We start from the raw sequence: 52,162 nt of genomic DNA, 5'->3' as shown, positions 1-52,162 counted from the left end.
ATCCGGGTGAAGCAGGTAAGCTTGTACCAGGTATTTCACACCACGAAAGAGGTTGTCACGTTTTAAATCGGCATCCAGCAGCTCCTGTGTTTGCTGCTGTGCCATTTGTTTCGAAATAGACTCGGAAGCCGTTTGTTCGCAAATCGTTAAGGCTTGCTTAAACGGGGCATAAATCAGGACGATGCTTTCTTTTGCGGATGACAGCAGCACATCCAGGCTTTGCCCAAACGACAGCAGCTCCGCATTGCTTAGCCCCGAAAGGTTCATGGTTAAAATCATATTTATCAGTTTTTATGGTTTGTGTATTATTGAGCGGGTGACTCGAAGTCACCCGCTCAATATTAAATTGCTTTCATTTAGTTTAAATGGTATTATTTCACCACCAGTTTCTCAGTCAGCACTTCGCCTTTGTATTTGGCACGAACCACATAAACACCTTCTTTCCAATTCGAAGTATTTAGATCAGTTTCCTTGCCTTTAAGCTTGGTTTTCTTTGCTTTTAGAGTCTGCGACTGGTCGTAGACTTCCAAATCCCACTCTTCAGTGGCAGCATCCAGACTTGCTGTTTCCACGGAAGTAGATTCGATAGAGATGGTGGTTTCGAAAGTGGAGGGGTTGGGAGAGATGCTCATATAGTACCCTCCTCCGGAAACAACAAAATAGTATTGCTTGCTTACCGTATTACCACAAGCGTTAGTTGTAGATACCGAAAATGATGCCTGATTGCCTGAGATAATATCGAACCCAATCACTGAATTGTCAGGATAATAACTTCCCCAGTTGACAACTGAACTTTCGGGAAGCAGTTGCCAGTTAAAAGGAGCTGATGAGCCTTCACTGTCCACACTAACAACCGTTGTTGTTCCACTAGTTATAAAATTCACAGTGTACAAATCTTTCCAGGTCGTTCCCTGTGCATATCGGCCAATAATATCAGGATTTACTGTTATTTCTTTTCGCGGAAGTATGATATCGCCACAACCAGTTGAAATAGTAGCTTCAATCCACCCCGTGCCAGAACCGGAAGAGACAAAAGTACAAGGATTAGAACCTTGAGATGAACTCCGGGAAATATTACTACTCTGATCCCAGCTAATTGTTGCCCCGGGTGGTAAATTATCGACTGAAAAGGAAGCTCCGGAAGAGCAGACTAGAGAGGGGCCGGAAATAGAAAAATTTAATTTGAAGTATTTTAGACTACTTGAGGTATAAGGACAATCATTCCATCTATGCCGGGCAAGAACTTTGTTTCCCCATTTAGAAATGAACCATCCTGTCTCACTTGTTGTAATGGCAGAATGATCATCAGAAGCATAGGAAACTTTCCCGGGATACGGAACGGAACCTGTAACTTCTACATAACTACCATCCTGCCAATAGATATACTCATCTGTATTACCGGGATAATATCCAATCCACCTATTTGCTCCCGCCATCAGAAACATGCCAAGCATAGCCGTGACAATTGAACTTTTGAGTTGTACTATATGTCCCATTAGTTGTTAAAATTTCGGCATTTGGATAAGCGCTGGCATAATAGCTGTCATAATAAGTTTTCCAATAGTCTGAATATTCAGAAGTAATGGTATATGCGACAACATTACTACCTTTAGGCGTGCATACGTCATTTCTATAGTCTTGTCCGCTAATACTTCCAAGAAAAAATATTTGGAAAGCAATTAATAAATTTATCGTGCATTTCATGATTCTATTACGTATTTATAAATTAACTCATCTTCATTTAGTGAATCAAAGAAATCTTGATTGTCAATATTTATACTATTTCCAGAACAATCAAAGGTTGAGTACATGGAAGATGTTAGCCCAAAATCTATAATAATAACATCTTCACCCTCATATTCTTTAATCCAAATATTCTCAATAAAGTTCGTATTTGACGGATCTTTTCCATTATGAATTTTCAAGTTCAGCCAATCCAGTTGGTTTAACGGGTCGTCATATCCACAGGCGCTAATTTCTTTAAGTGGTTTAATGTAGGTGTGGTCCTCCTTTTCACACGAGAAGGCAAAAAAGATGACTACCATCATTAATAATATTTTGGTTTTCATGATCAATTATTTTTTAAATACTTATCTGTTACTTGGTCGATTTGATTTGGTATATCTGGATTGGTCAAAACACCGTAATAGATATAGGGAGATACCTTAGTCATATCAAGTTCGGATTTGAACTTGTCCGAATCGCTCAGAACTATACTGGTAATGGCCAAATAATTCGTTTGAATTCCAGTTGTCTGATACCAATCTGGGTGATTTTTCTTTTTTTCTTTCTTCAGCAAGAGCTCTTTAATGATTTCCTTTTTACCATTCGTATCATTTTTTCTCACCATTAAAGGATGCGAAACAAAAAGTTCAATAAAGGACATGCTCAATACATAGTTTCCTTTTTCCAGTATGGTTCCGTTAGTAGGAATAGCTTCCGGTTCTATTGATTTATATTTCTTCAATAATTCGCTAGGTGCATCATCACGCTCTAAAAGTTCCCTGAAGCCGTTAAAATCGCTTTCAAATTTGCCAAAGCCATCTTTGACGCTGTTAAAAGCAAAAATATCAGGTAGCAAAGGGTAGTTCAAGCATATATCTAACAGTTCCTGAGTATTCAAGGCAGATAACACTTCATCGGGAACTTGACATACCTCAACTTTTTCAGCATTATTTTTTAATGACCTCCATTTCTCACTTCCTGGCTTTACTGGAAAATCCCATTGAGAAGCACCAGTTTGAGGGAAAGCGAGCAGAGGAATAAACAAAATAAAAAATAGAAATGATTTCATGTTTTTTTTGTTTTAAAGTTTTACAATTGAGATTTTGCCGGGCAACCCAGCCTGTCCCGGTAAAGCCGGGAGCTTTTGCGGAAAGAATCTAAGGCGGATGTGGTCTCATGACTTTGGCTTTAATGTTCAATATTTGTTTTTGTTGACCCCTTTATCAATCGCAATTAGCTAACAGATGCTATTCGGTTCCAAACGGTTGCGCCGGGATTTCATGTTAGCCACAACTAATTATAGATCTGTTTCAGTGTGGAAAGGAAACCTCATAATTCAATGTTCAATAACACATTGAAATCTTCGTGCTAATACTTGACATTGGTTCGTCAATCACAGGGGTGAGTTCGTGCGTAAAAACGGGTAGTTTATGAGTTGGAGGATAATATTATGGTCACTAACGACCATAATCTGTTTTGTAATTTAGAATAAATCCGGATAAGTTTCGATGTGGGAGATTACTTGTTTTTGAAGAGATGGGTTCTTATCAGTCATCATCTTTTGTCGTTAAAAACGACAAACAGCAGACCCCTCGTTAACGCTTCGCTCAAAGGGTAAGTTGGAAACTTGAATACGAATCAAATCACTTCCAGCTCTTTCCCTACTTTTATAAAAGCTTTAACAGCCCGATCAATTTGCTCCGGCATGTGAGCTGCCGACAACTGAACCCGGATACGGGCTTTCCCTTTAGGAACTACCGGGTAAACAAATCCAATCACGTAAATGCCTTCTTCCAGCAATCGGTCAGCAAATTTTACAGCCAGTGGTGCATCGTAAAGCATAACCGGAACAATAGCCGTTTCACCCTTCACCAAATCAAACCCGGCAGTTTCCATTTTAGTGCGGAAGTTATCAGCATTCGCCATGGTTTGGTTTTGCAATACGGAAGACGTTGAAAGCATTTCCAACACTTCCAAGGTAGCTCCAACTGTTGCCGGAGCTAATGTGTTGGAAAACAAATAGGGTCGGGATCGTTGACGAAGCATCTCAATAATTTCCTTTCGGCCAGAAGTACAGCCTCCATTTCCGCCACCCAATGCTTTACCAAAAGTGGTCGTAATAATATCAATTTTACCCAGTAAACCGAAGTGTTCAGCAGTTCCTCGCCCGGTTGTTCCAATGTAACCTGTTGCATGCGAATCGTCGACCATCACCAGGGCATCGTATTGATCACACAGCTCAACAATCTCAGGCAGTTTTGCTAAATCGCCATCCATGGAGAATACGCCATCAGTCACCACCACGCGGTATTTTTCCGACTGACTTTCAACCAGGCAACGTTCCAGTTCTGCCATATCCGAATGCTTGTACCGGTAGCGCTGCGCTTTGCACAAGCGAACTCCGTCAATAATCGACGCGTGGTTTAACTCATCCGAAATAATGGCTGAATCAGTTCCCAGCAAAGGCTCGAACACCCCTCCATTGGCATCGAAAGCGGCACAATACAAAATGGTATCTTCTGTGCCCAGAAACTCCGATGTTTTTTGCTCCAGCTCTTTATGAATGGCTTGCGTTCCGCAAATAAAACGAACCGACGAAAGTCCAAAACCCCAATCATTCATCACATCCTGAGCAGCCTTAACAACATCAGGATGGCTGGCCAATCCCAGGTAATTGTTGGCGCAAAAATTCAATACTTCGTTTTCGTTACCAACCTTAATCGCTGCACCTTGAGCCGAAGTAATAATTCGTTCGGTTTTATAAAGTCCCTGTGATTTTAATTCTTCGAGGGTTTGTTGTAAGTCCTGTTTTATCTTGCCGTACATTCTTGTAGATTTTAATAGTTAAGATATTGAAATCCGGGTGTTGACCCTTCATCAAAATAACTGAAAACAAATGAAATAAACAGTGATAAATAACAGGCAGGAATTCGAAGTTCCAAATTCCAAAAAACTAATTTTCGGAACAAGCTGATCTAAATGGCACCTCCTGATCCCCTGAAACTGCTTGTGACAACGATAATCAACTATTTCATTACCCTTTCAATCGGGGGTTGACCACATTATTATACAACGAACCAAATGTGAAAGACAATCCAACTCGAAGCCGATAATTATAGGCTGTAGCCTGTTGCACCTGTTTTGTTAAGATTTCTTCAACGGTAGCTTCGCTTTTCAAGATGGATAAACGGTCGTTAATGATAGAGTATTCGCCAGAGACGTTCAACGAAAGTCCTTTCCAAACCCTGAGATAAAGTCCTGAGTATATCGCAAAACTGTTTTTGTCGAAATCGTGGAAATAGTTTTTTGTCGAAATCGACGTGTATGCAGAGCCCCATTTCTCCTGTACTTTGTAGGCTATGGATAGAATTTGCCGAAAAAGGTCTTCATTAATTTTGTTGTAAATCGTTGTATCCAGATACTCACGTCCGTTATAACCGAGACGATATGAAAATCGAAGCTGTTTTCGACTGGAAAGTTCGTAAGGAAAAAGATTGTATTCAACGGCAGGCAATGCCCAAAAGTCCAACTTAATGTTACTGTAGGTGCTTGATGATATGCCTGAATTCACTCCAACAGCCATGTGGTTTCCAATGCTTTTCACAATCAGGCTTTCAAATGCACGGCTGGTTCTGGTCGCTGTAATTTCCTCTCCATCTGTTTTGTACCAGTCCTCATCGTATCTGCTATCCACATCAAACTCAACTCTCCACTCAGGGGTTATTCTTTCAGCATCAATGGCAAAATCCAGATCAAACTCTCGTTCGGTTTCTTCTCCATGAATATTGGTGTTGCCACGAATGGCGAAAACCCAACTGTCCCACTTGTCTTCATTTTCGATTTCCCCGACGGTATGTTCTCCATTAAACTTAACATCTACTTTCTGCGAACCATGAGCCAGGTAGCGTGCCAACCCAAGTCTTATCACATTGGTATAGTTGTCCCTGATTTCAGAATTGGTTTTGTCTGGCGAAGAAAAATAATAGAGCGTATCGTTCAGTCCTTCAAACTCGCCGGCACCAATAAAATAGAAAAGATATTGGCGTCCGCTTCCCCCTGTCCGTTGCAAAGTACTCAATAAATGGACATTGGCCGCGTCGCTTGTGCGAGAATAATTAACATGTTTTATCTCCTGCCGGATATGGGTCAAATCAATCCCCTCTGTGTCAAAAAAAACGTTGACCTCAATCGGACCTCCATCAGGAATTGAAGACGCAATCATGACTGTTGGGTGGAAAAATATTAAAAACAGAAGAAACAAGGTTGTGAAACTAATTTTCATTCGAATAAGGGTTAGTTGGTTTTTTTTCAAATAGTTAACCATTTGAACTACAAATTTGCAAATACCATTTCAGGAATAAAAGTACCATTAACAAATATTTTGAAATTTGTAAAACCAACCACTTGTCCTGAGAAGCAAAAGTAGCTTTACAGCTCCAATCGGAGTTGCTCGTTCAGCAACCGAAAGGTCATTCGGTGGTGCGAACTTGGCCCGTGTTCTCTAATTGCTTCACGATGTACTTTTGTTGGATAACCTTTGTTTTTTGCCCACTGATAGTGGGGAAAGTCCTGATGAATTTGGTTCATATAATCGTCACGATAAGTTTTTGCCAAGATCGAAGCGGCAGCAATCGGTAAAAACTTACCATCGCCTTTAATGATGCAGTCGTGTGTTATTTCCGGATAAACTGTAAACCGGTTACCATCAATAAGCAGATGTTCCGGCTTTATCCTCAGGTTGGCAACTGCCCGGTGCATGGCCAAAAATGACGCGTTCAAAACATTGATTTCATCAACTTCCTGATTGGTTACCACTCCTACTCCAAAGGCTACGGCCTGCTCCTCAATAATTGGTCGCAACAGGTAACGCTGTTTTTCACTTAATTTTTTAGAATCGTTAAGCAATTCGCTCTCGAAAGTAGCTGGTAAAATTACTGCCGCCGCATAAACAGGCCCCGCCAAACAACCTCTTCCGGCTTCATCGCATCCGGCTTCAATCCGTCCCTCTTTTAAAAATAATTGTAGTGCTTTTGTCTCCTCGATCATCATTTGCTACATTCAACTCATTACAAAATCAGGTGTTCAAACAAATTTGAATGCTTCCCCACAGTTGGTCTGCTGTTTTGTCCCAAGTAAATTTCGTCTGTTGTTTCCGACCTTTTTCAATCAGGTCTGCCCGAAGGTCGGCATCGTTGGCCACCCGGATCATGGCATCTTTAATTTGGCTCACCTCAAACGGATCAGCATAATAAACCGCATTGCCACCAACCTCAGGCAATGAGGTGGTGTTGGAGCAAATAACCGGAATTCCGGCACTCATTCCTTCAATAATCGGGATTCCGAACCCCTCAAAATACGGGACAAAAGTCATGGCCAAAGCAGCGCCCAGCACCTGATGCAATTCTTCAATTGGCAAGCGCCCGGTAAAAACCACATCATCTTTAAAACGCATCCCTTCGTAAGTTCTGGTAATATCACCGGTTTTAAACATTTCACCTCCGGTAATCATTAGTTTAATATCCGAATCTACAGAGGTTCGAAAAGCATCGAAAGCACGCAGCAATCCACAAATATTCTTTCGAGGGTGTAATGACCCGATGTATAAAAAATATGCTTTCCCATTGGTATATTTTTCACGGGCAGTTGCTTTCTCTTCGTCTGAAGTAGCGGTGTATAGCTTGTTTACTCCATTGTAAACCACGTCAACATCATCAGCAGGCACACGGTAGGTTCGGCAAATATCTTCCTTTGAATAATAGGAAACCGTGGCAATACGTTTGGCACGTTTGGCAAACCGGGGGAAAAAATAATTGTAATACTTCGCCGTCAGCCAGGGTAAATCCTTTGGGCGGTGTGCAAAGTTAATATCATGAATAACAGCCAGCTGTTTCACTCGGGTATTTAGCGACAAATAACCATCGGGAGATAAAAACAAGTCCGCTTTGTATTTCCGAAGCACCAATGGGATACGAATCTCAAACCACAAAAGCCACAATAATGGATGTCGGGTTGGTGGTGAAATCACAATTGGCTTCACATTATCCGAAAAAATAAAATCCTCATCATACTTCCGGTCAAAAATAAAAAGAAACTGGTGCTCAGGATGATTCTGAGTGATTCGGGAAAGTGTTTCCTTGGTAAACCAACCAATCCCTTCCAGTTTTCCTTTTTGCAATAGTCGGGTATTTACAGCGATGATCATTCGATTTTCGGATTATTTAGGTTCAATGTGAGAATTATTCTGCCATCATTAAAAAAATAGCCACAATTAAAGTTAAACCGTTTAATAAAAAGCAACTCATAAAATCGGGGGCATTTCAAGTCAAATTTACAAAGTCTGCCTAAAAAATGCTTATTTTTAACCAAATTAATCAGAAAAAGAATACGCCTGTTGAAACGCAAGTTTGTCACAAACCTTTTACTACTCCTTTTCCTGAACCTGCTGATCAAACCTTTTTGGATTTTTGGTATAGACCGAACGGTTCAAAATGTGGTTGGAGCAGAAAGCTATGGGTTGTATTTTTCGTTGCTGAACTTTTCAATAGTCCTCAATATCTTACTTGATCTGGGAATCACCAATTTCAACAACAGAAACATAGCGCAACACAGTCATCTGCTTCAAAAATACCTCAACAATATTGTTGGGCTTAAATTTTTGCTGGCTGTTGGCTACGCAATAGTTTGTCTGATCGTTGCCATGGTCATTGGCTACAACGAAGTTCAACTGCATTTGCTACTCTTTCTGATTTTTAACCAATTTCTGATTTCCTTTACCTTTTACCTACGGTCGAATATTAGCGGACTACACCTGTTCCGAACCGACAGTTTGCTTTCGGTGCTCGACCGAAGTCTTATGATCCTGTTTTGCAGTGTATTGCTTTTTACCGATTGCTTTGGCGGCTTCTTCTCCATCACCTGGTTTGTTTATGCTCAAACGCTGGGCTACCTGTTCGCCGCTCTAATCACCTTTTTTACTGTTTTACACTACACCCGGGGAATCCGCATCAAAGTCGATTTAAAATATATTCTACTCATTCTAAGACAAAGTTATCCGTTCGCCTTGCTGATTTTATTGATGTCTTTTTATAACCGGATTGATTCGGTGATGCTGGAACGCATGCTGCCTGATCCTCTCGGAAAACAACAGGCCGGTATTTACGCGCAAGCTTTTCGCTTATTGGACGCTTTTGCCATGTTTGGGGCATTGTTTGCCGGATTATTGCTCCCCATTTTTGCCCGCATGATTAAACAGCGTGATGATTTGGGGCAGCTCATTCAGATTGCGTTTTTACTGATTATTGTACCTGCAATTCTGGTTGGAGTCGCGGCCAATTTCTATGGCTTCGAAATTATGAATCTGCTGTATCACGAGCATGTTCAGGAGTCAGCACCAATCTTTGGAATTCTCATGATTGGTTTCATCTGCATTGCCACTACTTACATTTTTGGTACCCTTTTAACGGCCAACGGAAGTTTAAAACAGCTCAACTGGATGGCTTTCTCGGGTATGATCATTAATGTAGTACTCAACCTGATTTTGATTCCACAAATACAGGCAACCGGATCAGCTTATGCCAGCTTGGTAACCCAACTGCTAACCGCTGTTGCACAGGTTGCTATTGCTGTTTCTATTTTTAAAATGAAAGTCAACTACGTACTAATCCTGAAGATCACTGGATTTACCTTATTTGCAATTTTAGCGGCAAAACTCAGCTTGTTGATTGATAACTGGGCCATTGGTTTTGCCTCCATGATAATTGCCGGAATCAGTTATGCATTTGTCAGCCGATTAATTTCGCTAAAAGCCCTTTTCCAAATTTTAACCGAAAAGCAAGCATGAAACCAGCATGGAAAAGCTCATTACCAGACAGGAGATTGAATATATGCGAGTTTCAGATGACATCTATAAAAAGTAACCAATTATAGTCAGATGAAACACCGTCTAACACCAAAAGATTTAATTGAAGGCGAAGATTTTGAGTTGCTGGCCGAAGTCGATCACTTACATATCAAGCAATTTATTACCGAGCAAATTGTAAACGAGAAAAAGTTGATCCATCAATATTCGGTTTACCAAATAGCGATGATTGCCCTGTTTGTTTTTCTTCTGGTAAAAGCTATTCTTTCGTATACGAGTGGTATTAGTCAGCCACTTTGGGCAATTGGAGCCTCCCTGGTGTTTTCATTCTCATTGCTCATTATTCTTCACGAATTGATTCATGCAGCCGCTTACCGGTTGGTTGGCACGGGCCAGGTTCAATTCGGAGCTATTTGGCGGAAGTTTATTTTTTATGCAGCCGTTGATCAGGAAGTAGTTGATTATCCTTCATTTCGAATAGTTGCTTTGGCTCCTTTCTTCGTTGTAAAGGTAATCAGTATCGTGCTCGCCCTTATTTTTTGGAGCTCTTCATGGGCATACTTCTTTGTCAGCCTGATGTGCATTCACTCCTTGTTTTGCGCGGGCGACATCGCAATGTTGGCTTTTTACAAACTACACCCCGATAAAGAAATTTACAATTTTGACGACCTCGGCCAAAAGAAAACATTCTTCTATTTCAAAAAAAAGAATTTGCCCAAGTAGATGAGTGTAACCATACAAATAATACTGAGCTAAAAGAGGAAGAAGACGATTTGTGTGAGATTAGATCTACGGAACATGAAGTAACAAAGCATAATAACTCCGAATATTTATTTCACATGAACGATATCAATAATCATAAAATAAGCTTTAATCCGAGAAGGAATGAAGCTAAAGTTCATATGAAAACCAAAGGGAGGGAAAAAAAATCGAAATGGTTGAACAAAGAAGCTCCAAACTCTATTATTATAAAGAGTTGGTTTGAAAGACTACAATTGATTAGTGAGGCATTAAAAAAATTCAACATACCTTACAACTAATCATGACACCGACATTCAACATATAATTAAAAACGCCACTATGAAAAACAAGATTTCTATTTTTGCTTTTGTTCTTTTTGTCATGTTCTCTGCGAACAGTTACGCTCAGTACAACCCATATTCCGATGGTTCGTCATTGTTCACGGTTGGAGTAGGAGCTTCAAGCTGGGGAATTCCACTTTTTGTCAGGTACGAGAAAGCTGTTGCCGATAATATTACCGCAGGCGGCTCTTTATCTTTTCAGTCAAAAGGGGAAACCTATGGAAATAACAAATGGAAACACACCATTGTTGGGCTGAATGCCCGGGGGAGCTATCATTTTAACGAACTCTTAGAAGCACCAGACGAATGGGACTTTTATGGAGGAATGTCGTTAGGCTATTATTTCTGGGATACAAAATATGACGGTGCAGGAGGTTCATATACCTACTCTGGCTCTGGAAGCGGAGGACTAGGCATTGGACTTCATCTGGGAGCACGTTATTTTATTAAGGACAATATGGGCATTAACCTTGAGTTAGGCGGCGGTTCGGTACTCGCCGGTGGTACAGTTGGTGTAACATTTCTACTCTAATTGAACTCAAATTGACCTTAATTGGTGTTAACAATAATCTTTAAAAAAGATTACAACAACTGACACATACTGAATAACCTGGGTTTGATATTCATATCGAACTAAGGTTATTCTGTTTATACCGTAAAATCCTTCTTTTTTTTGATTTCTGATAGAAGGAAACGGCGGCAACATCAATTATTTCGTTACTATTTGCTCTACTTCTCCGGGATAAACAGAACAAGAATCTATTCCAATCATTAAGATTTCAAACCATATTGTAATGGTATTTATAAAGTGATTGTCTCCGCTATTAGCGCCGGCTATTTTATTCCGAAAGCTACAACTCAGTCAACAAGGACTATCGCTGCTATAACACCCCGTTTTTTCATCGTTTCTTTTTAATCGACGTATAAGCAAGCCGAAAGTTGTGTCATCAAAATATAAAATTTTAATCTATCCCAAAGTTTTATGCACAAACTATCTATACTCCCCTTAAATTCTATTTGATATCTTGTATCACTATTCAGAGTAAGAAAATAGATTGGAATAGTCATGACGAAAAAGTGATTGAGTAGAAGAAGTCAATCTTCCTTCCTGCCAAACAATTTGCGGCGAATATATGTGGCGAATAACCCGGCAATAAAGGCCAGTAGCGGAAGCATAACTTTATCAAGCACCCAGGAAGGATCATTTTGGATGGTATCCCACAAACGGGTCCACAGGGTATTTTGATTCACCTTGACCTGTATTGTAATAGTTTGTGGCGAAACAAAGTTGCTCCACGAGCTATTGACGTAGTTTTCAATTTTGATGGTTAATTGCTTTTCTCCAGGCGTTTGAGGTTCCACTTCCCAATCGAAATATTGAGTCTGTCTCTTTTCAAAATGGCAGTAGTACACAGCATTCTGGCTAATAAGCTTAAAGTCTTCGGGATTAAACACCAGAGTTACCCGCAATGAATCGCTGAGCTGAATATCGTGTATTTTAGAATCATTCGCGGCTTGGCTTTCACTAATTCCCATGCTCTTCCCAAATTCCTGAATGGCCTTACTTTCATCGATCTGTTGTTTCACCAACGCCATAACCCGTTCGCCCCGATGTTCCATCATTGAATCGGACGCATAAACCATCATTTGACCATCATACACCTGACTCCGTGGTATCGGGTTCTTTGCCGGTATACTTGTACTCCCTGTTGGATTCCCCACATTCGGCTTCCAAATCCCAACAGTTGAGGGGCTCTGCGATAAAACTTTATCGTTTACCGATTTTGACATCGGCTTTTGCGCTTTCGCAGGCGGAGGCGGAGGTGGTGGTGAAGCTGGCGCCATGACATTCTCTTCCTCCATAATTGGTTCCGGGATCTGCTCGGAGTCTGGAGAATCAGCAACAGCATCAGTCGCTTCAACAGGAGCAGTTGCCTGCTTTTCCGAGCTTGGAGAACAACATTCAAACAAAATGAACACAAACAAAATCAGCACATACACCCTGCTGCCGGGTTGATTGATATATTTCATAGTCAGAAGCTAAAAGATAACTAAAATGCAATTGTTTCTTACTACAAGTTACAAAATAGCTAACTGGAAGTCAATTCCATATCAGCAACATACAAAAACGAGTTGATCGAACATTGAATTTAAGATCTTTTTTTCGTAAATTGAATAATCTTATCGGTGAATCACTTCACCAACGAAACCAAAATCAACCTAAATCCATGGTTCTTGCATGAGTCTTTTAGGCCTTTCCCCCTATTTATCCACTCTAATTAACTCGAAAACTAATAAATCATGGAAACACAATTTATCGATTTACACACTCACCCGGCCATTAAGCCAATGGGTAAAAGTTTTAACAGTCAAGCTGGCATCAATAGTTCGAATCGCAACCGACAAAATAGCCTCTGGTATACCGATGCTCCTTCTTTACTCGACAAGCTAGCCAACATTACCACCTCCTTAACCAAATTCAGACAGGCCGATTTTACGACATTGGCAAAGGGCGGTGCGCATACCATCATGGTATCGCTTTGTGGCTTGGAGAAAGGTTTTGTAATGACCAAGATAGGTACGCAACTACCGGGCGACTTACTCAACAACCTGGTAATTGGTATGGGCAAAAAAAGAATTGACTATGTCCAGAAAATGGATAACTACTTTACCGATCTGGAAATGGAATACCAATTTTACCGCCAACTAGATGGGCAGAAGCTAAAAATTAACGGACTTTGGCATCAATATAAAATTGTATCGTCGTTTGCCGAGCTGGAGACTGACACCGAGCCGGATATCCGAACGGTCTATATTATTCTGACCATTGAGGGTGGCCACGTGTTTAACACGGGCTTGCAGCGAATGAAAAAAACGGCTTCATCGACCGAAGTACTTGCTAATGTTGAGCGGGTAAAAAAATGGGATCACCGACTTTTCTTCATGGGGCTGACACATCATTTTGACAACGAACTGGTTGGTCATGCAAAAAGCCTGAGTGGCATTGTCAGTAAACTTTGTGACCAAAACGACCGCATGAATGAAGGATTTTCAGACTTGGGCTGGCAGGTTCTAAAAAAACTGCTTGACAACACAGATGGCAAGCGCATATTGATTGACCTGAAACACATGAGCGTAAAGGCCCGGGAAGAATACTACCATTTCCTTGAGCAGGAGTTCCCGGACGAAATTATTCCGTTGGTTATAAGTCATGGAGCTGTTACCGGTTTTCGATCGCGTCGCCAGTTGGTGGAGGATGATCTCTTCAACTACGGCAAATTTCAGTCTAACGACATCAATTTTTATGACGATGAAATATTACGGGTCGCTCAATCGGGCGGAGTATTTGGGATTCAATTTGACGAACGACGGGTAGCCAGCAAACATGAGTTGAAGAAAAGTGGCCCATTTCTAAGTCGTCGAAAAATGCTGTTTCACAAATCAAAACTACTCTGGAACCAAATTGAACATGTTGCTTGGGTATTGAACCGACATGGTCAATTTGCCTGGGGCATTCAGTGTATAGGTTCTGATTACGATGGAATGATTAACCCCCTTAATGGCTTTTGGACTGCTGAAGAAATGCCACTGTTTGACAGCTACCTTGAAAAGCATGCCTTTAACTTCCTCAATTCGGAAGGAGCCCAGTCACTGAAAGAATTCAATAAAATAAAGGCTTCCGACATTGTTGATCGATTTATGAAAGAGAATGCTTATGAATTTATGAAAAGAAATTTTTAACACCTAACTGATTCAATAGTACCCATGAAAAACCCCTTGTCATACAAAATCAATTGTATTCAAGGGGTCACTAACTTTGGAAAGATATTTATGAAAAAAAACGTCTTAAAATCAATCTATTAATTGCCCGTTAACTTCAAGCTGGTTAATGGTTAATCCATCAAATAAATCTTTGTTTAACTCACCATTTTCAGCCGTAATTGTAACGTGATCAAAAGTGAAGTTTTTGAGCAAATCGTATTCCGTAACACTAATGTCTGCAAATATTTTGCAGGTCAAATCAATATTCCGAAATGTAATGTGATTGGCTTGCGACAATGGTTGCGTTTTATGTCCTTTCAAATCAAAAAACTGAGTCCAGGGCTTGGCATAAATCAGTCGTTGCGCTCTTCCAGTAACGTTTTCAACCAGAATATATTCGTATAGCTGCGGGGTGTCGGGGCGGTTTTTCAACCACAACACACGCGAAGGTCCATCAACAGTACAATCGCGAACTATAATATTTCGGTTGTGAATAGATTCACTACCACAAGTTACTGCAGAATGGCAAAAGCCAAACTCACAGTTCTGGATGATAATATTTTTATTGGGTCCGTTATCCGGATCTTCGTCAGCAGTTGGCCCTTTGCCGCCTTTTAAAGCAACGGCATCATCATTCACTTCCATGTAACAGCCATTTACAAGAACGTCTGAGCACGCATCAATATCGATGGCATCGGTACTTGGTGCTTTAATTGGTTTTGCAGGCGAATAAATATGAAGATCGAGTGCCTTTACCCGATTGCACTTGTACAGGTGGGTTGTCCAAAATCCGGAGTTGTGAAGTTTGACGTCCTGCAATTGCACATCGTTACTGTGTTGAATAAATACCAAACGAGGTCGCGAGACTTCCAGGTTCGTACAATCAGGGTTTTCAGCACGTCGTTGCCAAAAAGCCTTCCAATAGTTGAGGCCATTGCCATCGATTGTACCTTTACCTGTGATTGTAAATCCGTCAACGTTGTAGGCATTCACCACTGCCGGGAAATAATCGATGCTCTGCCCCTCCATGCGCGAAGGCATTTTAGGAAAATTTGAGATATCATCTGAGCCAAACAAAATAGCGCTTTCACTTACATGTAAGTGTGTATTTGGTTTGAAAAAAATTGCCCCTGTTAAAAAACGACCTTCAGGAATTACAACCACACCTCCGCCACTTTTGGCAGCTTCGTCTATCGTTTTTTGGATGGCTTCGGTATTTAAGGTTTCACCGTCGCCAATAGCTCCATGATCGGTTATCACAAATTGAGCTCCTAAAGCTATTACATCAATCTTGGTTGTATCCCTAAACCAAGCAGGAATTTCAGTTCCATCAGGAAATTGTTCTGCTGTTTTTTTTTCAGGAGAAGAACAAGACGCCAGCTGAAGTATAAGTGCCAGCATCATCAAATAGGTCATTGCTTTCATTTTATTAGTCAGTCTATGTTTCACTTTTATCAACCACAAAAATGAGAATTCCCTGGCTAACAGACATGTAATTTTGTACGCAACACCTCGGGCAAACTGTTTTTTCGTTAAAATGAGACTGCCCCTTGCTTGAAAAAGCAAACGACATGAATGAACGGCTAATAAGAATCTGTTCAGAAAAAGGCATAAAAAAAGCCTGCACATTTTACAGTACAGGCCGGGTTGTTAGTCTGGTCCAGAGACTAACTCTAGCTATCAAAAATCTACTTGGCTACATTTCATTAATCATTTGATATATTTCGCCCCATCCGGGTAACCCTCCCACATTACGATCGTCAATAAACAGGTCGCAATGAATTTTCCGAGGAGCATTTTCATCAAACTTTTCTTCAGGGAAACTTTTGTTTATGGCATAAAACTCAATCCCCTTCGACTCACAAAAATCCACAGCTTCATTGAGTAATTCATCTGTTCGGTAAGTCCATAAGATCAATCGATGTCCTTCCTCCTGAAGTTTCTTAAGTGTCATTGTGGCAAAAGGAATTTCCTTGCCAATTTTTGGGTATTTATGTTGTACAATTGTTCCATCAAAGTCAACTGCTATAATCATATTCTATTTTACTATTTGGATGATGAGAAAGTTGGGAGAAACCACTAACTATGTTTTCAACTTACTCTATATTATTATTTTCAAAAATTAAAAGAAAAAAGCAAGGCGATCCGAAGATCACCTTGCCTCAGAATAAAAGTAAAGAAATCATCCAGCGTGACTAGGACTGGAATTAAAGTAGTAACTACCACTTTTCTTTTTAAAACTATAGTCTGCTCCATATGACCCAGCATGGGCATGCTTGGAGAGGTTAATACCGTTCAAAATAATCCCCGCATTATTCATTGATTTTTTCTTATGAACATGATCAATAAATTTGATCTCACTTTTTTTACTGAAGTCTTGTCGGGTTACAAATAGGTTAATGTCGACTTTTTGTCCAATGATAATACCATCGGAAACAAGTGAAATAGGAGGATTATCAAAAACGATATAGTCAAATCGTTCTTTTGCCCGTTCAATTAACTCGTCAAACTTACCATTCTCTAATAATTCAGAAGGGTTTGGCGGAATAGGACCGGCAGAAACAAAATACAAGTTATCCACCCGGGTTTGTCGTAAAATGTCATCAAAAGAGCTAAACGCTGTTAGGAATGTACTTAGCCCTTCTTTGTTTTTATATTTTAATCGAGCGTGCAAGCTTGGCTTTCGCATATCGCAATCGATCAACAATACCTTTTTATTATTTATCGCAATCATTGAAGACAAGTTCGCAGCAGTAAACGATTTTCCTTCGCCAGGAATCACTGAATTCACGCCAATAACTATAGTTTCATTCTGATCTTTCTTTTTTATAAAATTAAGATTGGTGCGCAACTCACGATAACCTTCTGCAATCGCTGAACGTGGATTATCAACGGCAGTTAAAAACTCACTTCCTGAAGTCGCTGTTGATAGAACAATATTTCCAACAACCGGAATATCGCTATATTCCTCAATATCGTCGGCTGAACGAATACGATCGTAGTAATAAGATGCGACCACAATAATCATAAAAGGAATCATCAATCCTGCCAATATCCCAATTGCTACATTTTTAATTAAATAAGGTCCCATATATGTTGCCAATTTAGGATTTGCAGAATCCAGCACCTTTGTATCTGCAACATTTGAGGCATGGGTTATAGCTGCTTCTGCTCTCTTTTTTAATAGAAAAGTATATAGCTCATCGTTTAAATCTAACATGCGTTTCATGTTAATCATTTCCTGCTCTGTTTTTGGATATTTGGCAAGCTGTCGATTAACTTTCTCAATCCTCCTATCAATACCTTGAATTTGAACGATCGCATTATTAATTAAATTCCGAAGGTTTTCTTGCAGGTTGCGTTTCACCATCTCTATCTCATTCTGAATGAGGATCAATTTCGGGTTTTTTTCTTGCGCTGTATAAGAAATAACCTCTCGATTTCGATACAAGTCGCTCAATCGAACAACTAAATTATTTAAAGACTCGTCAACAATACCAACAACTGAGGGAGCTACCACTTCCTTCATTTTATCCTTGTCATTCAGATATTCCTTGAGGTTGCGATAATAATCCAAGTGGCTCTGTATGGTTGATTTTTCAGTATCAAGATCTACAAGTTGGTTCATAATGATACCACCTTCCTGATTCAAATTAACAATTTGGTTCTTTGATCTGAAGCTTGTAAAATTATTCCCTGCTACTTTTAAGGTATCGACAACATCCTTTAACTGAGAATCGATGAAGTTAATCGTTGTTGTTGATTTATGATTCTTTTCTCTCAGCTCATGATCTATGTATACCCGACTTAGTTCATTTAAATAATCTGCTGCTTTTTGTGGAACACGGTCGAGCATAGACAAACCGACTAAGTCTGCTTTCATCTCAGGATCAACTTCTCCGACACTTAACCTGTTCATATAACTTTCCACCTGACTATCAAAGTTATTGAAGACGAAGAAAAATTCGTCTCCTCTTTCTGCAAACTCAGGATACAAGGTGAAATTAAAGTACGTATTTGAAAAAGGCTCGCCAAAAGTTGCTCTTTTAGTGAAATCTACCTCAACCTCGCGACCTGCAATATTTTTGTTTGCATTCACTGTAATCTGATAGGATGTGCTATCAATCATTTGTATATAAATAGGAATTCCTGTCACGTTTACTGATTGCCTATCATACCTAACATCAAAAGGCTTTTGAGGATAAATTTCAGATTCTCTAAACATGAGTTCTTCAAACCAGGAAATTGACCAATCTAAATTCTCTAAAACCTGCTTGTTAATTTGATACGAAGTAATTATACCAATTTTGTTTTGGAGCTTTGTATTCCCCTGTCGTCCTCCCGCAAAAGGTAGATCAAGGGTCATCTCTGCCATATTATCAGATTCGATCAAAAACAAGCTGCTAAGCTGGTAAGTTGGAGATTTCGTTTGTGTCAAAAAGTAACCAGTTCCAGCTCCAATAATACAGGCAGCGGCAAACCAATACCATTTACGAAAAATCTTATAAATAAACTTCTTAATTGCTAATTTATCCTGTTCCTCCAACAATGTCGAAGAAAATGTTTCTTTAGTCATCATTTCTATGTCTTTACTTTTATTCAACAATTGATATTGCTTGTTAACAACTTCGTCCTAGCCCCAGAAGTAATTAACAAATAGGATTATCGTAGTCAACGCTCCCGTAAAAATCGTGTAATATGAAGCGTTCAACTTCACATTTTTCAACTGTTGAGGCCGTACTAATACAACATCGTTTGATTGTAGATAATATGCGTCAGAAGTTAATACTTCGCTATCAGTCAAGCTAATTTCATAGGGTACAATTTTATCTCCTTTTTGTCGGAGCACAATAACATCTTTAATTTTTGCAAAGTCACTTGCTCCTTTGGCCATTCCAATAGCTTCAAGTATCGTGAGTGTATTGTTATAATTGTAGTATACTCCAGGCGAATTCACTTCCCCTAATACGCTAACCTTAAAATTCAGCAACCTTACCTGGATGTCAGCGTCTTTTAAATATTCTTCTGCTCTTCGCCCAATCTCTTCTTTAGCTTCTTTTAAGGTTCGTTCAGCAACATAAACTGACCCAATAATTGGTAAAGTTATTTCTCCATGACTATCTACCTGATAACCGTAAATATGTTGACCAACCTGCGACGAGTATAGATTTGTTTGCCCTACTCCTCCTCCCTCACCCGAAGAGAACATCGCGTTTACTTCCGGGTTAATCGTTTTGACACTAACATACAGGTTGTCGTTTGACTTGATCTTGTAGTCCTCCTCAGGACTTTTTACTCCATCTAATGCAACTTTATCTTCCAAATCTCTGAAAAAATGCGTATTTCTTTTTGAGACACAAGACGTCAGTCCAGTCAAGACTAACAAGAAGATAAGAGTGCTTTGTCTACTCTTAATTCTGTGATACATACTTTTACTCTTTACTTTTATACTTACAATTTAGTCTATATATTGAAATTGAATTTCAACATTACTACTTTCCTGTTCCTACAAATACAACTTTGACCGTTTTAAAAATCAACACAAGATCTTTCGTTAAAGACCAGTTGTCGATGTATTGCATATCTAACTTCATCCATTCTTCGAATTTGATATCATTCCTACCTGAAACTTGCCAGATACAAGTAATCCCCGGCTTCATGCTTAGTCGTCGCACTTGCCAGCGTTTGTATTTCTCGACTTCAGCGGGTATTGGAGGTCTTGGACCAACAACAGACATCTCTCCACGTAAGACATTGATAAACTGCGGAAGCTCATCCAACGAAGTTTTCCTTAAAAAATGGCCAACTCGAGTCACCCTTGGATCAGAAGTTATTTTAAAGACGGGGCCCTCCTGTTCATTTTGTCCCATCAATGACGCTTTTAATGCCTCAGCATTCACAACCATTGTCCTGAACTTATAACATCCGAATCGCCGTCCGTTTAAACCAACACGCTCCTGCTTAAAAAAAACCGGTCCTCCATCACCTAACTTAATTGCAATAGCAAGAACCAAATAAATTGGACTAGAGAGAATGATTACAAACAAGCTAAAAAAGAAATCAAATACATTTTTCAGTTTTAACGCAATATAATCATTGGGAGTGCTCATATAGCTAACGAAAGGCTTTTGACTAACTAATGAAACAATGGTCTTTGCGCTCCTTTTACCTGTCAATTTTGATATCACACCAGTATAATGATGGAAGCTTACTCCAACTTCATTACATTCTGAAATAAACCGGGTAATTTCATCATGATTGTAATCAGAATTGCAATACATGACTTCGTCAATGGTTTCTCTATCCAAAATTGCTTTGAGGTTACTTCGCTTGGGTATAACATTATACCGATCTTGATACTTTTCCTTAACAAGCTTGCTACTTGTCATTATAGCACGAATACTGTACCCCCAATCCTTTCGATGGATAGTCTCCTCAATATAATCAATTGCCTCCTCGTCAACAATCATCATAGTCTGGCGCATACCATATCCCCTACGACGTAAAAATCGCATTAGAGTAAGAAAGAAATACTTAAAGAAGGTTAAAGCAACCAAGTTTAAGATTCCGAAATAGGAGATTATTAAAAGCTTCTCAACAGAAAAATTTGAAATAACGTTTACCGCGAACAAAACGCCCATACCAATTGATATCGCTTTGAAATTTGCTTTAAACTGATTTGCGTAGCTTGATTTTCGAGAAACGTCACCCAACCCAAATTGATCCAAAAGGAGGAACCATAAAAGAGCAATGACAACCAAGTTGTTTTTCAACTCACTAACATGATCTACTGTAATCAAATCAGAGGAAGAATCAAGCCACCAAATCAAGGTATAACACCCCATCGTAAGCAGTACCTGTATAATGATACTTATTTTTTGAATCGCATATTCTCGTTCGTGTAACATAGTCATTTTTTAAAGGGAATTAAGTTATCTCTTGTAAAAAGAGTATTACAACTTATGTAGTCAAAACTTGATGAAATCATCAATAAATTTGAATACTGGTGTGAGAGATTTGGTAATCATTAATCATTAGATCTCTATTTTACTTCGCATACCTTCCAATTAACTCACATTTTATACTTTCTGCTAATTTGAAAGTTCTATGAAATTTATAATCCAAATATCCAATTAGTAAATGCTCAAAGCAATGGGTAATTTCACGTAAAATTATCTACGTGCTGAATCAAAGTCCTTTAACATGGGTGAGGCTTCCGATAAAATAGGACCGGGGGACACTAAGAGATCAATCTAATCAGCTGAGCGTAACTCGAATTCACCATCAAAGACAGACAAGTAAACTTGCCTAAAATCCAAGTTAAAGAGCTTCTACCTATGAAGTAGAAGCTTGAAAAAATCATCAATAATTTGGTATTCCAACTAGATCTTTATCCGTACTATTGCCAGAAGTAAAAGAAAATTTATTTACGCCCAGAAGCCTTATGACTGAATGCTTTTATTCGCTGTTCCTCACCTTTACTACATATTAGCAACACGTTATTCGATTCTACAACTATATATTCGCTAAGCCCCTGAACAACGACCACTTTATCTTCAGGAACATGTATAATATTATTTGAGGTTTCATACAAGTACGCATTTTCTGATGAAACAGTGTCCCCGCTATAATTTCTTGCTGATTTTTCCCAAAGTGCAGACCAGGTTCCCAAGTCAGACCAGTCAAAATTGGCTTTCTGAACATAGAGGTTATTTGCCTTCTCCAACAGACTATAGTCGATTGAAATACTTTGGAAGGTTGGATACACTAAATCTATAAAGCTTTGCTCCTTATCTGTGAAATAAAGCTCTTCGCCGTTTTGAAATACGCGGGCCATCGCCGGCATATAAGTTTCAAAAGCTTTAATAATTGTTTTCACCGACCATAGAAAAATACCCGCATTCCATAAAAAATCGCCCCTCTGCAAATACTCTTTGGCCGTTTCAACATTCGGTTTTTCTTTAAATGCTTTAACCTTTCCGACTTCATCATCAGATCTCTCCATCTGGATGTAGCCAAACCCGGTTTCAGGTCGATGAGGTTGAATTCCAATTGTTAATATTGCATCCTTGTCTCTCACAAAACTCAAGCCTTTTTCTAAAGCTCCTTGAAATAACTGTTTCTGTTCAATTAAATGATCTGACGGAGTGACAATAATGTTGGCATTCGAGTTAAGCTTGTTAATTTTATAACTCGCATAAGCAATACAAGGTGCCGTATTTCGCATCACCGGTTCTGCTAATATATTCGAATCCGGAATTTCGGGGCATTGACTTTTTACAATATCAATGTATTGGTCTGATGTTACTACATAAATATTTCGTCTGGGACAAATCTCATCAAACCGCTCAACGGTATGTTGAAAAAGGGTTTTTCCGGTACCCAACATATCTAAAAATTGTTTGGGCTTCCGCTCGGTACTCACCGGCCAAAAACGGCTACCAACCCCTCCTGCCATAATAATTACAAAAGTGTCGCTTTTCATTAATTCTTGCATTAAATTTAAAATTATTGGATATCAGCAATCTGAATTTCCTTCGTATTTGAATACCACTGACACAGTTTATCAATTCCATCCTTTATATCAACAGGTTGGTTTCATCCAAGCTGATGTAGTTTCGATGGATCGGTTCGTTTTCGCCTTTTAGCATCCGGTATTGAGGAATTTAACACCAGCTACTTCCACATACTCCATGGTCTTTTAATTGGCGATGCCAAATCCTTGATGCTCACACCCCTCGACACCGATATTCACATGCCTATTTTCTATGATAAACATATAACATCTGCCTTGTCTTTACGCTCTTAGATAAAAAAACGCCAAAAGAAAAGACTACACCCACCTCTGTGGATGTAGCTTACTCTTTCAGCTAATACTCAGCGTGGACTATATAATTTATTCGTAGAAATTCATGATGCGATATCCCCTATTTTTCAGGGAAGATTCATTTTGAAAGAAGTTGACATCCGATTTGATCATAATATCAGCGATCAACGCTTTCAAGCCACATTTTAGATTCCTGCCTAAAACTTCTTCTTAAGACTTGGTTGGATTCACCAATCAACAAGTCAACTTTAGCAGGACGGAAATACATGGGATCAATTTTACAATCTCAATATTTCCTTTTTCGATCCTAATTTTGACATCTTCGAGGTATTCCTAGCTAAACTGCCCACCAAGGCGTTCTCATCAATGCGGGTCAGATGCCCAATTTCATCAGCTCCCTGCCCTTTGGAATCCAAGCTCAACCCCCACCTCTTCGCAAGCTATAACAATGAAATTGCAAATCGTTGTGGATTGCTGATTATCATTCGTTTAATTCTTTAGAATTGGAATTCATTCGGTCATTGAAGTATATTTAGACCATACACATCTCAACTATTATTGATTCCATACCTTCCAAGGAGCCTTTCCCTGGTTCCATAATTCTTCAAGAAAATGTTTGTCTCTCAATGTATCCATCGGTTGCCAGAAGCCTTTATGCCGATATGCAGCCAGTTTATCCATCGAAGCAATCTGCTCCATTGGCTCTCGCTCCCATGAAGTTTGGTCTCCTTCAATAAAATCAAATGCTTCCGGTTCTACGACAAAAAAACCACCATTAATCCATGCAGAATTCTCACTACCTCCATTAGGTTTTTCCCTAAAATTGTCAATTTTATTAGAATCTCCAGCAAGCTTAAATGCCCCAAACCTTCCCGGGGGATTTATGGCGGAAAGAGTCACATATGCATTTTGCTTCTTATGAAAGGCGATTAGTTCATCAATATTAATATCAGAAACGCCATCACCATAAGTTAATAAAAATGGTTCATTGCCAACATAATCCCGAACTCGTTTAATGCGTCCACCGGTCAACGTATCTTGTCCTGTATCTACTAATGTAATTTTCCACGGTTCAGCGTGATTTTTATGGTATGTCATCGAATTACTTGCAACATCAATCGTTACATCTGACCGATGCATTAGATAATTGGCAAAATACTCCTTAATGACGTAACCTTTGTATCCACAGAGGATGATAAAATCATTAAACCCATATTGAGAGTAAATCTTCATGATATGCCAAATAATTGGTCTTTCACCAATTTCGACCATTGGCTTAGGCTTGACTGTGGTTTCCTCAGAAAGTCTTGTTCCAAGACCTCCCGCTAGTATTAAAACTTTCATATTTGGATTTTGCATTTATTTATTTCACTCGAAATTAATACAGACACACAAGGCGGACGAATTAGTGTTTATTTATCAACTACTACACTGGAGTCTAAAATCTCAACCTCCTTCATCGAAATCTCGGTGTGTAAACAATATCCCAAGCTTTGAAAACGAAGAACGATTCTAGTCTTTCCACGAATTTCTACAATCTCTCCGAGCACATCTTTCAGCAAACCATTTTTCACTCTAACTTGAGTTCCTTTAGTGATCTTTTCACGTGTCACATTTAATTTGTCGTTAAAATTGTCCACGATTTTCCTTAACCCCTCAATCTGATTTTCAGGGATTGTAGCAGCTCTGCCTCCAAAAGTAACATAACTCACCGCCCCAATATTGTTCAAAACGCCAAAATACTCGCGGTTACTCACCTTAACAAAGAGATAGCCTCTAAGCAAAGGTTCTTCTACCACTTTTATGCGGTCGCTCCATTTACGTCTTTCAACCTTCAGTGGTAAATAGCTTTCAACTCCGCTGTTAAACAAATCTTGATGTAGCTTTTTCTCATATCTCGAACGGGTATACAAAGCGTACCAATTATAGTCTGAGTTTATGTGCTCCATGTTTCATTGTTTTTTTATACTCTTGCAATTTAATCAACCAGAATTCTCATCTTCCCTATACATAATATCGTGTGAAGCTGATACAGCTTCGCCCCTTGCATCACAGCCGGACTCAAACTAGTCCTTAATGCAATTAGCATTGAAGAGAGAAAAACAAGTTGATTCTACGCAACTTCGCCACTCCACTCCCATAGGGGACAACTGACAACTTGCATGCAATCGATATTTCAAATATCACATTAGGAGCTGCACAAAGCAATGGGTAATTTCACGTAAAAATAGAATGAGCCTTTAGTGAATGGCTGTTCAGGATGATAACATCCATTGAATCACCAAGCAACGAGGAACGTATAGCCAACGCTAATGAATTCGACACAGCGACAAGTGAAACGATTGAAAGACCTTATATCCAATGATACACTTCACGATTCTCATTTCGAACAATCGTATTTCTCTTTGGAGCTCTGGTATAGATGAGCGATGTATTATTTAGAATCCAATACTTAATCAATGTAGAAATCCCATCTATTAGGCATTTCATCCATGGCTATTTCTAAATAGACCACATACTTAACCGAACTTGACTACTTATTCTATTTTTTTCCACATCTTTGCCAGCGTAGATTTGTGCATTTGAGTGTGTGTATTATAACTGCTGAACAATAACAATCATAAACCCATTACTCGTTTTAAAGTGTTGAGGCTAAGTTAGTCTTTGTGGTGTTCTTATGTTTTTTTGATTATTAATTGATTTTAAAACATATAAGCATTGAATAGCAGCCTTCCAAAGCTTATTTAGTTTCATTATAAATTACTAGTATTCTTTGAATTAACTATGAGAGTTCCAAAATAATTCTCATTATTGTAATGCCAAATTTGAGCGTGTTTTTATTATCGTGAAGAGGACTTTGTGTGTGAGGGAAATAATAACAACATAAATCAAATTGAACATTGAAAAATTATAATCAATTTTCTAGCGAAATAGTTTTAGGAATATCTAAGCCTAAAAGGTATAGCGTTGCGTTTTTGAAAAACTCATATCGCCTGTACCTTAGATTTAACAACAAACAGAAAACTATTTTTAAACGGTCAGGTAATTCTATCGGCCGTACTTATAACAAAATTCGTAATTCTCCAGAATTCTCAAATGAATTCCATTTGGAGATATTGAGAGTCTACCTGATTTTTATGAAAATATGCACAATAAGATCCTTCAGAATTCCTGAGGATTTGTGTAGTGCATTTCAATACTTAATTCAATCCCCCCTACACAGCATATTCATAGACAACATTTCAATAGCCAAGGAGATCGGGATCAATTCCCTACCTAACAAACCTTTTATTGACATTGCTGTCGGAGAATCCGATCAAGAATCACTTTATTTTTCAAGTGATAAGTCAGAAATCATGAGTTTATGACACTCATCTAATACCAAATTTTACCAAGTCATATAAATAGTTAGAATTTAAATAATAAATACGCAGAGAGATGGAAAAGTTGAGAGAGATTTTATTTATTATTATGTTGTTGCCTATAAGTCTATTTGGGCAAACAACTTACTACATTAGTAGTAGCACTGGAAACGATTCAAATGCAGGCACAAGCACAAGCCAAGCCTGGAGTTCATTAAACAAAGTAAATGCACAACAGTTTAGTCCCGGAGATCAGATTTTCTTTAAAAAAGGAGATTCATGGGAAGGCACTCTGAAACCTAACTCGTCAGGGACTGCAGGAAGTCCGATTAAGTACGGAGCTTATGGGGTTGGGGAGAAGCCCAAACTATTAGGATCTGAGATTGTTACTGGATGGACCTTGCACAAAGGCAATATCTATAAAGCAAAGGTATCAAATACAGTTAAACAAGTATTTTTCAATGATGCAAAAGCTAATATAGCAAGATCGCCTAAAACTGGTTTTCATTACCCAACAACTATAACAGATCAAACACACATCACATCTAGTACTCTTGATCCAAGTATCAATTACAGCGGAGCTAATGTTATAGCAAGGTCAGTACGATGGAGATTTTACGGAAGTACTGTCGCATCAAGCAGTGGTACTGACCTAGTGTTAAGTGCGGGCTTATATGGTAATTTAACGACATCCAGAGGATTTATACTTACCAATAACTTAGAGCTTTTAACCGCAGCCAATGAATGGTATTATGACACTAATACGAGTACTTTATATGTATGGACACCCAATGGTGATAGTCCTACTAATTATATAGTAAGTGCAACAACTAATGATTACGGTGTTTCTATTGACAATAAAGATTATCTGACCTTTGAAAATTTAGATATTGAAAGATCAAAAAGAGCTAATTTTTATACCACTGCCTCCAGTCATATAACTGTTAACAATTGTGATATAAAATTTGCAAATGTATATGGAGTTGAAATAGTTGGAGGAACTCAATCTGATTTTACATTTACAAACAACATTATAGAGAATTCATCGAGTGATGGTATTAAGATATATATTGCCGATAATTGTACTATTACTAATAACACTATCTCAAATATGGGACATATTGATAACATGAGTGTAGATGTCCCTAAAACTTCTTCTGCAATTATCATAGATGGTGATGATGCTATTGTATCTAATAATGTGATAGAAAGTATTGCTTATAACGGAATTATGTTTTCAGGACAGAATACATTAATTGAAGAAAATTTTGTCAATAGTGTTAACATGTACCTTGATGATGGTGCGGCTATTTATACATATCAACGTTATGCTGGTGATGCGGGGTCACAAAATAGTATTATTAGAAATAATATTGTAACTAACGTCTTGGGAAATAGAACAGATGGATATATTTCGAATTTTGGCCCGGGAGTTGGTATTTATCTTGATAAATATACGCATGATGTAACTATAGAAGGTAATACTGTCGCACACTGTACTGCTGGACTAACTTGTGGATATGGCAATTTAAATAACGTTTTTAATAATAACACTCTTTTTGATTTTGATTTAGGAGTAGGTATTGGTTGGGGAGTTACAAATACAACTACATTTACAAACAATATACTATATGCTATAGATCGTCCAAGTAATTATATATGGTGGTCTAATGCAACACAGAAGTTTATTAAAATAAATGATCCAACTACTGTTACACTTACAGCAGATAACAATACTTATATATCACATTGTGACGATACTAAAATATTTGATTCAGATGGAAATGGTTCCTTTGAGCCTTTTAGTAGTTGGCAAGCTGCTGGATATGATGCGAATGGCATACTCGACATAACGAAACTATCTGATGGAGAAACCGAGAAACTATTTTATAATGCCACCAATCAACCCAAAGTCATCTCATTAGGACAGTCGGTTTATAAAGATATTTTCAATAATCCGGTTACAGGAAGTATCTCCCTTGAACCTTTTACATCAAAGATTCTGATTAAAACATCCGAATTAAGTAGCTCCCTATTAAATCAGCCACCTTTAATTGACAATCAAACTTTTGATGTTAGTACGGTTTTAAATGCAAACGACCTGATTGGCAATGTTGCAGCCAGTGATCCTGACATTAATCAATTAATCGTTTACCAAATAACCAATGGGAATACGGATGACCTTTTTTCAATTGACCAATCCAGTGGTGCTATTTATGCGACATCAGCTATTTCATTGACAAGCGATAAATCGTATGCTTTAACAATTCAGGTTACAGACAATGGCAATTCCCCATTGTCCGCTGAAGCAACGATAACAATCAACATAAAAAAAACAGCACTACTGGAAGATACAACGAGTCCAATAATTGAGACGTTCAGTATTCCTTCTACCTATAACTCTTTAACAATTCCAATAAGTTCCTTAATTGCTTCCGATAATGATACAATATTGAACTATCTAGTTACCGAGTCAGCATCAACGCCTTCATTGGAAAACAGTAATTGGTCGTCCTCAGTTCCGACTGAGTACACGTTTACGGAAGAAGGCATTCATACTCTTTTTGCCTGGGGTGTTGATGCCTCCGGAAACATCTCTAGTGCTAAAAGTGCGGATATCCTAATTTCATTGTCCGATCTATCACCTGCTTCATCTGAATATCTTTTTGAAGAGGTTTCCGGCTACACCGTTATTGATTCCAAAGGTACAAATGACGGCACACTTATCGATGAAACAACCAGAGTTGATGGATACAGCGGAACTGGAATCGAAATGAATGGCAACGGATATATTGCTCTTGGAGAATCCTTCAGCAACAACATCCAGGGAGAGCTCACGTTGAGTGCTCGCCTAAAGCCGAACCTTAATACTTCAGGCTATCAGGGAATTATTATGCATGGCGGTCCAAACGTTGACAACTTTGCACTTTACATTCTACCGGATAAAAAATCAATTGGATTTAAAACTTCAGGGACAAGCAACGCTTGGGTTTCCATCGAAAATATTAATAAACTATGGGATGGCAACTGGCATCATCTGGCAGTTACATACGACGGGACAGAAAAAAGAATTTACTTAGATAATCTTCTTCTGACTTCGGTCAATGCAACTGGAAACATTGAGTCAGGAATAGGTTATAATCTTTATATTGGAGCAGGTCGTGATGAGATTCAACCTTCGTTATTGTATCAAGGATTGATTGATGAAGTTCGAATTAGCAATCAGGCTTTGAGTAGTTACGAAATTGTAGATTTGGTTAGCTATGTGAACCCGGAGGAAATTGACCTGAATGCAGCTCCTTCAATCGCTGATCAAACCTTTGAGCTAGTTGGAAATCTTGCCGCAAACACGCTTATCGGGCAAGTTATTGCCTCAGACACCAATGCTGAACAAAATCTGACCTATCGCGTTTCCGCCGGAAATGAGAACGCGCTATTCTCAATTGACTCAATCACCGGTGAGATTTTTACTGAAAAATCTATTTTAACAGACATCAACCAAAGCCACGTTTTAACCATTAAGGTAACCGATGATGGTCAAAGTCCGATTTCGACTGAGGCGTTTATCACGATCAATCTAATAGGTGTCTTTATCAATCAAAATCCGATTATAACAGATCAGACATTTGAACTCGAAAACGGTGTTATTGCCGGGGATTTAATTGGAATCGTTGAGGGATCGGATCCTGATGAAGGACAAACCATTCGATATTTGATCGAAAGTGGAAACAATGATGGTTTATTTTTTCTCGACTCATTGACCGGAGAGATTTATTTATCATCTTACATTCCTGAAAATTACCCGGATGAAATTTCACTTGTCGTTAATATTGTTGATAGCTATTCCGAAAATCCGCTTTCTTCACAAGCAACTATTACAATAGCAAACTTGGGAGCTTTCTATGAGAACCAACGCCCCGACGTCTTAGCTCAAACATTTTCGGTTACAGCTCCACTTGCTGCTAACAGTCGAATTGGTCAAGTTTTGGCGAGCGACCAAGACCCAGATCAAACACTAAACTTTTCGATTGTTACAGGAAATGAAAGTGACATATTCACAATCAACTCCAAAACGGGTGAAATTTTCACAAACCAATCGTTTGCATCAAATAGTGAATATTACAATTCCATTACTGTTCAAGCGACTGATAACCACCCAAACAACCCATTGAACTCCAGTGCAACCATTACGATAAAAATATCTGCCAGCTGGGTCAATGAATCCCCGGTTGCTCAAGACTTAGTGATTGATATTTCAAACAATGTCGCTATTAATGACTATATCGGACAAGTAATCGCAACTGACCCAAATCAGGAACAAACGCTCAGTTATAGAATTACTCAGGGCAACGATGATAACTTATTTTCAATAAATGAATCGACAGGTGAAATTTTCGCTCTGTCCTCAATATTCACAACTTCTGATATTCAGTATAATCTTGTTGTTGAAATAAAGGATGACGCAGAGAGCCCTCTTTCTGCATTGTCAAATGTTCGTATCAACATGATAGGAATGGCTATCAATCACAGCCCTGTAATTGGAGATCAAACTTTTGAAATTCATAAAAACGATAAAATTGGGCAGGTTATTGGGCAGGTTATTGCAAATGATCCGGATTTAGAGCAAACCTTAACTTATGCGATCACGGAAGGAAATGAGCTCGGATACTTCGAAATTAATTCGCAGACTGGAGAGATTATTACCACTTCATCGATGTCGCTGGCTGGCGATCAGACCTTTGTTTTAACCGTTGAAGTTACAGATGATGCTTCAATACCATTGTCTGCAGATGCAGCTATTACAGTTAGTGCAATTATCAATGGAAAACTCGTTAAGGGAGAGGTTAATAATAATAATTCAAAACGAATCATACTCTATTATGATACGCAACTGAAAACATCTGATTTAAAGAGTACTGCTCTTATATCTGACTTTAAACTTAGTGATAACAGGAACATTCAGGATGTAAAAATTAGTGGCAATATGGTTTTTTTAGATGTTGATGCAGGCTATTTGCCAGAAGAAGAAGTTAGCTTGTGCTATACTCCGGGAGCAACCCCGATATATAGTGCTTCAGGTCATGAAATTGACTCTTTTGAAAATTTCGTGATTGCAAATAACCTTGAAGGATCGATAACCACTGGAATAGATGTAAATGAAACCATTTCAGATGCGAAGGTTTATCCAAATCCAACAAATGGAATACTAAACATTAAAGCATCCAATCTGATTTCTGATCAATGCCAACTCTCATTATATAGTATGATGGGAAGAATTGTGATCAGGAAAACATTGTTATCTTCATTCGGGAATCTTGAAGAAACCATTAATGTTTCACATTTAAGTAAAGGAACCTATCTCTTGGTCATCGAGTCAAACCACGTAATTCACAAAGACAAAATAGTGGTCATATAAACTAACACACAAATCGATACAGACTCTAAAAACAGGCTACTTATTTGTCAAAAATAAGTAGCCTGTTCTTTTTCTATTTGCCAAACAACAAAAAGCTTAAAGCTGGAGATAAACCAACAAGTTTGCTAAATCCAATGCAAAAATAGGCGATCGGAAATTGAGGAAATATTAAGCCTTAAACATCGCTTTTCGCCGTACGACATCGATAAAAAAAACAGGCGTCGATAATAGATATCTCCGCCACATTCTTTTAGGCTCCTTTAACAACCGCCCCAACCATTCTAATTTTAAATTAATCATCAGATTGGAAGGACGTTTGGATGTACCTGCATAAAAATCGAAAACAGCTCCAACTGAGCAGATAATATCGACATTCAACTGATCTTTATTGTCGCAGACCCACTTTTCTTGCTTTGGAGCAGTCATTCCCACAAATAAAACCTTCGGACAAAAATCATTGACCTTATTCTGCATGATCAAATTTTCTTCCGGAGAGAATACCGATTTATATGGAGGCGAGAAACTTCCAACTCTCACATTTGGAAATTCTTTAGCAATTCTCGATTTTATTCCTTGCAAGGTCGCTTCAGTTGATCCTAAAAAGAAACACTTCCCGTTTTGCGATTCCAGGTAGTTGAGCAAAAACAAAAATAGGTCATAGCCCGCTATTTTTTTAATCTTCTTTCCACATAACACTCTTGCTCCAATTACCATACTCACACCATCTGGTAACAGAATATCAGAGTCGCGCAATGCATTTCTGAATAGTTGATCCTTTTTAGCCACCGTGTAGGAGTGGCCGTTTAAGGTATTGATCACAGTCTTTCTATTTAAGGAAATCGTACTGAGTTCTCCGTCAAAGACAGAATAGCCTAAAATATCTATTACTGAGGGCTCCATAGGCATTAAATTTGGGGTTAATACTAAATTGCCGGTGACGCAGTTTGAATCATTTCAATTAATCGTTCCTCAAAAATATCCAAGGTGAAATTTTCCTTGTATTTATCATAGCCGGCATCACCCATTTCAATTCTAAGTTTTGGATTCTTAATTAATAATTCTAGCTTCTCGGCCAACTCTGTTGAGTTTTTTTTGCGCACTAAAAAGCCCGTTTTGTTGTTCTCAACAACATCGGGAATTCCGCCTTCATAAGTTGAAATTATTGGCAAACGATATTTCATCGCTTCCAAATTCACCAATCCAAAAGTTTCGTAAAAATAAAATGTGGGAAAAGCAAAAATATCAGCCTCGAGAAAAGCCCTTTCCTTTTCTTCTTCATATTTCCTGCCTAAGTAGGCAACATCTTGTTCTAAATCGAAATACCTGACTTTTTCTTGAAACTGCTCTTGAGAGATATCGCCTTCTCCTCCAATAAATTCGCATGAAAATGAGATGCCTTTTTGTTTTAACTTTGCACACGCCTCCAACAAAATAAAAACCCCTTTCGATTCAATCAAATTTGAGAAGAATAGGATTTTTGGAGTTTTTTCACCCCTGTCTTTTCGCTTCAACTTACTCGTTCTATCATCGAATGGGATGCCATTTGGGCAAATATATAAGCTCGACTCCGGAACAAAGTCCTGAACATCAGGATATAAATGCCTTGACAGTAAGATAACCTTCGCATTATTAAAAACATATTTATAACAAATACGATACACCCACTTTTTTTGCCAATAACTGACTCCCTTATTATGCAAATGAAACACGCGCTTTACCCTGAACAACTTTAACAGGAACACCAGAGCAACATCTCGGAAAAAAGCAAAACCACACACTGTTATTGCAAAATAACAAACATCCGGCTTTCTAAAGAGTAATTCAAAGATCATCTTGAACCAGATTGCCATAAATCCAATTACCTTGCTAAAACTGGGTTTGCCTGTTTCCGCTATCGTTTTTGATGATAACACATTGATATATCGACACGAAAAAACATCGTTAATATGTTTGCTGTCAAAAATATATTTGCCAACCATCGATGAGCCATGCACCGGCGGTGGAAGATGTAAAAGGAACAATACATTCATTATAAATGCTTTAGTCTATTTCTCAATCGATTACCAAATGAAAATTTATTCCGAAATTCATTTAACAATTGAACTTGCAAGGTCAAATCCTCTGAAAACTCAAAACTTTCCTTAAGCACAGAATCTAAACTCGTTTCAAATCGCCCGGTATGCTTAGTATGTGTTGCCCTGGAACCAAAACCAATATTTTCTATTTTTGACGAGGATGGAAAAACGGTTAATAAATCATTGATGAACTGAAAGCAAGACCAACGAATTGCCCAGGAGTCAATTTTTCCATTTATCTGCTTCCAAAGCATGAAGGGCAAATCAGATCCCCCTCGCATAAATTGGATATGCTTGATTGGGTTGTATATTATATGACGATAGTTGCTCGCTTGCCAATCAACCTTCATCCACCGATCCTCCCAAGTAGCCCACCCCCAAGAAGATGGTCTGTGACCTAGGTAAAAATCTTTTTTGTATTGACTTAACGACGGCAAATCCAACGTATAACCAGATATAGAAAAAATTTGTTTGTTACTGGAATAAAAATCCAGTGCCTGGTTCATAAAATTAAGGAAATTGGGTGTCGATACCAGATCATCCTCAACAACAATAACCCTTCCATATCGCTGAACTATTTTTGTTACCCCATCAATAATTGAATTGGCCAGTCCCTTATTTTCCGGTGACTCAAATATTGTCACCGATTTAAACCCTTGAATTGTTTTCAGATACTTTCGAACCTCAACTACCTTATCGTCCGGACTGCCATCTTTTGCACCATCTGAAAAAACAAACAAATCACTTTCAGAGGCTAAGTAATTCTTAGTCAACGCCTCTAACGTCAGCTTGATTTCTGCCAAGCGATTGTATGAGAATAAACAAATTGGAGCAATCATATTAAAATAAATTTCGTGTACACTTCGCTAGCTATTTCAAAAGCTTTTACGATCAAATACATATTAACAATAACTAGTGAGATGTTATTTAACACAAAAAGGAAATAAAGATTAGTTTATGCCTTTATCATAACGAAGCGTTATAATAAATAGTTTTAAATCGAATGTTATCGATATATTAATTATAAGAATCCGAGATATCGCACTCGGTAGAATGGTTTTCCCTAAAAGAGCTGGGAGAACGGTTTATATTGTATCCTTTCCTGTGTAGTGTCGCAAATCATTTTTACACCCTAATGCTTCAATCACTTCGTTCATGAAAGCTTTATCATATTTCCACCAGGCATGAATCGCCATTGGATAGGTGTTATTACAGAGTTCATATAAATAACGAGGATTTGTATCAAAAGCGAAATATTTTGATTTTTCAGGCTCGCACACTTTATACCAGGAAAATTTTTGAGGGACAATTATGGACCAATAAACATCTTCATTGATAACCGGTCGAAGCGACTTTAATTTATAATTAAAAAGGAGCCCGTCACGCAGCACTCTAAACAATTTCCAGGGCAATGTTCTCTCCATACTCCAGAGTGAACGAATATTCGAGTAGGTCACATTCAGATCTGATAAAACTTTGTAGCAAGATGCAGGTTTACGAAGAGAAAAACCACCATTGTTTCCATCGTCTCTCATCGTCGTAGATGGCTTCGTATATCCTTCAAATAAAGGAGCTCCAACATTATCATACCCCTGACTGCACCAATAATCTAACTCATCCTTTACCATAAAGACATCTAGTTGACTTATTGCCATATAATCATACTCCAGAAAATGCTTATAAAAGCTCCTGCTCATAAATAAACGGCTATAATATCGAACTCCTCTCTGGAATACCCGGTCAAAAAATAACCGGGAGATATTATCATGGTTCTTACAAAGACTATCAATATACTCCTCAAGAAATGGGGGCCCAATAAGAATAATTTTTCGATCAGAAAAAACCTTTAATATCCTTTGAAATGAAAAGTTCTCCAAATCCGTCATAATATGATGAACCGGTACAACAACACAGATTTTTATTCCACTAGGCTTCATTTAATTTTATTGATAATTCTCCGAATTCTGTTTTTAATAAATGTTAATAGCCGATCGATGAAATCATGTGTAAAATGGTACAACTCAAAATTTCGGTTTGGCAAGATGTATGTTGGCTCATTTTCTATCGAGAATACTTCCGAAGCTCTCAAATTTAAAGCCTTTGTCATTCCGGCGAAATGTGTTCCATCACATCCAATATTCTTAATCAAATTTTTAGCGGGAATAATCGTTAAACCCCTATTTAAGTGCATACAAAATGCAAATTGGAAATCCCAGACATGAGTCGCTAAATTCTTTTCCTTATACAGTCTCGAATAGAAAAAATTCCAAAAATACCCTTCAATTCTAGATAGGTAGACATTCTTATATCCCCCCGAGCGATAAAAGTCAGGCCAATGATTTTCGAGATGTATATCGAAGTGCTTCCAGCATCGTTTCCACGTAGCCCAGCCCCATGTAAGCGCATAATTACTAAAAAGATAGTCAACCGTATTGAACTGATTACTTTTGGTATAGTGAGAACGTCCACTAACAATCCATACTTGCTCATTCTTTTCGTATTGAATAAGCATCTTTTCGCAATAATTAAAAAAGGGTAATGAAGGAACACAATCATCTTCAAGAATAATTCCCATTTCCACGTGTTCAAAAAACCATGTTATTGCTTCAGAAGGTCCTCGTCCACATCCTACGTTTTCGGTTCTGAAGAATGTTTTCAGATCACAGTCCCAATCAATTTCATCTACAATACTTCTCGCACGCTCGCAAAGCTCCTTTTCATCCGGCTTATCAATCCTTGGACCGTCGGCTGCAATAAAAAGAAATTTTGGTTTTATCGCCTTGATTTTCTCAAATACAAGCTTCGTCGTATCTGGTCTATTAAACAGAATTAATAAAACAGGTATGTTATATGGGGTATTCATCTCACACTCTATTCTTCATCTCAGATTGGAAAACACATAGATTACAATTTTACGCTAAAAGGCTCAATACGATTTCCAAAATGTTTTAAGTTAACTCGAACAACTTGACAATATTACGAATAATTATGGCTCATACTAGATTTTTAAGAATAATTTAGAATGAAAACAAAAAGTTTAGTAAAAATTACGAACGACATCTGCAATTTTAATATCCCAGGTTTGTTTTCTTGAAAACTCAAAAGCTGCTTTACTCATCGATTGATAACGACTCGAATCACTTGCAAGGCTAACAATTGCATCTGCTAATTGCCGGATAACATCTTCAGGCTTTCCCAATGGAATTCTTATTCCTGTTTCATCAGTAACAATCTGTCCCTGCCCATGTAAATCAAGAGTTACAATGGGTAAGTTAAAGGCCATTGCCTCCATTAGCTGCGCTGGACAAGAATCTCTTAGAGACGTAAAAAAGAATAGGTCATGTGATGCATAATAACTTCGGACTTCTGATAATGGAATCATCCCAGTAAACGTAACATTATTGTTTAGGCCAAGTTCTTTTGCTTTCAATGCAACAGCCTCCTTCATCTCTCCATCTCCTACAACTGTTAATGTTATGCCCTTATAAGACTTCAGTAAGCTCATCACTTCCAAGACAAGTAATAAACCTTTTCTAGGCATAAACCGACCTACCCAAAGTAACTTTAAATGATCTACTGACGGCGATCTTTTTATAAACTTACCTGGGAAAAAACTATTCGCTAATGCGGCATCAAGTGTAAAATAAACATTTTTAGCTCCGCCCTTTCTTACAAATTGTTCAGTATCCTTATTTGAGACTAAAACCGCAAAAGCATTCTTTAACATGTTACGACATGCCGGATTGTATTTAAATAAAAACTGACTGACATTTTCTCGTTTCTCTTCTGTTTTCCAATGAGAAAGAAAATAATCTTTAAATCTTTCCGGAGCCTTTTGACCTCCTCCTGATGGACCAAATATAAACGGCACACCCAACTTATACAAAAATGAACCTTGTTGGATACTTCCCCAGGAAATATGATGTACCCGGTGAAAATGGAGATTCTTATTTAACTTTTCACCTAAGAGGTATGCCTTCCACTGCCAAAGCAGATAATACAAATACATCGTTGGCTTTGACAACGAATACAAGCGTTCCATTCCAAATGGAAAAGAAATATAATGAAAACTTAAATTATCGACCTTAGGGTGTCTTTCAATATCGATTCTACTTTCTTCACGGGTCAATACATGAACATTAAATCCTTCTCGAACAAGTCCCACAGACCAGTTCCATCCGTTTGCAGATTCGGAACCTTTGTAGGGATTACACGAAAACGCAGAGAGCAGCACTTTTTCCATAAAAACTTAAATTAGTGAAAGTGTATCTGAAACTAAGTAACGATTTAAATATAATGTATTATTTATGTGACTAGTCCGTCTTTGATGAGACAAAAGCAGGCTATGGCTGCGTTTCTTGACCGTATTATCAGCACGGTTCTTTTGAAGCTTTTCAAACGTCCTCTTTTTTCACTGCTACATACTTAACAATGGGACGCACATAGATACTATTGTGCAATCCTGAAAAATACGAATTTATATTATTCTTTATACTTGTAGTCCTAAAGTTTTGGGAAGATTAGCCTTAAATGGATGGATAGAAAATGTATAAGTGCCTTATAAATTCCATTCTGGCGCTTATCGAAAATAAAAAACTCAAATGGATTATTCCCCAATGGGGAATAAAGGTGTCGAAAACGTCTTCCTATAGGATAGTCTGAATTTCTCCAAATTGGTGCCCGGTCATGTCCATCACAAACTCCCAAAGCCTCTGGCGCTAAAAGATGAACAAAACCAAGCTTTTTTGCCCTTATACCGTAATCGAAATCTCCCAATGCATGCCTATAAACACGATCCAAAAAACCTACCTTTTTGAACACTAAAGAAGGTACTAGTACAATATTACCGTTAAAGTAATCACAAAACTGCCAGCTTCCATCAGGAGTTAATTTGGTATCGAAATATCGATATCCACTATACGTAATATCACCTTTGGGTGACCGAGTTGCACCAACGAGTATATGATTTCCTAGAGTAGCAATCCCCTTATCTACCAGAGTAATCAAGGCTTTTTTCAACAGAATAGTGTCATCGTTTAACCATAAATAAAAATCAAACTTTTTCAAACTTGTGGCTGTTTCCCAAGCCAATCGCATCCCTCCATTCCAATATAGGCTACCTGCCCCTTGAATAACATTTACCGATGGAAATCTTTCCTTTACCATATCTCCGGTACCATCAGTAGATCCATCATCGACAAGAAAAACGTCTAAATGATACTGTTTCGGTAAAGGATTAACAAATAAAGATTCTAAACAAGCTATCGTTTTTTCTCTTCGGTTATGACAAGTAAGGAGTACTGCAATTGAAAATGATTTAGTCATATTGAAACTACTTTTAGTTTAACGTCACTTAAAAATCAAGTGACTATTTTTACCTTGATAAAACGAATTAAAAATGCCGATAACCCAAATTTTTACTTCGCGGTTTGTCATTTCTCGAAATTCTTTAGAGAGACCCAGACCGACCATGAGCCAAATCATCATATAATTAAGATTAAAAAAGTTTCCATTTTCGACCCAACAATACATCCAGTTAAATGCTATTAACAATCCAATCCATTTACTGAATATATTGTTCGACTTACTAATTGACAGGTAGCTTGAATGCCAAAATACTAGAAAAAATAAAATTACACCAATCACACCATTCCATGTGAAAATATTAAGTATGGATGCTTCATTTGAAAATCTTTCTTGCCTTCCAGTATACTCCTGTGCCTGCTCGCCAAAGGTATTAGAATCATTTCCTCTGGCAGGACTTCGCCCTAGTATGTAATAATCATGCTTCATGGCCGAACTTAGAACTTCCTGATATAAAAAAGTTCGAGTATCTGACAGAAGGTCTTCCTCAACCGTCTGTCCTCCTTCGTCTTCTGATGTTTTAGTATAGTCTCCTTCAATATAAGTGTCAAACTTGAAAGGATTAAAAATTCCCGCAACTGATAATATAAAAAACAGTATCGGAATCAACAAAAAGGATATTCTTAAAAGACTATAAACCTTTGTACTTACGAGACCTTTAGAATAATAGCCGACAAGAAATAAAAATGGAATGCTAAATTTGATTACATTACTACGAGCACCCAAATCAGAAACTAACACAATTAACGTAAAAACTATTAATAAAACGATATACCGCAAAGGCAAAGAAGGTAGAAAAATTAACAAAAAACTGATTGGTATCAGATAAAAACCGTATGCTCCAGGCCTAATAAACAGAAATAACAAAACAAATATTGGAAGTCCTATTTTTACATATTTTGAGAGCAATAATTGCGTAAAACGAATATTTGATGCAGAATAGGCGATAAGAGGAATTAAATAGGCAAAGACATTTGTTATCAACGCCTTCCAGTCCCAATATATTTCCGCAACAAAAGCCCCTCTTATTAACTCAAAGATATTCCATAACAGAAACAACTTAACAAAAATCATATACCTTCTATTTTCAGAACTATAGAACACTCTCGTTGCCATAAGCAGAAGGTATATTACCAACAATTCAATTCCCCACAAGAAAAATGTATTGCCCACAGGAAAAAGAAAATAAGGTAATACTGAAAAAATAGCTACAATTACCAGCACATAGGGTAATACTCGAATAAAAACAAATCGAACCATCTATATCTTTTTAAGAAACTGGGTAGGATTACCAGCCCAAATTTCATTGGCAGGAATACTCTTAGTCACAACTGAACAGGCACCAATAATTGAATTTTCCCCTATTTCTACTCCTTTTAATATTGTTGAATGAGCTCCAATGAAAACGTTATCCCCAATCCGAACCGGTTTATTCCTTTTAAGTTTGATATCAGACTCCGGCTTCCTTCTTGATTCCGCATCTAACGAATGGAAATCGGTATCATAAATACATACTCCTCCTCCTATCTTGACATAGTCGCCTATCTCAATACGTTGATGTGCAATGATTGCTGTTGAGCTCATTCCTACACTTTCCCCAATCACCAACTTTGCCCCTCGGTCAACAAAAAAGATGCAGCGCTGTGGGCGGCCAATTGGGTTCCCAATATTACCATTATTCATTTGAAAATCATCACCAATGATGCATGATCCACCCTGGGCAACACTTACATAGGGAAATCCATTCGTCTCAAATTTCCCGAATTTAACATTATTCCCATAAAGAATTATCCAGGCAATCAACTTATCCATTCCATTTCTTACCAATAGGATAACTTTTCGAATAGCCTTATATAACAAGGTGACTACTTTTTGCATATCGCTTGATATATATTATTAAGACGCTCAGTGTTTACCTGCTGAGAATGTCTAGTTAACGCAACTTGTCTTTCATTTTTAGAAATGGAGTTCGAAAACTCTTTATCTCTGAAAAAACGGCATATAGCGCTAGCCAACATCTCCACCTCTTCAAATCGATAAACCGATCCCGTCACTCCATCTTCAATCATGTCCGCGACTCCGCCAACATAGGCTGAAACACAAGGCACTCCAAGTAACTGAGCTTCACCAACTGAATTCGGACTATTTTCAATAGAAGAAGGGCAAACAAATACATTGGATTTCAGGTAACGATTACACATTTCTTGCTCTGAGAGTAATCCGGTAAAGATAAATTTATCTTCAACACGATTCAACTTCATTAAAGACTGAATATATTTTGCAAAGCCATTTAACCGCCATTTCTTTTGATTGTAAATAAAATCACTGCCCGCAACATAAACCTTGGCATCTGGATAATGTTCAAGAACATAAGGCAGTGCTTTAATCATTTGTTGAAGTCCCTTGATTGGATAGTGAGCTTGACTTAAAAAGATACTATGACTTTCAATTTTCTCTTGGCCCCACTCGTGTTTGTAAAATTCGTTTCTAAGCGTTTCATTACAAAAATGATATCTAGCATCAGGATTAATTGCCCATACATGATCTTTATCCCAAGAGGTTCTTCCAATTATATCATTTAATTGGCGAATTAAGTTCTTTTCCAGTTTTCCCCTCTGCTGCATCTGTATGCGTTGTTTGAACAAAGAATCATTCCGAATAAAATCTCTCAAAGTTATATTTCTTTTCAACTCCCTCTCAGATATTCCACCCAAGTAGTATCTTTCGTATACACTAACCAAACCTTGAATGGATAGAACGACATGTTCGTTGCCGCACGCATTTACATAAGCTAAACCGTGTGGATATTCGCTTCCGTGAATATGGACAACATCTGGAGTAAACTGGTCTTTTATTTGTTCCCAATAAGGATGCAGGTATGTTGCTTCCTCCATGTTATTTCCTTTTTGAGGGATCAGGAAATAGGTTATCCCATCAATCTTGAGCGATTGCAACGACTCGCCTCTATATAAGGAAGCAACCCCTAACTCAATGTTTTTGTTGAAATCAAGTAGAGCTTCAGCTGCAGAATACATCCAACCGCCAACGACCGGAACCGGAAGATCTAATTTTTTTGAGACGGTAGGGAAAAGTGTATTAGTTATCCAAAGGACTTTCATTTTTCATTTGGATTTAAAAGATTTTGTTTCAATGATCCGAATTTGATCCGAATTCTTTCTATATAGCGCTTCAGGTTTAATCTCTTTCGTCCATGTATCCACAAGTAACTTTTTGATATATCTTCCTTGTAATCAACAAACTTATTGGGGACTATTAAGTATTTATTCTGATTATCAGTTACTACTTTCAATTTCCTTTTCATAAAATGAGCATATAATATTTCTTCTGATCGTATCTGCCCATTTTGATAAAATATCTTTTCAAGATTTCCCGCGGAATATCGATATATAATATTTTTCTTCCCAGCTTTTTTGCTGTCAAACGATCTTTGCCAAAATGGAACAATATTGCGATATTTAAAATACATTGTCAGCTTAAATTCCCTTCCCAATTCATTCATACAATTGAATCCATCCATAAACTGAAAATAATCCGGAAGGGGTGAATCGTAAGGTCTTCCACCATCCTCAAACTCAACATAATACTTGCCTCTATTTTCCTTGTAATATTGCATTGGTAATCCAAAAGGCAATTCATCGATAACAAAATTAGCCTCGTGACCTAAAACGTATTTATAGTCATATTTACCCTTTGCGCGCGTGTTCTCCAAAATTCGCATATATTCAGGATCCTCTACTTTCTGCAATTGAAAATGACCAAGTCCATAAAGATGATTGTATTTAGACAACATATCATCCGTTATAAATTTTCTGATATCACCCCATATCAAATCACAGTCGCAAAACCCCCAGAAATCATAGGGATCTACATATTTCTTTAAAACGCCACCATAGAAAATCTTGAAATCACATAATTTGTAGGGACTGTTTAGTTTTATGTCAAAAGGAAAGAAGTCTTGAAACTTTTGCGCAAAATCTTCAAATTTTACGTTTACAGCTTTGATATTTTCAGGTAAATCTTTCATCTGATTATCTGTGAAGATAAGCCAATGCACTGTAGGATTATTTTTCACCGACTGCAGCCAGAATGAGAAATAATTAGGGAATGGACCAAAATAAGGTAATATCAGAATTATTTTTTTCATAACTAAAACAAAATCAAATTATAATTAACGACCACAAACAGACTAAATACAGCCTTTAATCAATAGCATACAAGAATACTATAATTACAATGCTTATCATGAAAGAAATTTTACCTGGAACATCTGAGACAACAACAAAAAAAGGTAGTCTAATGTAGTAAAAATCTTCAAAACGATGCCGGTCACGAAGTCCCATCTGACTATCTAGGCCAAGATTCAGTTCTTTAAATACTTATTCCAATGTGCCTTTCAATTTTGAAAAATAATTCTCCTCAAACATAGCTGAGAGCTTTATATCTGGAGGATTTCTCAAAATTTCTTTTGCAATCAGATATGCTTCATCAAGATTCTTTGCGTAATTTACATACCTTCCAAAACTCTCGGGAAACCACCTTACACCACTGCTTAATTTATGATCAGCTGATGAAAGTACGATTACAGGAGTATTTGCAATAAGTGAGAATATCGTTCCATGATATCTATCCGTAATTACTACTTTAAATTTTGAAAAATCATCAAACGTCTTTTTAAGGACAGACTCCCTATTTTTCCGAATTTGCCAAAAAGATAAGCCTACAGTCGTATCTGTTATTTTTATCTTCTCAAAGGATTCAAAACGTCCTATAAGCTTTTCAATTTCATTTTTTTTATAATGTGCTTCGATATCATTTCGTAAACAGAACAAAATACCTTCCCTTGAATTTGAAAAACTTAATTTCCCAATTAAAGATGTTACGACATCCGGATATAATAGCAGTCTACAATTAGCAAATTGCTTTTCAGCTTTTGCATAAGAAATTTCATCTCGGCATAGCAAGGTTAAATTTGGGTGAGAATTGAGAGCGTTAGATGTTTCCCTAAGCACTCTCGGATCTGTCAAATTTATAGTCTGTGGCAATATTACAATCTTTTGATCGGGAAACAACTCAGCAATTTTCCTAAATACCGGAAGTTCACGATGGGGCTCAAAAAAGAAATACCCACTGTGCCCAAAAATAAGATCATCTGATTTAATCTTTTTCTTTAATAGTCTCAACATGCTTTTTGTGGATATCTTCCAATTAAATTCAAAAATCCGATAATCTGGAAAACTTTCTCTCATCCATTTTTTTATGCAATATGTTTGAGCCTGATCCCCTAAATTAGCGTGTATCGGACAACCAAATAAATAAATGGTCTTTTTCTTATTTAACTTAAGCGTTAAAAAAGCTGAAATACGAAAAAGAAAAAAATCAATTTCACCATTTAGCCTAGTATAAATCTTTTTTATCATCTATTTACATTTAAATAATTCCATTTACCAATAACATCCATTTTCAACGTTAGTTGCTGCTTCCGGGGTCTCCATTGTACTAGGCCTTACCCAATGTTCATTAATTAAACTAGGGTAATTTAAATTAACAACAGAGGCATACGCGTCCGTTTCCCATCGTTTCCCCCGGATTCCGAAAAACAATTGCAAACTTCCCCCGACATGGACTGCCTTTTTACCAGAACGTTTTACATGTGCAGCCAACGGGAAACCATATGCTCCAGCCCCAATAAGGCAAATATCGTAATCTTCTTTATCAATTTCAGACTTCATGAAGTCTAAAGCCTCAAACCAGTCCTTAAAATTGGGGTTACTTCCAGCGATGCTTTGTACAGCCTGTATGGTCTTTAGTTCGAATTCAGGCAATATGTCATTTTTGAAAAGAAATTCTCTTTTATTATATTGTTTTTTAATTGTTTCTGTATAGGGGTGAATGACTAAGACTTTTCTCCCTTCCAAAGCTTTTGTCCAAGGTTGTTTTACCCAAAAAGGATCTAAAAAGATTAACCTTATTCTTTTCTCTTTACCAATCTCTTTTTCAAAATAGTGCTCCCCAGGTAGCCACGACCCCAAAACATCAACTTCTGGAATATCCTTCAACATTAACTCACAAAACTTTTCAATTTTTTCTTCTGTTGGAGGGAAAAAACCCGCATTAGTATTCATTGACTGGATTAATTTCTTATTCCACCACCATTGCAATGAATCTCCTCTTATGTATTTAAAAATATTGCGGCTGCCTGCTCTTACTCCTAAAAAATTAACGACAGTGTTTAATTCGAATGCACCAAAACGTGCAATCATACAAGGTCTATCTTCCGACAAACTATCATAAATTTTTTGAGAAACTGAGTCAGGATCCTGATCACATTCAGGTTTTTCTAACACTTTTTCGCCAAAACTCATACCGTGAATTTTCCTTAGGGACTTAAGTGCAGAAATCGATAATTTGTTCATAATATATGGTTCCTATCTTTTAAAAAATTCAACATCTCTTTTATCATGATTGGCACTCTGCTAAAAATGTTAAGGATTGCAACCTAAATCACTTTTTTATACTTTTCAAGTAAACACAAAAGAAGGATCTGAATTCTTTAATAATAGACTCACAAAACATCCATTTTTAAAAAGCGTGGTTTTCAGCGGCTGAAGTTTCTATCAATGCGTCTTCAATAGTTTGCTCCAAAAACTCTCATTGAATTTTTCTCTTAACCTTTCAAGCATCTTCAAAATCAACTCCTTTTCTTTCAGATTAATAGCAACAAACCAAAAGGATAATAAAAATGAAATGCTAGTAAATATACCCACCAAAATCAATCTTAAAAAGCTACTTTCCATTACAAAAAATGGAAGAACTCCTACAAAAGAGGTTATCGAGAATAGCGTCAGACTAGGAGAAAGTACATTTTTAACATATTTAACAATCGACAAGTCAAGATTTTTATATGCAAAATAAACAACAATGAATAGCCCCCCAATACTCCAGCATACTATTAATGATATGTATGAAAAATATGGAGGGAATCCTAGTGAGAATAGAATTATTGAAATGGGAAGCGGCAAAGCATATGAAATACTTTTATAAATAGAAAAATTTCTAATTCTTCCTTCCGCGCGAATTCCGCTTTGTACAGCAAAAAATAACTGTTCTATTAAATTCCTAATAATTTCCAACCTACAAAAGAGAATTGCCCACGGGGGAACATCTTTTAACCACAAGTTTAATATGTATTTTGCCTCAAGTATAAATGGAACGGCAAAGAATGAAAAAAGGAGAAAAGAAAACTTGGTTCCCGTGAGTGCAAAATTTATCATTTTCTCTCGATTTTTTCCGCCTTCACTTTTATCAATAACAGGATTTAGAGCTTTTAGCATGGTATTGGAGAACACCATTAATTGCCCAGATATTTGATTTGCAACTCCTTGCGCAGCATTTACAATAACTCCAAAAAAGGAGTTTAATACAATTGTAATCCCCTGCATAGAAACTAAACTTGCAAAAGAATTCAATAAGGTCCAGCCTGCATACCCTGTCATTTCTTTAAAAAGCATTTTGTCGTAATACTTCCGAATATTAATTGAGACCTCATCATACTTTTTGTGACAATAAACGCGAAGAACTAACATAAGAAATACAGCCAGAGCAGCCATTAAAAATCCATAACTTCCAAGCCTATCCATTCCCGTATTAGTCACGTAAAGCGCAATACTCAACTTACCTATCGCTTCTATTATGCCTATAATAGCGACAAAAAGCATATTCTCATGTGCATTAATCACAGCATCATATGGCACAGAAATAACCTTTATAAAGGTACTGAATACTAAAAAATGATAGATGAGTTTCGCCACTTTCAAGCGATCTGGATCTATTTTTAGAATTCCTCCAAAAAGAAAATAACCCGCCCCTTCTAACAACAGTACCATTATAAATGCAATAATCAAATGTAATAGGATACTAACATTAAATATTGTTTTCTGTTTGTCTTCATCTCCTTGGCCATGGGCATACGACATAAACCTTTGCGTTGCTCCTGCCATAGCTGCATTTAAGAAGCTTAACATACCAATAGCACCACCAACAACATTAAAAATCCCATAGTCTTCAGCACCCAATGCATCCAGCACAAGCCTTGTTGCGTACAGAGAAATAAAAACGGTAATTGCCATCCTGGCATAAAGGATACCGGTATTAACCGCTACTCTGTTAGCTGCACCCATAAATATTGTTTATCAGAATCGTTAATTGAGAGACATAAAGCGAAAATCACGTCTCAGGTTACTCTAAAACCGCTGAATTAATAATTTGCCCTGTATATTTTTTCAGCAATGCCGGATTATGGAATTCAACATCATCTAACGTGATGAGATCATCTTTCTTTAATGACTTTTTGACGACACAGTTTTCGGCTAATCCAATTGGCAACAGGTTATCTGCCCTGGCAGAAACAGTATTGTCACATATTCCGTATGTTTTATATCCTCCCAGCCCATCAATTTTATCTCCGGGTTTCAGGTCCTCTTTGGCAACTGTAACAACTTCTACTTTCATTCCATATTCTGCATTAAGCGTAATATCTTTAAAGTCTATTAGTCTGGCAATTGAAAAAGCCAACTCAAAAAAGAGAAGATGATAGGGGACGTAAAAACTATATAACGGTCCATCACCTAATTTCCCATATTTCAGGTACTTTGCAGACAATTGATCGTTAGTTGTTGCATAGATAAATACGCCGGGAGCGGGTTTGCCTCCTACAACATAGTCCACAATTCCTCCTAATTCTCTCAATTTATCGATATCCGGGTAAAAACCTGAGGTCATTTCATCAACATGTCCTTTAAAGTTAGGCCCTATCATTCCACGTTGAGCAACACTCATATTCGTTGCATTTGCAGTAACCGCTTGTTCAAATGATATTTTTGTGCCATCGGCAAAGCTTGTAACCATCTCAGGTGTCATATCCCATTGCTTGGCGAACGAAGCCTGGGTTGATGGATTTCGATAATGGTCTTGTAAACCTTTGATATTACCACAAAGAAGAGGTTCAAAACCCATCATTTTCACCTGTCGGAACAAGTTTTGAGTAACCCCGGGCTGATCACCGTCTCCCAATGTGTAAAGCACATTGTTCTCAGCTGCTTTCGCTTTTAAAAGAGGTCCAAACGTTGCTTCCAGTTCTGCATTAAACGAGACAACATGCTTTCCTTTTTCAAATGCTTTTAAAATATTCTCTAAAGCAAAAGTAATATGGCCTGTCATCTCAACCAATACATCCACTCCCGAACACTCGATTAATACATCAATGTCATTCGTTACAGCGGTTTTTCCATTTTCAATTGCGATTGTCATTTCACGCTCAGATTTAACAACCTGAACGCCCCTGACACCTGAAGCAAACATGGCTTGTTCAGCCTTTTCAACCGTTCGATTGTATACCGCGGCAACAATCATCCCGGGTGTATAGCGACAAATTTGGTTGATTAATCCTTTACCCATTTCTCCAACCCCAATCACTCCAACTTTGATTGGATTATTTGATGCTTCTCGTTCTTTGAGTTTCTGGTCGATTATATACATTTCTATTTTTTTTTAAAACGGACTTTCAAATTGTTCAAAAGGTAACATGTTCCTATCTTTTTCAGAAACGATGGCCGGAATTTCCGGCCATTCAATTCCACAGGAATCCCAGTGAATCCCGGTATCGCAATCAGCATGATACACCGAAGTGGTTTTATTCAGAAATATGGTATCATCGGTCAATGACATGAAGCCATGAGCCATTCCTTCAGGAATATACAATACCGTAGGTTCCTCACTTGACAGTGTGATTGTAAACGGCTTCCCATATGTAGGAGAGTTCTTGCGCAGATCTACAACAACGTCAAAAAGCTCTCCTTTTATGCAACTAATACATTTTACATGCTGCTCAGGTGGAAGTTGGAAATGTAATCCGCGTACTACGCCTTTTTTTGAAGTTGAATAATACTCCTCTTTAAAATCGCTTCTCAATCCTAGTTTTTCAAATAGTTTATCGTGGAACAATTTAATGAAAAGTCCGCGGTCATCAGAAAAAACCCGAGGCTTAATAATAAATAAACCCGGGATTTCAGTTTCAATTTTTTCAAACATATCTAGTAGATGTATCGGTAATCAAATACGTTTTTGGTTTGGATCTTGTCTTTGTTTTCAACGAATTCTTTCCAGCCCGTTAATATTAATAAGTTGTTAGATTTCGAGAGAACTTCATCCAATGAGTTACAATAATCGATTGCCATATCAGGATAAAACTTTTTAAATTCTTCATTTGCAATTGGGTCATAGGCATGAATCGAATGATAGCCCTTTTCGAAAAGTAATTCTATAATTGCTTTGGTGGGTGTTATCCGGACATCATCAGATTCCGGTTTAAACGATAGCCCGAGGATACCAATTGAATCCGACTTTTCAACTTTTTCTTCAATGGATTCGGTGATGTAATATTTGATTTTATCGTTAATATCAATATTCGCTTTAAGGATTTTAGGCTCAAAACCACTTTCAATTGATTTTTGAACAAGAGCCGAGGTATCTTTGGGCAAACAATAACCTCCATAGCCACAGCCAGGATAAACGTATTTCGACATTCCGGCAGGAGCTCCAAACCAACGCTTGTCTTCATGCAATATTCGAAAAGCCTTTGGAATATCTATATCTCCTATCTTTCCTGCTATTACAGACATCTCATTCGCATAGCTGATCAAAGTAGACAACAAGGTATTCGACAAATACTTAATAAATTCGGCTGAGTTATAACTGACGTAATGAATTGGGGCATTAAAGGGTTTGTAAATTTCATCCAAAATATTTTTGGCAGCCTCATCTTCCACTCCAATTACAATTCGATCCGGCGCAATAAAATCTTCCCAACAATAGCCTTCACGCAAAAATTCAGGATTTGAAGCAAAGACAACTTTGCGCCCGGGAAGCTTATCCAGTTTCTCATCGACAAAAGGAATAACCTTTTGTGAGACCGTTGAAGGAGGAACAGTTGATTTGGTAATAATAACCTGCAACTTGTCCGTATTAACATTCAACACCTGCTCAATCGCAGCATAAATATACTTCAAGTCAGCACTTCCATCTTCTTTACCTGGAGTTCCTACGCATAGAAATATGGCGTCACTATCTTTAATCGCTGTTTCAAAATCAACATCAAGGTAAAAAGACTTATCGAAAGTCTCTTTTAAGATATCCTCCAAATGGGGTTCGTGAAAAGGAATTTTAAAGCTTTTAAGTGAATTTAGGCGGTCTGAATCAACATCAAATCCATAGGTTTGAAACCTTTTTTTTGCAAAGCCGAGTCCAGTAGTCAGGCCTACAAACCCTAATCCGAGTACAGTAATTTTCATAATAATTTACCATTATAAATTTTCAAAAACTCAAGAAACCGACCGATACCTTCGTCGACATAAACTGTGGGATTATAACCCAACAAATCCTTAGCCTTGTCAATAACAGGGCACCTACGATTTGGATTATCTGTCATGTAATCCTTATCGTCCGACTTTCCAAAAGTTGCTTTTCCTGTATAATCAAAAATCGTCTTTGCATTATTCACATAAAGCTCTGCAAATTCCCTCACGGAAATTTCAGGTTTATCAATACCGATATTAAAAGCTTCAAGCTTGTTGTGAGTTAACACTTTCAAATAACCCGTAATGGCATCAGAGATATAACAAAAAGTACGTGTAGGTTTACCATCCGACAATATGTTAAGATCACGTCCATCAAGAATGCATTTTGCAAAATCAGCCGGAAGTCTTTTGTCGTGAATACTCATTCCGGGTCCATAGTTATTGAACGGCCGGGCAATAGTCACCGGGAAATCGTATTTGCTATTGAAAATCCAGCACATCGTTTCTCCAAATCGTTTGGCTTCATCATAACAAGCCCGAGGTCCCATCGTATTCACATTGCCACGATAAGTCTCAGGTGTAGGGATAAATTCCTTTGCAGGATCTCCATAAATTTCACTACTTGAGAAGAATAAAAATCCGGTGATTTTTTTATCCAGGTAATAGTCAAACAATCTTCGCAAACCTGTGATATTTGCGTCAATCGTTTCTACAGGATAAATGCGATAAAAGGTAGGTGAGGCTATGGAAGCCATATGAATAATCAAATTGGCCTTATCAGAATCAGGAACTGAAGCAACATCATCAGAGATGATATTGAATTCATGAAGTGAAAAGAAGTCGTATTCATCATTCACTTCGTCTAGCCAATCTTTATTACCCGTAAGAAAGTTATCAAGGGCAATAATCTTTCGAATGTTTAGCTGCTCTTTGTACTTTGTCAGAAAATGAACGAAGTAGTAGCCTAGAAAGCCACCGCAGCCTGTTAGAAGGATCGTTGAATTATCAAACTTTGCCTTCTCTTGATCGGTAAGTCCATTAAAAATCTTTAATAGATCTTCCGTAAGAATTTTGTTTTGTCTCATCACACATGTATTTCTTTACTTTTGATATAGTCTTACTAGCTTCTTGCCCCTAACCGCAAGAGACCTGAGGATATGGTCAGTATCCTCACTACTTATCGATTCAAAGGACGGCAGCCCAAAAAAATCATAAGTTTATAAAATTAGTACATCATATAAAAAGGTGGAAACAGGAGGACCTGATACAGCTTCGCCCCCTCACTCACAGAAATGTCATTCTGGTGAACTTTAAAATTC

General features: G+C 37.7%; 40 protein-coding genes. 5 read left to right on the top strand and 35 right to left on the bottom strand.

Going from position 1 to position 52,162, the window contains the following annotated elements; genetic code table 11:
* The 8 genes from ACTB00_RS02950 to ACTB00_RS02915 form a co-directional block, all read right to left on the bottom strand.
* Positions 1-279: hypothetical protein (locus ACTB00_RS02950; RefSeq protein WP_463298456.1), on the bottom strand; the 279-nt coding region annotated here is incomplete at its 3' end.
* Between the two features lie 92 nt (positions 280-371).
* Entirely contained in the window at positions 372-1,496 is a 1,125-nt protein-coding gene (locus tag ACTB00_RS02945; RefSeq protein WP_463298455.1) for a T9SS type A sorting domain-containing protein, read from the bottom strand.
* Positions 1,497-1,700: 204 nt separating this feature from the next.
* Positions 1,701-2,048, bottom strand: a complete 348-nt coding sequence (locus tag ACTB00_RS02940; protein WP_463298454.1) for a hypothetical protein — start codon at positions 2,046-2,048, stop codon at positions 1,701-1,703.
* A gap of 23 nt (positions 2,049-2,071) precedes the next feature.
* Positions 2,072-2,794 carry a hypothetical protein gene (locus ACTB00_RS02935; protein WP_463298453.1) on the bottom strand — a complete coding sequence of 241 codons (723 nt, stop codon included), beginning with the start codon at positions 2,792-2,794 and terminating at the stop codon, positions 2,072-2,074.
* Between the two features lie 569 nt (positions 2,795-3,363).
* Positions 3,364-4,551, bottom strand: coding sequence for a glycine C-acetyltransferase (gene kbl, locus ACTB00_RS02930; RefSeq protein ID WP_463298452.1), 1,188 nt, complete (start codon positions 4,549-4,551; stop codon positions 3,364-3,366).
* Between the two features lie 208 nt (positions 4,552-4,759).
* Entirely contained in the window at positions 4,760-6,007 is a 1,248-nt protein-coding gene (locus ACTB00_RS02925) for a hypothetical protein (RefSeq protein ID WP_463298451.1), read from the bottom strand.
* Positions 6,008-6,153: 146 nt separating this feature from the next.
* Positions 6,154-6,774 (bottom strand): ribonuclease HII, encoded by a 621-nt coding sequence (locus ACTB00_RS02920; protein ID WP_463298450.1) that lies wholly within the window; start codon positions 6,772-6,774, stop codon positions 6,154-6,156.
* Between the two features lie 25 nt (positions 6,775-6,799).
* The gene (locus ACTB00_RS02915; RefSeq protein WP_463298449.1) at positions 6,800-7,927 is read right to left on the bottom strand and encodes a glycosyltransferase family 4 protein; all 1,128 of its coding nucleotides are present in this window, start codon (positions 7,925-7,927) and stop codon (positions 6,800-6,802) included.
* 189 nt (positions 7,928-8,116) lie between these two features.
* Between ACTB00_RS02915 and ACTB00_RS02910 the strand changes: the two genes are divergently transcribed.
* The 3 genes from ACTB00_RS02910 to ACTB00_RS02900 all read left to right on the top strand — a co-directional run bounded on the left by ACTB00_RS02910 (position 8,117) and on the right by ACTB00_RS02900 (position 11,197).
* Positions 8,117-9,565, top strand: a complete 1,449-nt coding sequence (locus ACTB00_RS02910; RefSeq protein ID WP_463298448.1) for an oligosaccharide flippase family protein — start codon at positions 8,117-8,119, stop codon at positions 9,563-9,565.
* Positions 9,566-9,655: 90 nt separating this feature from the next.
* On the top strand, positions 9,656-10,306 hold the full coding sequence (locus ACTB00_RS02905) for a DUF3267 domain-containing protein (protein ID WP_463298447.1): 651 nt from the start codon (positions 9,656-9,658) through the stop codon (positions 10,304-10,306).
* A 357-nt stretch (positions 10,307-10,663) separates the two neighbouring features.
* Positions 10,664-11,197: a hypothetical protein gene (locus ACTB00_RS02900; RefSeq protein ID WP_463298446.1), complete on the top strand. Its 534-nt coding sequence runs from the start codon at positions 10,664-10,666 to the stop codon at positions 11,195-11,197.
* Between the two features lie 563 nt (positions 11,198-11,760).
* On the opposite strand, the gene ACTB00_RS02895 is transcribed toward ACTB00_RS02900, so the two are convergent.
* Positions 11,761-12,696 carry a hypothetical protein gene (locus ACTB00_RS02895; protein WP_463298445.1) on the bottom strand — a complete coding sequence of 312 codons (936 nt, stop codon included), beginning with the start codon at positions 12,694-12,696 and terminating at the stop codon, positions 11,761-11,763.
* Positions 12,697-12,966: 270 nt separating this feature from the next.
* Between ACTB00_RS02895 and ACTB00_RS02890 the strand changes: the two genes are divergently transcribed.
* On the top strand, positions 12,967-14,406 hold the full coding sequence (locus tag ACTB00_RS02890) for a membrane dipeptidase (protein ID WP_463298444.1): 1,440 nt from the start codon (positions 12,967-12,969) through the stop codon (positions 14,404-14,406).
* Positions 14,407-14,517: 111 nt separating this feature from the next.
* Here ACTB00_RS02890 and ACTB00_RS02885 read toward each other — a convergent pair whose 3' ends face one another.
* From ACTB00_RS02885 to ACTB00_RS02850, 8 genes are all read right to left on the bottom strand, one after another.
* Positions 14,518-15,876, bottom strand: a complete 1,359-nt coding sequence (locus ACTB00_RS02885; protein WP_463298443.1) for a rhamnogalacturonidase — start codon at positions 15,874-15,876, stop codon at positions 14,518-14,520.
* Positions 15,877-16,123: 247 nt separating this feature from the next.
* Positions 16,124-16,462, bottom strand: coding sequence for a BT0820 family HAD-type phosphatase (locus ACTB00_RS02880; protein ID WP_463298442.1), 339 nt, complete (start codon positions 16,460-16,462; stop codon positions 16,124-16,126).
* Between the two features lie 147 nt (positions 16,463-16,609).
* A complete protein-coding gene (locus ACTB00_RS02875; protein WP_463298441.1) occupies positions 16,610-19,006 on the bottom strand; it encodes a GumC family protein in 2,397 nt (798 codons plus the stop codon).
* Positions 19,007-19,060: 54 nt separating this feature from the next.
* Positions 19,061-19,855 carry a polysaccharide biosynthesis/export family protein gene (locus tag ACTB00_RS02870; RefSeq protein ID WP_463298440.1) on the bottom strand — a complete coding sequence of 265 codons (795 nt, stop codon included), beginning with the start codon at positions 19,853-19,855 and terminating at the stop codon, positions 19,061-19,063.
* 64 nt (positions 19,856-19,919) lie between these two features.
* Positions 19,920-21,335 (bottom strand): sugar transferase, encoded by a 1,416-nt coding sequence (locus tag ACTB00_RS02865; protein ID WP_463298439.1) that lies wholly within the window; start codon positions 21,333-21,335, stop codon positions 19,920-19,922.
* A 515-nt stretch (positions 21,336-21,850) separates the two neighbouring features.
* Positions 21,851-22,924 carry a mannose-1-phosphate guanylyltransferase gene (locus ACTB00_RS02860; protein ID WP_463298438.1) on the bottom strand — a complete coding sequence of 358 codons (1,074 nt, stop codon included), beginning with the start codon at positions 22,922-22,924 and terminating at the stop codon, positions 21,851-21,853.
* A gap of 885 nt (positions 22,925-23,809) precedes the next feature.
* A complete protein-coding gene (gene rfbF / locus ACTB00_RS02855; RefSeq protein ID WP_463298437.1) occupies positions 23,810-24,598 on the bottom strand; it encodes a glucose-1-phosphate cytidylyltransferase in 789 nt (262 codons plus the stop codon).
* A 68-nt stretch (positions 24,599-24,666) separates the two neighbouring features.
* Complete coding sequence (locus ACTB00_RS02850) at positions 24,667-25,203, bottom strand: UpxY family transcription antiterminator (protein WP_463298436.1); 537 nt, start codon at positions 25,201-25,203, stop codon at positions 24,667-24,669.
* Positions 25,204-26,692: 1,489 nt separating this feature from the next.
* Between ACTB00_RS02850 and ACTB00_RS02845 the strand changes: the two genes are divergently transcribed.
* Positions 26,693-32,032 carry a cadherin domain-containing protein gene (locus tag ACTB00_RS02845; RefSeq protein WP_463298435.1) on the top strand — a complete coding sequence of 1,780 codons (5,340 nt, stop codon included), beginning with the start codon at positions 26,693-26,695 and terminating at the stop codon, positions 32,030-32,032.
* 168 nt (positions 32,033-32,200) lie between these two features.
* Here ACTB00_RS02845 and ACTB00_RS02840 read toward each other — a convergent pair whose 3' ends face one another.
* From ACTB00_RS02840 to ACTB00_RS02755, 18 genes are all read right to left on the bottom strand, one after another.
* Positions 32,201-32,932, bottom strand: coding sequence for a WecB/TagA/CpsF family glycosyltransferase (locus ACTB00_RS02840; RefSeq protein ID WP_463298434.1), 732 nt, complete (start codon positions 32,930-32,932; stop codon positions 32,201-32,203).
* 23 nt (positions 32,933-32,955) lie between these two features.
* Positions 32,956-34,062, bottom strand: coding sequence for a glycosyltransferase family 4 protein (locus tag ACTB00_RS02835; protein WP_463298433.1), 1,107 nt, complete (start codon positions 34,060-34,062; stop codon positions 32,956-32,958).
* Positions 34,062-34,946, bottom strand: coding sequence for a glycosyltransferase (locus ACTB00_RS02830; protein WP_463298432.1), 885 nt, complete (start codon positions 34,944-34,946; stop codon positions 34,062-34,064). The genes ACTB00_RS02835 and ACTB00_RS02830 overlap by 1 nt, the downstream gene beginning before the upstream one ends.
* 246 nt (positions 34,947-35,192) lie before the next feature.
* The gene (locus ACTB00_RS02825) at positions 35,193-35,993 is read right to left on the bottom strand and encodes a DUF5672 family protein (RefSeq protein ID WP_463298457.1); all 801 of its coding nucleotides are present in this window, start codon (positions 35,991-35,993) and stop codon (positions 35,193-35,195) included.
* Between the two features lie 47 nt (positions 35,994-36,040).
* Positions 36,041-36,970 (bottom strand): hypothetical protein, encoded by a 930-nt coding sequence (locus ACTB00_RS02820; protein WP_463298431.1) that lies wholly within the window; start codon positions 36,968-36,970, stop codon positions 36,041-36,043.
* Positions 36,971-37,144: 174 nt separating this feature from the next.
* A complete protein-coding gene (locus ACTB00_RS02815) occupies positions 37,145-38,350 on the bottom strand; it encodes a glycosyltransferase family 4 protein (RefSeq protein ID WP_463298430.1) in 1,206 nt (401 codons plus the stop codon).
* Positions 38,351-38,610: 260 nt separating this feature from the next.
* Complete coding sequence (locus ACTB00_RS02810) at positions 38,611-39,432, bottom strand: glycosyltransferase family 2 protein (RefSeq protein ID WP_463298429.1); 822 nt, start codon at positions 39,430-39,432, stop codon at positions 38,611-38,613.
* Between the two features lie 24 nt (positions 39,433-39,456).
* Complete coding sequence (locus ACTB00_RS02805) at positions 39,457-40,731, bottom strand: hypothetical protein (protein WP_463298428.1); 1,275 nt, start codon at positions 40,729-40,731, stop codon at positions 39,457-39,459.
* Positions 40,732-41,349 carry an acyltransferase gene (locus tag ACTB00_RS02800; protein ID WP_463298427.1) on the bottom strand — a complete coding sequence of 206 codons (618 nt, stop codon included), beginning with the start codon at positions 41,347-41,349 and terminating at the stop codon, positions 40,732-40,734. It abuts the gene before it with no gap.
* Positions 41,337-42,590, bottom strand: coding sequence for a glycosyltransferase family 4 protein (locus ACTB00_RS02795; protein ID WP_463298426.1), 1,254 nt, complete (start codon positions 42,588-42,590; stop codon positions 41,337-41,339). The genes ACTB00_RS02800 and ACTB00_RS02795 overlap by 13 nt, the downstream gene beginning before the upstream one ends.
* A complete protein-coding gene (locus ACTB00_RS02790) occupies positions 42,587-43,636 on the bottom strand; it encodes a DUF6625 family protein (protein WP_463298425.1) in 1,050 nt (349 codons plus the stop codon). Before ACTB00_RS02790 ends, ACTB00_RS02795 begins: the two co-directional genes overlap by 4 nt.
* A 232-nt stretch (positions 43,637-43,868) precedes the next feature.
* Positions 43,869-44,909, bottom strand: coding sequence for a polysaccharide pyruvyl transferase family protein (locus tag ACTB00_RS02785; protein ID WP_463298424.1), 1,041 nt, complete (start codon positions 44,907-44,909; stop codon positions 43,869-43,871).
* 24 nt (positions 44,910-44,933) lie between these two features.
* Entirely contained in the window at positions 44,934-45,854 is a 921-nt protein-coding gene (locus ACTB00_RS02780) for a hypothetical protein (protein ID WP_463298423.1), read from the bottom strand.
* A gap of 252 nt (positions 45,855-46,106) precedes the next feature.
* A complete protein-coding gene (locus ACTB00_RS02775) occupies positions 46,107-47,669 on the bottom strand; it encodes an MATE family efflux transporter (protein ID WP_463298422.1) in 1,563 nt (520 codons plus the stop codon).
* Between the two features lie 58 nt (positions 47,670-47,727).
* Positions 47,728-49,026, bottom strand: coding sequence for an NAD(P)H-dependent oxidoreductase (locus ACTB00_RS02770; RefSeq protein ID WP_463298421.1), 1,299 nt, complete (start codon positions 49,024-49,026; stop codon positions 47,728-47,730).
* Positions 49,027-49,038: 12 nt separating this feature from the next.
* Positions 49,039-49,578 carry a dTDP-4-dehydrorhamnose 3,5-epimerase gene (rfbC, locus tag ACTB00_RS02765; protein WP_463298420.1) on the bottom strand — a complete coding sequence of 180 codons (540 nt, stop codon included), beginning with the start codon at positions 49,576-49,578 and terminating at the stop codon, positions 49,039-49,041.
* 2 nt (positions 49,579-49,580) lie between these two features.
* Positions 49,581-50,837 carry a UDP-glucose dehydrogenase family protein gene (locus tag ACTB00_RS02760; protein WP_463298419.1) on the bottom strand — a complete coding sequence of 419 codons (1,257 nt, stop codon included), beginning with the start codon at positions 50,835-50,837 and terminating at the stop codon, positions 49,581-49,583.
* Positions 50,834-51,928: an NAD-dependent epimerase/dehydratase family protein gene (locus ACTB00_RS02755; protein ID WP_463298418.1), complete on the bottom strand. Its 1,095-nt coding sequence runs from the start codon at positions 51,926-51,928 to the stop codon at positions 50,834-50,836. Before ACTB00_RS02755 ends, ACTB00_RS02760 begins: the two co-directional genes overlap by 4 nt.
* Between the last annotated feature and the right edge of the window lie 234 nt (positions 51,929-52,162).

It is taken from the genome of Sunxiuqinia sp. (assembly GCF_055140945.1).
The sequence above is the reverse complement of the archived record's forward strand: the minus strand, read 5'-3'. Positions and strand labels throughout refer to the sequence as shown.

Bases quoted from the DNA above. Each gene is read 5' to 3' on its own strand.
- ACTB00_RS02840 (WP_463298434.1), bottom strand. From the start codon at position 32,932: ATGGAGCCCTCAGTAATAGATATTTTAGGCTATTCTGTCTTTGACGGA.
- ACTB00_RS02835 (WP_463298433.1), bottom strand. From the start codon at position 34,062: ATGAATGTATTGTTCCTTTTACATCTTCCACCGCCGGTGCATGGCTCA.
- ACTB00_RS02805 (WP_463298428.1), bottom strand. From the start codon at position 40,731: ATGGTTCGATTTGTTTTTATTCGAGTATTACCCTATGTGCTGGTAATT.
- ACTB00_RS02945 (WP_463298455.1), bottom strand. From the start codon at position 1,496: ATGGGACATATAGTACAACTCAAAAGTTCAATTGTCACGGCTATGCTT.
- rfbC (WP_463298420.1), bottom strand. From the start codon at position 49,578: ATGTTTGAAAAAATTGAAACTGAAATCCCGGGTTTATTTATTATTAAG.
- ACTB00_RS02940 (WP_463298454.1), bottom strand. From the start codon at position 2,048: ATGATGGTAGTCATCTTTTTTGCCTTCTCGTGTGAAAAGGAGGACCAC.
- ACTB00_RS02785 (WP_463298424.1), bottom strand. From the start codon at position 44,909: ATGATAAAAAAGATTTATACTAGGCTAAATGGTGAAATTGATTTTTTT.
- ACTB00_RS02810 (WP_463298429.1), bottom strand. From the start codon at position 39,432: ATGACTAAATCATTTTCAATTGCAGTACTCCTTACTTGTCATAACCGA.
- rfbF (WP_463298437.1), bottom strand. From the start codon at position 24,598: ATGAAAGTTTTAATACTAGCGGGAGGTCTTGGAACAAGACTTTCTGAG.
- ACTB00_RS02895 (WP_463298445.1), bottom strand. From the start codon at position 12,696: ATGAAATATATCAATCAACCCGGCAGCAGGGTGTATGTGCTGATTTTG.
- ACTB00_RS02830 (WP_463298432.1), bottom strand. From the start codon at position 34,946: ATGATTGCTCCAATTTGTTTATTCTCATACAATCGCTTGGCAGAAATC.
- ACTB00_RS02900 (WP_463298446.1), top strand. From the start codon at position 10,664: ATGAAAAACAAGATTTCTATTTTTGCTTTTGTTCTTTTTGTCATGTTC.
- ACTB00_RS02875 (WP_463298441.1), bottom strand. From the start codon at position 19,006: ATGATGACTAAAGAAACATTTTCTTCGACATTGTTGGAGGAACAGGAT.
- ACTB00_RS02850 (WP_463298436.1), bottom strand. From the start codon at position 25,203: ATGGAGCACATAAACTCAGACTATAATTGGTACGCTTTGTATACCCGT.
- ACTB00_RS02770 (WP_463298421.1), bottom strand. From the start codon at position 49,026: ATGTATATAATCGACCAGAAACTCAAAGAACGAGAAGCATCAAATAAT.
- ACTB00_RS02925 (WP_463298451.1), bottom strand. From the start codon at position 6,007: ATGAAAATTAGTTTCACAACCTTGTTTCTTCTGTTTTTAATATTTTTC.
- ACTB00_RS02775 (WP_463298422.1), bottom strand. From the start codon at position 47,669: ATGGGTGCAGCTAACAGAGTAGCGGTTAATACCGGTATCCTTTATGCC.
- ACTB00_RS02890 (WP_463298444.1), top strand. From the start codon at position 12,967: ATGGAAACACAATTTATCGATTTACACACTCACCCGGCCATTAAGCCA.
- ACTB00_RS02865 (WP_463298439.1), bottom strand. From the start codon at position 21,335: ATGTTACACGAACGAGAATATGCGATTCAAAAAATAAGTATCATTATA.
- ACTB00_RS02825 (WP_463298457.1), bottom strand. From the start codon at position 35,993: ATGACGGATTTGGAGAACTTTTCATTTCAAAGGATATTAAAGGTTTTT.
- ACTB00_RS02905 (WP_463298447.1), top strand. From the start codon at position 9,656: ATGAAACACCGTCTAACACCAAAAGATTTAATTGAAGGCGAAGATTTT.
- ACTB00_RS02920 (WP_463298450.1), bottom strand. From the start codon at position 6,774: ATGATGATCGAGGAGACAAAAGCACTACAATTATTTTTAAAAGAGGGA.
- ACTB00_RS02780 (WP_463298423.1), bottom strand. From the start codon at position 45,854: ATGAGTTTTGGCGAAAAAGTGTTAGAAAAACCTGAATGTGATCAGGAT.
- ACTB00_RS02760 (WP_463298419.1), bottom strand. From the start codon at position 50,837: ATGAAAATTACTGTACTCGGATTAGGGTTTGTAGGCCTGACTACTGGA.
- ACTB00_RS02755 (WP_463298418.1), bottom strand. From the start codon at position 51,928: ATGAGACAAAACAAAATTCTTACGGAAGATCTATTAAAGATTTTTAAT.
- ACTB00_RS02800 (WP_463298427.1), bottom strand. From the start codon at position 41,349: ATGCAAAAAGTAGTCACCTTGTTATATAAGGCTATTCGAAAAGTTATC.
- kbl (WP_463298452.1), bottom strand. From the start codon at position 4,551: ATGTACGGCAAGATAAAACAGGACTTACAACAAACCCTCGAAGAATTA.
- ACTB00_RS02820 (WP_463298431.1), bottom strand. From the start codon at position 36,970: ATGAATACCCCATATAACATACCTGTTTTATTAATTCTGTTTAATAGA.
- ACTB00_RS02880 (WP_463298442.1), bottom strand. From the start codon at position 16,462: ATGATTATAGCAGTTGACTTTGATGGAACAATTGTACAACATAAATAC.
- ACTB00_RS02915 (WP_463298449.1), bottom strand. From the start codon at position 7,927: ATGATCATCGCTGTAAATACCCGACTATTGCAAAAAGGAAAACTGGAA.
- ACTB00_RS02815 (WP_463298430.1), bottom strand. From the start codon at position 38,350: ATGGAAAAAGTGCTGCTCTCTGCGTTTTCGTGTAATCCCTACAAAGGT.
- ACTB00_RS02860 (WP_463298438.1), bottom strand. From the start codon at position 22,924: ATGCAAGAATTAATGAAAAGCGACACTTTTGTAATTATTATGGCAGGA.
- ACTB00_RS02795 (WP_463298426.1), bottom strand. From the start codon at position 42,590: ATGAAAGTCCTTTGGATAACTAATACACTTTTCCCTACCGTCTCAAAA.
- ACTB00_RS02845 (WP_463298435.1), top strand. From the start codon at position 26,693: ATGGAAAAGTTGAGAGAGATTTTATTTATTATTATGTTGTTGCCTATA.
- ACTB00_RS02935 (WP_463298453.1), bottom strand. From the start codon at position 2,794: ATGAAATCATTTCTATTTTTTATTTTGTTTATTCCTCTGCTCGCTTTC.
- ACTB00_RS02870 (WP_463298440.1), bottom strand. From the start codon at position 19,855: ATGTATCACAGAATTAAGAGTAGACAAAGCACTCTTATCTTCTTGTTA.
- ACTB00_RS02790 (WP_463298425.1), bottom strand. From the start codon at position 43,636: ATGAAAAAAATAATTCTGATATTACCTTATTTTGGTCCATTCCCTAAT.